Consider the following 57,671-nt stretch of genomic DNA (forward strand, 5'->3'; position numbering starts at 1 on the left):
TCGCTGTTCGTGCAGCGTCCCCGCGCCGACAGCACCGACCTGGTGGACTGGGTGGACAAGACCTTCGCCGCCCAGATACCCGCGCTGGACAAGTTCCAGCCGACCCCGGTCGCCAAACTCGACACCCTGAAGGTCGACCCGGACGGCCTGCTGGCCCGCGTCGCCGTCGCCGACCGCTCGGGCCACTCCCCCGATCCGGTCTCCTTCGCCATCTACAGCGGTAACCACGGCATCCACTCCGCCGACGATCAAGCCGCCACCCAGCGCCTCATCGAGGACACCGGCGTCGACAAGATCGCCATCGTGGACGCCAGCTCGGTGACCCGCACCCGCGACAACGACGCCGCCCAGAAACTCGTCACCGGCCTCATCGACACCGTCGGCGACCAGTTCGACCCGATCGGCGCCCCCAACGACGTCCCCGGCGCGAAATGCCTGCAGCTCAACAGCAAAGGCGACCCGGAGCGGGAGTACAAATACCGCTGCTACGTGCCGTACAAGCGCTACGTCGGCGTGGTGACCAGTGACAAGGAACCGGACGTTCGCCAGAAGGTGGCGGCCCAGTACGCATTGCTGGCCAACAGTTTGTGAGCACAGCGGACCGAACCGCCGCACGTCGATCAAGCCACGCCGCCTCGGCGCGTCCGAGTGAAACAGTCTGCCGTCGCATGCATTCGATCGAAGGGAGTACCGTGCCGCGCCCCGCCTCGGGATTCCGGGCTCTGCCATCCGTGGCCGCGGCTCTCGTCGTCCTCGCCGGTGTGACGTCCGGCTACGGCGCGCAAACCATCGAAGGGCGTGGGGTGCCCGGCATGACTCCCGTCGATCTGGCGAGTCTCGCTGTCGGACCGTTCCCGTCCGCTCCCGTCGACTACGAGCCGAAGCTGGAAACCAAGAGCGACGTCTTCGCGATCGAGTCGCGGCGGTTGTTCGGCTATCTCGTCGCACCCTACGAAGTCGACAGCGAGATGGCTGCGCTCGACACCACGCGGATCGTCTCCGCGTCGGGTTCGGTGTTCAGTGATTCTCTCGGCGCCCTGCCAGAGCAATTCGGCCCGATCGCGGAACGCAACCAGCTGATCGCGGGCGTCGTCACCACCCGCTCGAATCAAAAACTGCGGGCCATGCGCAACATGTCGATCGTCTTGCTGCGGTTTCCCTCCGAGCAGGCGGCTCGATCCGCCGCAACGGAATTCGACCAAGCCATGGACGAACTCACACCGAACCGGCACGCTCTCGATATCACGGGCCACGAGGATGTCCTGGCCTCCACGGCGAACGACCAGAAAGGCTACCTGTTCACCACACGCGGACCGATGGTGATCATGACCATGTCCACGGTCCCCGAGCCCGACGCGCCTGCCCTCGCGACACAATTGCGAAAGATGCTCGAACTACAGCTCGAACGGTTGGCCCGGTTCGTGCCGACGCCGATCGACCAGATCCTCGATCTGCCCGCCAACCCGGACGGCGTCATGCGCTTGGCGTTGCCGCCCTTGCCTGCGGGCGGCAGCCCTACCTCACAACGAGCCCAGCCGGTTGGTGTCTACGACGCCGCGGCGCAAATGCATTTCGAGCCACGGGGTGCCGAACTGAAGACAGCGCTGACGAACACGGGTGTCGATGTCGTTGCGCGCAACGACGCGACCGTCTACCGCACCCGCGACCTCGACTCGGCGTTCCGTCTGCAGCGTGCTCTCACCGCGCCCCAGGACGACGAGCAACACTTCGCGAGTCCACCGGGCATCATCGACGCCCAATGCCTACAGCGCGACGCGGACGCCTTCGACCCGCGCTACGACTACACCTGCGTCTTGGTCCACGGCCGCTACGTCGCCGTCGTCGAAGCCGACAGCCTGCCCGGCCGACTATTCGATCCGAGCCTGTATCAGCGTGTGGCGGCACAGTATTCGATCCTTGCGCGGGGCGCTTGACCGATGCCACGTTCCCGTATCGCATTCGCCTGCCTCGCGGCGCTACTCGCGCTCACCGCCGGCTGCGGCTCCGAGCCCAGCGCGAGCGTCGACACCGCCGCCCTCGATCCCGGCAACTACCCATCCGCGCCTCGGGACTTGTCCGCGCTGCGCACCGCCGACAGCGGTGCGGTCAGGGAATCCATCCGGCTCGGCGGTCTCGTCCCGCTGCCCATGGATCTCGACAGCCGACTCGTCTACGGCCGCACCAACTTCGCGGGCCACCATTACACCGCCCGAAACCCACCGTACCGAGGCAGCGGGATCAGCAACCTGGAGAACTTCGGCGAGCAGGTGCCCGGACTGGTCGCCGGGTGGCACACCGGTGGTTCCCGCCGCGTGAGTCGCAACCTCGGACTCGACGTCAGCGTCGCGCTACTGAGATTTACCACACCCGAGCAGGCCACCCATGCCATGCATGTGCTGGCGGACAAGGGAATCGAGAAGTATCCGCCCAAACAGACCCTGGAAATCCCCGGGTACCCCACGGGCCGAACCTATCTCAGCACCTACGATTCGGTGCAGTCGTGGACCGCTCAGGGCGACTACCTGCTGTGGGCCTTCGTCTCCGACGGTCTCGCCACCCCGCCGGACCCGGCGCCGCTGCTTACGGTCGCCAAGAAGCTCTTCGACCGCCAGTTCGAGCTGCTGGACGGCTTCACCCCGACCCCGATCAACGACCTCGCCGACACACCCGTCGACGACCTGCTCGCCCGCACTCTCGCGGCGGAACGTCCTGGCACCCTCGATGACGTGACCGGCGTATACACGGTGCCCACGGCCCTACATCTGGAAAGCCGCCCCGACCTCACCCGCCGCGCCTTCGAAGACGCGGCCGTCGACCTGATCGCATACGCGGGCACGCGTGTCTACCGCGCGGGCGACTCCGCGGGCGCGGCCCGACTCACCGCCGCACTCGCCGCGCAGGTTCCACCCGGCTACGACCCCATCGCGGGTCCACCCGGCCTACCCGACACTCGATGCTTCCGCGAAGACCCAGGTCCGCCGCAGAGCGCCCGCATCATCCTGGAACACCGCTGCTACTTCTCCTACGACCGCTACGTCGCCGAAGTCACCGCGCATCAACCGCAAGATCTCGCGCAACGGGCGAGCGCCCAATACCTGCTGCTGGCACACGGTTCGGCAGGTTGACGTAGGATCCGGCGGGAAGTAAACGATCGACGGGGGCGGGTATGCAGCGTGTTGGTGATGGCTGAGTCGTGCGAGCCTCGCCGACATCCGGGGTAAGGGGGAAGCATGAGATTCCGAGGTGGTCTGGTCGCCGTGCTGACGACGGCAACGATGGCGTGCGTTAGCTGTTCGTCGACCATCGCGGGTAACCCGGGGCCGGGCATGACACCGGTGAACGTCGCCGATCTGAAGACCGGGCCGTACAAACCGGAGCCCACCGAGTACGAGCAGGACCTGTCAGGGGGCGTCAGCAACATTCGGACCATCGAGGCCCGCCGGATGCTCAACTACCTCGTGCATTCCTACGAGGTCGACCCCGAGATCGATCTTCTCGGTGACATCGAGTTCTTCTGGAACGCCGAATGGCTCGTCGAGTCGAACACTTTTCCGGCGAAGTACAAACCCGCCGCGGCGGACAACAATCTCGTCGCAGGTGCCTATGTCTCCCGAACAAATGGCAATCTACGAAGCCGGAAGAAGCTGATCATCTCGGCGCTGCGATTCCCGACCGAGGCGGCGAGCAGGAAGGCAGCCGTCGAGTTCGACCAGATCACGAATTCGGATCCCGGACGCCACGCGGTACCGATCGACGGCCACCCCGGTGCACTGACCTCGTCCGCCGACGACATCACCGGGATTTCGTTCATCGCCCACGGTCCATACGTCATCATGGTCAACGCGGGTGTGCCGCAGCCGAACCAAAGCGCGCTCGCCGATGTCATTCGCCGAACCATCACTTTGCAGGTCGCGCGTATCGACCAGATGAAATCTATTCCGCTGGACGACATTCTCGATATCCCCGCCGACCCGGACAGCATCATGCGCCGCGCCCTTCCAGAAGCGCCGGACTACAGCGACCCGTTCACCGGCGAAATCGACTTCGGCGCCTACGAGCCTTCAGGGGAACTGCACTTCGAACGCAATCCCGCGAAAGTGCGAACGGCCTTGGACGAGAGCGGTGTCGACCTGATCGGGCGCCGCGGCGGGATCGTCTATCGAACTCGCGACTTGGAGGCCGCCTTCCGGCTGCAAACGGCTCTGCTCGAAGCGGGCCGGAACGACGAGGAACTTCCACCGCCGCCCGGACTTCCCGACGTCCGGTGCCTGCGGCTCGAGAGTTCGGATGCCGTCCGGCTTTTCGACGCGCTGTGCGGGGTGGTCTACGGACGATATGTCGCCGTGGTGGTCACCCGCTTTTCCGTCACCTCGAGGTCCGCGACACCGCTGTACCAGCGGGCCGCCGCTCAGTACGCGATCCTTGCGAAGAGTGAGTGAGTGCGCCATGAGAATTCGCCCCATACTGTGCGTCCTGGCTATCACACTTGTTGCCTCCGTAGGTTGTGGCAGCGACCAGGGACCGTCGAATGCGTCGAAATATGATGTCTCCCAGCTTGATTCAGGGAACTATCCAACGACTCCACGCGACCCGGAAAAAGCACGGACCGATAAGAGTGGACGTTTGCTCGAAGCGGCGCGCATCGGCGCCGTGGTGCCGCTGGCCGCGGATGTCGATGGCAAATTCGCGTTCAAGACGACGATCTACATCGACCGGCGCCTTACCCCCGATTTCATCCCGCGCGATATCAACGGCGCCAACACACCCGACGAATTCAACAGCATGGCACCCGGTTTCGTGGCCGGCTGGTACACGCGCGGACAGCGTCGCCAGGGGATCGCGCTCGGCCGCGCACTCGATATGCACACCCTGCGGTTCGAGACCGCCGATCAGGCCCGCGCGGCGGCCGACCGGATCGCCGACAGGCTGGACGAGAACGCGCCCGGCGACCGAGTGGCCATCCCCGGATTTTCTAGCGCCCGAGGCAAGTGGTCACTCGGAAAGCGCCGCTTGGAAGCCTTGCTGGCCCAGGATGCTTTGTTGTTGATGGTGCGAGTAGAGGATCCGGTCAGTGAGCCCGCGGACCCCGCGCCGCTCTCGGAGCTGGCGCAGCGCGCCTTCACAAAGATGCTCGACGGGTTGAAGAACTACACACCGACGCCGCTGGATCAGCTCAACTCTCTTCCTATCGACGTCGACGGGATGCTGCGGCGCACGCTGCCGCTGGAAGACAAGAGCCAGTTCACCGCGAATACCGATCCCTCGATGGTGCTCACGAGGCAGGCATGGCTGCACGCTGCCTACCAGCCCAACCTCGTGAAGGCGGCTTACGCCGACGCAGGTGTCGATCTGGTCGGCGTCTCCGGAGGCAACCTCTATCGCACCCGCGATTTCGCGAGTAGTGAACGATTGATAGCCGCTCTCAACGGACAAGACTCCAGCAAGTACAAGGCGATCGACAGTCCGCCGAACATGCCGGGCGTCCAATGCTTCGACCGTCGAAATCCGAAGGACTCCAGCAGCCGGTACCCGCCACAATGCTATTTCGCCTATGACCGGTATGTCGCCGAAATCAGCGGCGACAATCCGCAGCACGTGTACCAGCGCGTCGCCGCGCAGTACAAGATTCTGGCGAGCGGGGAGTAGGCGATGCGCGCAGACAGAGATCGCCGCAGCGCCGTGGCTCCCCGCAAAACCATCCAGGGGAAGGGGGCGGCGTGCACGTCGTCGTGAGATCAGTGGTTCGCGCCGCCGTGGCCATGCTGACCTGCGGGGCCCTTGCCGCCGGAGTCGGTGCCTGCGGTTCCCAGGTGTCCGGCACACCCACCCGCGTGCAGGCGGACCTGTCCAAGCTCGACGTCGGTAACTACCAGACCGAACCCAAGGTCATCGGCACCGCCAAGAACGAGAGGCAGGCCCGTGCCCGGGAGGCGCAGCGGCTCGCCGACTACGTCGCACTGCCCTTCGAAGCCGACCCGGCCTACGTCGTGGACGCTTGGTTCATCCAGCCGCACATCGTGCTGAACCGGAAGGCATTGGGCAGCCTGGTCATCAACGACACCTTCGATGACGTCGCCAAGGACCTCGTCGCGGGGTGGGTCAACTCCTGGTCCACCGGCGGTGGGCCGGACGCACCCCGCCGAACGATGAACATTGCGGTACTGATGTTCCCGGACGCGAACATCGCAAAGGCCGTCGGCCCGGAGCTCGAACACGACGACTTCACGTATAACCGTGACAACGAGCCCGTTCAGATCACGAAACATCCTGATACAACCGCACATTGGCGGCCAGGCGTGTCGTCGATCGGCTCCTGGACCGTGCACGACCGGTATGTGATCTTCATAAAGGTCGCGGACGACACCACGGCACCCGATCTGTCTTCCCTCGTCGGGCATGTCGAGCGCATGTTGGACGTGCAGATCCCGCTGCTCGCGAAGTTCAAGCCGACTCCCGCTACCGAGTTGTCCCGGATCCCGCTCGACCCTGAAGGATTGCTCGGACGCACGCTGCCGAGCCATCCCGAGAGGCCGCACCGCGCCGAACCGGATGGCACATACAGCGGTCGCGGCGCTGCGACGCTGATCAGCGGCACGGACCTTCTCGATGAGTTCGGCAGGGCCGAAGTGGATCTCGTATCCTTCGGCGACGCGGTCGTGTTCCGCAGTCGTACCCGCAAGGGCGCAGAGGTCCTATGGGAGGTCTGGCAGCCTTCGAAGCACTTGGAATCGGATGAAGTACTGCTCTCCGCGCCCCGCGGGGTCGGTGACCGAGCCGAGTGCTATTCGGAAGCTCCCAAGGAGGGGTCGACCCTGACACCGATGAATTTCTGCGTGCTACAGGTCGATCGGTACACCGTGCAGGCGTATGGCAAACAGCTGCAAGACGTGCATCAGATCATCTCCGCGCAATACGCCCTGCTGACTCACAACTGATCCGTGCCGGGTTGCAACCACGTCATCGGCAAACCCGGCGGCTGGCCGCGCATCGTCGCCACCGTGCCGCCGGGGATCGTGACGAGAGTCGAATACCAGCACCAGGCTTGCTAGATTTCTGCGGAAGGCTCGTGTGTCCGGGCGTTCGGCATCGTGGAGGAGGAACGAATGGCGTTGCGGCCCGGCGCAGTCGTGGGTGGTTACCGGGTGATCCAGACACTCGGCAGCGGCGGCATGGGCACCGTCTACCTCGCGCAGAATCCCATCCTGCCCCGCCGTGACGCGTTGAAAGTTCTGAGTGCCGAGCTCTCCACCGACGACGAATTCCGCGCCCGATTCGAACGAGAAGCGAATCTTGCGGCTGGGCTGGACCATCCCAACATCGTCGCCGTCTACAACCGCGGCGAAGAGACCGGCCAGCTCTGGATCGCCATGCAGTACGTCGATGGCACCGACGCGGCCGAGGAGGCGAAGAAGGGGCCATCGGTCATGACGCCGCAGCGCGCGCTGCGCATCATCTCCGAAGTCGGCAAAGGTCTCGACTACGCGCACCGGCGCGGACTCCTGCACCGCGATGTGAAGCCCGCCAACTTCTTGCTCTCGGCCGCGGACGAGGGCGACGAGGAGCGGGTCCTGCTGACCGACTTCGGCGTGGCCAAGTCCGCCGAGGATGGCCAAGACCTCACGGCGACAGGCAATTTCATGGCCACGGTTGCCTACGCCTCGCCCGAGCAGCTCGTCGGCGACAGGCTGGACCACCGCTCCGATATCTACAGCCTCGGCTGCGCGTTCTATCGACTGCTCACCGGACAGAATCCTTACCCATCGACCATGCCCGCCGTGGTCATGATGGGACATCTGCACGAGGCTCCTCCGAAACTGAGCGCCGCCCGTCCCGGCCTCCCGGCCGCGCTCGACGGGGTCATCGAAAAGGTACTGGCAAAGGATCCGGCCCACCGCTACGCGACCTGCCGCGAGTTCGTCCAAGACGCCGAGGCCGCGCTCTTCGGCGCGCCGCAGTTCCGAGCACCCGGGCCCGCGCATCTGACGGACCCGCGCGCCTACACCGCGCCACACCTGACACACGGCACGGACCCACGGGCCTACACCGCGCCACACCCGACACACGGCACGGACCCGCGCGCATACACCGCACCCACGATGCCGACGTATTCGACCGAAACACGGGCGCCGATGGCGACTTTCGGACCGGGCCCGGACGCAACCGATCAGAGCAACGTGGCGACCGCGCGGAATGGTCACCAGCCGGGCAGTTCCCGCCTTCGTAAGCTTCTCGTGCCGGGAATCGTCGCCTTGGTGGCGGCTATCGCCGTCGCTACCGGCACCTTCTTCCTCACCAGGCCCGACGCCGGCGCGACCGGCGATCAGCTGGCCGCGGTTCGCCAGGACAACCCCCAGTTCAGCGGAAAATCCGTGATCGCGTTCAACTACGGGGACGCCGCCCTGTCGGCTGTGCTGAACCCCAGTTCGCAGGCGAAGTTTCTGCAGGACATCGGCTTCCGTTACAGCGACAAGTACAAGGCGGTAGGCGACGAGAAGTCTCCTCGGCCGCTCTCGTCGTCCGGGTACTCGATCGACATCGATTCCGAGGTCGTCATCGTGCTGCGCACGGACAGCGAGGCAGGCAACGGCGGACTCCGTGGTCTGCCGAGCGCCGTCATGAACAGCCGGGCGAAGATCGTCGTCGTGGACGATCTCGCGACGGTCCAGGCCTTCCAAGTATGGACCGACCAGTCCACCTCCGTCCTCGTCGACAAGATGGTTCCGATCATCGCGAAGACCGTTACCAGCTAGTCGATCTTCGCTGGTCATCCGGCCGTGCCACACTTGCTCGGACACGCGATGTTTCGGCATTCCCGTCACCGAGCCTGCTAGCGCTATCAGAACCCATTGGGTAGGGTGATCCCAGCCAGCCCACTCGCCGGTTCAGGTGGTACCGAGCAGGGGGAAGGAGGGGAGAGAGCGCTGGCGGCGACCGACGTGACGGCACCGCGGTCCGAGATGTCCGGGGGGATCTCATCAAGGCCCTCCGTCCACGGTGCGGCCAGTCGATAACGCGTGACGATGCGCAGGGAACGATCCACCAAAATTCTTTACACAGGGTGGGAACCGATCGGACCCGCGGCGCGTCCAATCAGATGAACAGGTCAGCTGGGCACCTGCAACGTTGACCAAGTACACACACAGGAGGAGCCGCAATGGCGGAAGCAGGCAATCTCGATGCTAGCCCCGAGCTGATCGCCCAGAAGGCGAAGGAGTTTCAGGAGCAGCACAGCAACCTGATGGCGGCCATCCGGACGCTGAAGGCCGATGAGGACGCCGTCACCAACGGCGCCAACTGGAAGGGCCAGGCCCGTGATGCGTTCAACGCATTCATGGAGCGCTACTACTTCCAGGCCGACAAGCTGAACGACAAGCTGATGGAGACTTCGGAGAAGCTCATCAAGGCGGGTTCGTCGTTCGCCGATCAGGACACCGACTTCGCCTCGAAGGTTCAGGCTCAGGTTTCCAGCCTGGACCTGCCCGCGGTCTAATCGGCCAACACTCGGAAACAAAGGAGCCTGAATTATGTCGCAGCAAATCTCCGCTAATTTCGGTGGCGTCGAGGACGGTGCCCGCCAGATCATCAAGCGTGCCGAAGGCATTCGCGACGAGCTGGTGCAGTTCCACAAGAAGGTCGAAGAGTTCGTCACCACCAACTGGAAGGGTGCGACGAACGAGGCGTTCGCTCAGATGCAGCGCACCTGGGACCAGAACGTCGACCAGTTGAACACCACCCTGGTCGGAGCGGGTCAGCTCGTCAGCTCCGGTAACTCCGAGCTGCAGGGCACCGACTCCGCGCTCGCGAACCTCTTCTGAGTTCGACCGGATCGACTCGAACAATTCGGGCCCCCAGCCTTTGCTGGGGGCCCGAATTATTTGTGCCACACGAAGAATTGAGTCAGCCGAAGCCACTGTCCCCGACAACACTCTCCCGCCACCGTGCTATCAGCTCTGACCCCGACACGTCGGCGGCACTACGCCGCAATAGACAGGGCGGAGCAACGCACTCAAGGAACCACATGCACCGTCGACGCGAAGTTCTCACAAGTCGGCTCGAATCCATCCCACCCGTTGCCCACATACTGGCAGCCGATGCTGACCTGGATTCCATGCTCCACCAGCACATGCCACTGCACCGTGGAACCTTCCGGCCGTTCAACGTAAGCGAGGCCGGAGCGGCCGCCGAAGACCACGTCGCGGCGGAGGTCGCCCATGGAAGGCTTCTGTTTCATCTGGGCTTCGAGGTTGGCGGCGATCTGTTCGTAGCCGGCGTCGGGGGCGACCGGGGTTTGGATGAGGGTCATGCGGAAGCGGGCGCCGTCCTGCGGGGATAGGTCGACGCGGCTGCTTTGGCCGGATGGTGGCGCGAGGCGCCAGCCGTCGGGCACCTTGAAACGGATGCGGCCCACGGTTTCCTGCGGTCCTGGCGAGTCCGTCGGGGGCGGCCCCGGGATGGGCTTGACGGTCGTCGGTGCGGGCGGTGCCGTGGTGGACGGCTGGGCCGCGGCTGCGGGCTCGCCGGAACCGCCCGACACGACGATGCCGCCGACGACGACCGCGGCCACCACGGCTACCGCGGCGACGCCCGCGAGGACGTATTTGGCGATGGGACGATCCGGCGCCTGGGCGGCTGCACGTTCGCGCAGCGGCTGCAGCCATTCGTTGGAGGGCAGGGCCGGGGCTGCCTCGGGGCGGTACTCCGGTTCCTGGTTCGCCCCTCGCACGAGTTCGCCCCCGGAGACCGGGCGCAGTTCGGCGTCGGGGCCGCAGGTTTGTTGCATCACGGCGCCGATGAGGTCGAGCTTGGCCGGATCGGAAGCGCCCACGGCCTGAACGACATCCGCCGGGCGGCCGTCGAGGAGGCGGGTGATCAGAGCGGCCAGGGTGTCGATTGCTCGCTGGTCGGCACCGAGGTCGGCGAAGGCGAGATTCGGTTCGTGCTCGCAGGATTCGACGTTCACGCCGAGGTGGCTGCGCGTCACCGCGGTGGCGGTGGTGCTGATCGCGCCGAATTCCAGCACGACGGTGCGGCGGCTGCGCGAGGTGCCCTCATCGGCGGCGACCGCGCGCGCGGCCATGTCCTCGAACGCCACGTCGTGCGCGAAGCGGCGCGCGGCGGTGTCCAGCAGGGCGCGGCGGCGGCCGCCCCATTCCGTCGGGCAGACGAGGGTGATGCGTTCGCAGGGGACGCCGACGCCGAGGTTCTCCAACGCCGTGCCGAAGACCGCGGCCAACGACTCCGGGACACCGGGGACGCGCGGCAGCAGCGCGATGCGCTCCGCGGGCACGAATTGGACCGCGGAGCTGACCTGGGTCGGCGGGTTCAGTGACTCGCCGACGATCAGATTTCCGTTGCTGCCCAACACCACCGAGGGCGGCGCGTCCCAGTGCGTGGCCGGGCCGCGCGCCCAGATGCGGGTATCCGTCAGGACCAGGTCGACCGTCGACATCACTCGGCCGCCGGCATCCATGCCAGCTGGATCAGCCCCTGCGCGCTACGGGTGATGAACGTACCGCGGCCCGGCGGCAGCGGGCTCGGCCGGACCGTGCCCATCAGCACGCCCTCGTCCTTCGGGCAGCTCATGATCAGACCGGCCGAACCGAGATCCTTCATGCGCGCCATGGTGGCCTCGTACATGGCCCGGCTGGCGCCGCCCGCGCGGCGCGCGACGATCAGGTGGAAGCCGAGATCGCGGGCGTGCGGGAGGTGTTCGACGAGGGCCGAGACCGGGTTGCCCATGGAGGTGGCCACCAGGTCGTAGTCGTCGACGATCACATACAGTTCCGGTCCGCTCCACCAGGACCTTTCGCGCAGCTGCTGCGGCGTGACGTCCGGGCCCGGCGTGCGCTGGGCCACGTAGGCGGCCAGGTCGGTCATGTTCTGCGTGAACTGCGGTGCGGTGGAACCGTATCCGGCGAGGTAGCCGTCGGGCACCAGGCCGAGCATGGTGCGCCGGTAGTCGCCGAGGATGAAGCGGGCCTCGTTCGGCGAGTTGCTGGCGGCGATGCCCTCGATGATCGAGCGCAGCAGCGTCGTCTTGCCCGACTCGGTGTCGCCGATGATGACGAAGTGCGGGCTCTCGTTGAAGTCGATGTAGACCGGCGCGAGCTCGGATTCGTTGATGCCGAGGGGGATTCGCATGTTCTTGACGCCCGCGTTGAGCTGCGAGGGCCAATTCCCGGCCAGGTGCAGCAGCTGTTCGCGCGGCAGCACCTCGGGCAGCATGCGCGCGGCGGGCGCGTGCCTGCCCGGGGTCAGGCGCGCGATGGTCGCGACGGCGTCGGCGACAGCCTGGCCGAGCGTGGTCGGGTCGGCGCTGCCGTCGATGCGCGGCAGACCGGTCAGCATGTGCAGGCAGTCCGGCGTCATACCGCGGCCGGGGCGGCCCATCGGGACCAGCGCCGCGAACTTGCGGCCGAGGTCGGAGTCCATCGGGTCACCGAGCCGCAGCTCGATGCGGGTACCGATCTGGTCCTTGAGTGCGGGACGGGCCTCGGCCCAGCGGGCCAGCGCGATGATGACGTGCACACCATACGAAAGGCCTTGCACCGCAAGGTTCATGATCGGCTGCTCGAGCGGATCGAAATCCTGGCGGATCGAGCCGAAGCCGTCGATCACCAGGAAGACGTCGCCGAACGGGTCGTCATGCGCGCCCGCGGCGGCGGGGCTGCTGGACGGATCCATCGAACGCAGGCGGCGGAACTCCGCCATCGACTCGATACCGAGCTGGCGGAAGCGGGCCTCGCGCTGGCGGACGATGGTGGTCATCTCGGCGATGGTGCGCCGGACCTTGTCCTCGTCCAAACGGCTTGCCACCGAACCGACGTGCGGCAGCCCCTCCAGGCTGGCCAAGGTACCGCCACCGAAATCGAGGCAGTAGAACTGCACCTGCTCGGCGGTGTGCGTCATGGACATCGCCATGATCATTGTGCGCAGCGCGGTCGACTTACCGGACTGCGGACCGCCGACCACCGCGACGTTGCCTCGGGAACCGGAGAGATCCACGACCAAGGGATCGCGGCGCTGGTCGTACGGGCGGTCGACGATGCCGATCGGCGCGCGCAGGGTCGCCACAGCCGAGTATTCGCCGGTGAGGATCGAGCGCGGAATGAGCTGATCCAGCGACGACGCCTCCTCCAGCGGCGGCAGCCAGATCTCGTGCGCCGGACGGCCGTGCCCGCGGATGCGCGAGACGAGCATGTTGACGTTCGAGATCTGCTCGCCCTCTTCGGTGCGGTGCTCCTCCGGCTCGTGACCGGCCTGGGTGGGCAGCGGCACCCGGTCGATGGGGCGGAAGTCCACGTGATGGGCGGTGAAAGCCCGCGCCTTCACGTCGATCTCGCCGCCCGCGACACCGGCCTGGGTTACCTCGCGCTGCGAGCCGCCGCCGACGTATGGGCCGGAGACGTAGGAGGCCTGGAAGCGCTGGATCTCACCGGAGTCGGACTTCAGGTAACCGCCACCGGGGCTGTTGGGCAGGTTGTAAGCGTCGGGCACGCCGAGCACCTGACGGGATTCGTTGGCGGAGAACGTCTTCAGACCGATCCGGTAGGACAGGTGGCTCTCAAGGCCCTTCAGCTTGCCCTCTTCCAGGCGCTGCGAGGCGAGCAGCAGGTGCACGTGCAGCGAGCGGCCGAGGCGACCGATCATCACGAACAACTCGGCGAAATCGGGGTGCTGAGTGAGCAGTTCGGAGAACTCGTCGAGCACCACGAAAAGCGCGGGCAGCGGGTCCAGGTCGGCGCCCGCCGCGCGAGCCTTCTCGTACTCCGAGACGTTGGCGAAGTTGCCCGCTTGGCGCAGCACTTCCTGGCGACGGTTCATCTCGCCGGCCAGCGCGTCCTTCATACGGTCGACGAGGTCGGCTTCGTCTTCGAGGTTCGTGATGACAGCCGCGACGTGCGGCACGCCGTCCAGACCGAGGAAGGTCGCACCACCCTTGAAGTCGACGAGCACCAGGTTGAGCTGGTCGGGCGAGTGGGTGGCCAGCAGGCTGAGCACCAGGGTGCGCAGGAACTCGGACTTACCAGAGCCGGTCGCGCCGATGCACAGGCCGTGCGGTCCCATGCCGTTCTCGGCGGCTTCCTTGATGTCGAGTTCGATCGGCAGTCCCGCGGCGTCGAGGCCGAACGCGACGCGCAGGCGTTCCCGGCCGTAGCGGGGCCGCCACGCGCTCTCCGGGTTGAACGAGCCGATGTCGCCGAGGCTCATCAATTGCGCCCAGCTCGAGATGACCTCGGTGTCTTCGGTTTCCACGTCACTGCTGCGCTGGGTGGCGGCGCGATACGGCGCGAGCCGGCGCGCGGCCTGCTGCGCCTCGTGCGCGCTGATCCGGTCGATGAGCGCGAACCGCTCCTGGTTGCCGGTGGCGCCACGGCCGACACATTCGCCGTTCTCGACGACCATCTTGATGCCGCGCGAAACCGCCAGCCGCGGTGCGTATCCGCACAGGTCGATGATGGTGACGCCCTCGTAGCCGGATTCGCGCAGCTGGTCGTCCTCGGCCTCCAGCAGACCGCCGTCGACCACGATGATGAGCTGCACGAGACCGGCGTTCGCCGGCTGGTTACGCGAGTAGCGGACGCGGTTGGCCAGCAGCGGATGCAGACCCGCGGTGGCCTCCCGGATCGAGCCGTAGAACATGCGCTGGGTGCCGATGCCGTCCTGGGCGTCGGGATGCTGGGTGTGTGGCAGCCACTTGGTCCACTCCCACTCGCGCGCGGTGTCCGGGCCGCAGACGACGGCGACGAGCACTTGGTCCGGGCCCTGGAACATGCACAGCTGCAACAACATCGCGCGCACCATGTCGCGCGCCTCGGCGCGGTCGCCGTCCAGCGCGATGGTCGCGAAGCCCTTCACCGCGATCGCGGTCGGCAGGTCGGGCACCGTCGAGTGGGCGCGCACGAAGCGGCGCAGCGACACCGCCGCGATCGGTTCCAGCTCCTCGACCGGGCCGGTCTCCGGCGCGACGAGCCGGGTGGCCAGGCGCTGCCCGCCGATGCCGATGCGAGCGTGGCAGAAGTCCTTGTCCCCCGCGCGGCGCTCCCACATGCGGCTGGTGCCCGCGAGCATCCAGATCAGCCCGGGCTCCGGGTGGCTCCATTCCACCGAGGAGCGTTGCTGTTTGGCGGTCTCGTCGACGTCCTTGCGCACCTGGTCCAGGTATCGCAGGTAGTCCTTGCGATCCTCGTTCGCCTCAGCGGCCTTCTGTCCCTTGCCGCCGCCCTGGCCCGCGAACATGCCGACCATCGAGAACAGCATCATGACCGGGAACATCATGCTCATCGGGTTCGACGCGATGCCGCCGCCCTGCGTGAACAGCAGCGCCATCATGCCGACCATGCCGATGATCATCACGACGGGCATCAGCTTCATCAGCAGATTGCCCGGTGTCACCCTGGGGATTTCGGGCGGCGGCTGCAGGGTGACCTCGCCACCCGGGGTCCGCGGCATCTCCCGACGAGCACGGCGCTGGAACCGAACGGTGCTCATGCCTGCGCCCCACTGACGCTCGGCTTCGGCATACGCACCCCGAACAGGCACATGAATCGCTCACTGCGTTCGCTCATGCCTGCGCCTCGCTGACGCTCGGCTTCGGCATGCGCGAGGCGCACTGGCACATGATTCGCTCACTGCGTTCGCTCATCGGACGAGAATTCCCCCTCTTCACATGCTGCGACTTCGGGCTCAGTGTAGAGGCCGCCGCCGACATGTCGTACAGTTCGACCTGCATTCTGCTGCCCCGACGTCAGGGTCGCAAGCTCGCCCCCCAGCGCGACGGCTCAGCGGAAAATCGAGGTAGAACACCAGGTTGGGGGAAGTTTGACGCACGCGCGACTTGACCACATCGACGAAGACTCCTCGCGCGGTATCGTCCGTGCGCCGGACCTGGCTCGGGTGACGATTCTGGCCAAGCACACTCAGGTGGACATGGCGATCCCGGTCGACGTGCCGGTCGCGCTGGTCATTCCGAGCGTCGTCGACATGGTCGCTCAGCACAGCCGCACCAACGATTTCGACAACGAAGGCGAGCGCTTCGAGCCCGCCGAGTGGGTGCTTGCCAGAATCGGCCACCCGCCGTTCTCCAACTCGCTCAGCCTCGGCGAACACGGTGTGCGCGACGGCGAACTCCTGATGCTGGAGAGCGCTTCGCACACCGCGCCGACACCGCTGTTCGACGACATCATGTACAACGTCGCGATCGCGGACACCGATCACTACCGCAGCTGGACACCGAAGACCGCGCGGATCACCGGCTCGATCCTGGCCGCTCTCACGATGATCGTCGGCTGCCTCGGCCTGTTGCTCGCGCCGGAGGAGCTACCGGAGTGGGTCAGCGGTTCGATCGCGCTATCGGTGGCGATCCTGCTCGTCGTCGCGGGCATGGTGCTGAGCCGGATGTACGGCGACACCGCGACCGCACTCGTCCTCGGTGGCTGCGCGCTGCCGGCCGCGCTCACCGCCGGAATGCTTTATGTGCCTGATCATTACGGCTGGGCGCACATCCTGCTGGGATCGGTGCTGGTGGGGGCCACCGCGATTCTGGCATGGCGCGTCACCGGCGTCGGTCTCGCGCTGTTCATCGGCGCGGCCACGCTCGCGGTATACGCGGTACCCGCCGCCTTGGTCGGGCTGCTCACCGATCAGCCGCTGAAGGCCATCGGCGCGGTGGCCGCCGCGCTCGGTCTCGCGGGTCTTTCACTGTCGCCGCGGGTTTCGATGCTGCTGGCCAAACTGCCGCTGCCGCCGGTGCCTTCGCCCGGCACCCCGATCGACCCGACCGAGGACGACCCGGACGACCACCGCGCGCTGCCCACCATGGATGCGCTGCGGGTGAAGTCGGAACGGGCCCGTATGTACCTCGCGGGTCTGGTCGCCGCGACCACGCTGGTCACCGTCGCAGGCGCGCTCACCGCCACCGACCCGGAGTCCGGTGATCCGTACTGGCAGGGCATCGCGCTGGCGCTGGTCTGCGCGGCGGTGCTGATGTTCCGCAGCCGCACCTACGCGGGCGCCGAGCAGGCTGTCGTGCTGATCGCCGGTGGCGCATCGATCGTGCTGATCATGTTGGTGGGCGCCGGTTTCGCGATGGACATGCCGCTGGCCGTCTTCGGTGCGGCGATGCTGATCCTGGTGGCGGCGCTGATCCTGGGCATCATCATCCCGAACCAGTCGGCGACGCCGCCGATGCGCCGCGGCGTCGAGCTGCTCGAGTACGCGTTCGTCGCCGCGGTGCTGCCGCTGGTGTTCTGGGTGGCGTCGCTCTACTCCCTCGTCCGCGGGCTGTGAACGCGCACTTGCGCGTTGCCGCCGTCGCGGTGACGCTCGGCCTTTCCGCGTCCTTCGGCGTCGGCTCCGGACACGGTGTCGCCCAGGCCGATCGGCCGCCCGCGGTGAATCCGGCGCTGCGACCCGCGGGCGATCCCGCGGCGCCGCCGGAGAAGACCGAACGCCCGCCGAACTCCAACTGCGCCGACATCGTGACCGGCGGCGACGGGCCGACCATCCCGGTTGCGCAGCGCGCGCTGGATCTCGAGCACGCCTGGAAGTTCTCCAAGGGCGCAGGCCAGGTGGTGGCGGTCATCGACACCGGCGTGGCGCACCATCCGCGGCTGCCCGGCATGGAGGCGGGCGGCGATTTCGTGGCCGCGGGCGGCGACGGCACCGAAGACTGTGACGGCCACGGCACATTCGTCGCCGGGCTGATCGCGGCCTCCCAGGTCGACGGCCAGGGATTCGCCGGGGTGGCGCCCGAAGCGCGCATCATCAGCATCCGCCAGACCAGCAAGATGTATCAGCGCGAAGGCGCTTCCAGGAACAAGGGCCCCGACGACCTGCCCGACGGCTACGGCACCCTCGCCACCATGGCGTCGGCGATCGTGCGCGCGGTGGACAAGGGCGCGACCGTCATCAACATCTCCGAGGTGTGGTGCGGCTCGTCGAACGAGGTCGACGGCTCGATCGGCGCCGCGCTGCAGTACGCGCTCGACAGCAATGTCGTCGTGGTCGCCGCCGCGGGCAACAACGACACCGAGCAGTGCAAGCCGGTGAACAAGGTGATCGACCCGCTCGACCCGACGTCCGATCCGTGGAGCAATGTCCAGGTCAACGTCAGCCCGGCGCGCTGGGACGACTACGCGCTCTCGGTCGGCTCGATCGACCAGAACGGCGCACCGTCCAAGTTCACGGTGCCCGGCCCGTGGTTGAGTGTGGCCGCGACCGGCGAGAACATGGTCTCGCTCAACCCGCGCGGCGACGGCACCGCCATCGGCGCGGTCGATCAGCGCGGACAGCAGAACCCGATCAGCGGCACCAGCTTCGCCACACCGCTGGTCTCCGGCGTCGTCGCGTTGGTGCGGGCTCGCTTCCCGGAAATGAGTGCGCGCGATGTCATCCGGCGCATTCAGGCCACCGCGCACGCGCCCGCCGAAGGCTGGAACCAGTACGTCGGCTACGGCGCGGTCGACCCGATCGCGGCGTTGACCAACGCGGTGCCCGACAAGCTGCCGCCGAAGCGGCCGACACCGCCAACGAGCGAGCAGCTCGCGGTGCCCGCGCCGCCGCCACCGCCGGACGACACCGCGCGCAACGTCGCGCTGATCGGCACCGGCATCATCGCGGCCGGGTTGATCCTCGGCTACCTCGCGTCGTTCCCGATCCGCCGCCGCTTCGGCGTCACCTCGGAAGACATGTAACCGCCGTCGCCCGCGGGGCGGACGGTCTCGCGTAGTGTCTGCGAAAGTTCGCGCCGGAGGGCGTGGACTTTCCACCAGGCACGTAGGTAGTTCCATGACCGATTCGCGACAACCGACCCGCAGGCAGGCGTGGGAGCGCGCCACCAATGTTCCGATGATGGCGTTGGCGGTGACCTTCCTCGGGGTGTACGCGTGGCATGTGCTCGACACGGGCGCCTCGCCGCAGCTGGACTCCTGGCTGACCGGCGTGGACGTGCTGATCTGGGCGATGTTCGCGGGGGACTTCGCGGTGCGGCTGTGGCTGTCGACGAATCGGTGGCGGTTCGTGCGGCGTCGTCCGCTGGAGTTGCTGATCGTGGTGCTGCCGCCGTTCCGGCCGCTGCGGCTGTTGCGCGCGGCGCTGCTGCTGTTGGACACGTTGAACCGCAACACCGTCACGCGGGCCCGGCTCTCGGTGTTCGTCGGCGCCAGTTCGGCGCTGATCCTGCTGCTGTGCAGCCTGGCGTTCTTCGACGCCGAGTACGGCGTGGCCGACAGCAAGATCACCGACTTCGGCGACGCCCTGTGGTGGTCCGCGGTCTCGGTGACCACCGTCGGCTACGGCGACGTCTATCCGGTGACCACCGAGGGCCGCTTGATCTCACTGATCCTGATGACCTTCGGCATCGGCCTGATCAGCTTCGCGATCGGCACCACCACGAGCTGGGTCATCGATCAGCTGAAGACGGTGGAGGCCAGCGCCGAGCGCACCGATCGCGAGATCTCCGTCCTGCTCGACGAAGTCCGCGCGCTCCGAAACGAAGTCGCCACGCTGCGCGAAAGCACCGCGCCTCGCGAAGCCGAGCGGCGCTGACCTGCCTCTCGACTACTTCTGTTGGTTGCCGACGGGCTTCGAAGCCGGTGACGGATCGGGCGCGACACCGTCGTGCGCGACCATCGCCTCTTCGCGCCCGAGCGTGGGGCCGTTCGCGAGCAGACCCACGATCGGCCACGGCGCGGGCTCGGGTTTCACCCCGGCTTCGGCGTCCATGCCGAGCGCCTTCTGCGCGTCGGCGTTCTTGATGCCGTAGCGCACGCCGGTGTCGGCGACGTAGAAGAGGGAATCCTTACGCCTGCTGTCGGGTTCGATGCCGGTGGTCTGGACGAACGCACCGGTACCCGGCGGCACGTACACCGAGTCGGCGTTCGGCCCCGATCCGTCGGCCTGGGCCAGCGGGACCGCCTTCGCCTTGTCCGGCATCGGCAGCGCGACGCCGGTGATCACCGAGAGCTCGGCGGCCCTGCCGCCGTCCTTGTTGTCCGCGGCGGCCGGAATCGGTTTCCAGGAAAGGCAACTGATCGGGCGGTCCTTGACCTCGACCACGGTCGGCTGCGCCTCCGGGTAGGTGTCCACCGCGAGCGAGCCTGCCACCGGCGCGCTCACCCGATCGGTCTGATCGATGACGGTGCTGCCAGGCGACGGACGGTGGGTGTTGCGGATGATGTCGGCGGTCAGCTGCGAGACCGGCTGCAGTCCGTCCTGCAGCACCACGTAGTCCTGGTCCGGCTCGGTGGCCACCTGCACCACGTCGCCGACGCGGTGCCCGCCGACCTGATAGCTCACGGCCGCGCCGGGATCGTTGATCTTCGGCGGAATGATCTGCGGCACTTCGGGAATCGCGTTGAGCAGGCCCTCGCTGACGGGGCGCGGCGTGGCGCCGGTGATGCCGAGCGCGTCGGTCACCCTGCGATCGCTCATGTCCACGCGGGCGCGGGTCTCGTTGTAGACCAGGTACGCCTGCTCCTTCACCTTCACCAGCAGCGCGCGGTCGGCGGGCAGCACCGAGGCCTTCTCGCCGAGTTCGGGATCGCCTGCCAGGACGGTGGTGGTGAGGTCTTTGGAACCGTCGACCTTCATCACGTCGCAGACCGTCCAGGCCCGGCCCTTGCCGTCCTTGTCGTAGCGCAAAGCCGCTGGCGCGCCGGGGATTCCGATCAGCTGGCCGCGCGGCTTCTTGCCGAGCTCGGACTCCTTGACGATGACGGCCTTGCCCGATTCACCGGACGCGAGGCGCGCCGAGGCCAGGTTCAGCGCCGGATGCACGACGCCGTCGATCATCACGTAGACGCCGCCGGACTCCTTGCCGATCAGCAGCACGTTCTGACCGATCTTGTCCTGCGGGCGGAGCAGCGCGAGGATGCCGCAACCGGCGAGCACCACGCAAGCCAGGACCAGACCGGCCGCGAACGCCCGGGATTGGGAGCGCATGGGATCGTGCAGCATGCGCACATCCCGGCGCACCAGCGCGTGCTCCATCCGCCGTACCAGGAAGCGGTAGCCGCTCACCTGCCAGCGAGTGGTGGGTTTTGAAGGCATGGTTCCTCCCCCGAACAGTGCTCACGTTCGCGGAACACAGTACAGTTCGCTGGGACTCTTGTTCAGCTCGGCCGGTGGAAACGGTCGATACCGGGTACTTTTTGGGGGACGCTGATGGCCGAAGCCACAGGGGCGGGTTCGCGCCCGCTGCTTGGTCGCATCTCGCTGCCGAATCTGGTGATCGCACAGGTGATCGGCCTGATCGCCGCGGTGATCGCACTGGTGGCAGGCCTCGGCGGGTGGCCAACGCTCGCCGTCGCCGTGGTCGTCGGCCTGCTTCCGCTGATCCCGATCGCCAAACGCACAGTGCTGGACTGGATCACGACCTGGTGGCGCTATCTCACCCGCCGCGACTACGAAATCGGCGACACCGTCGACTTCCGCGGACCCGACGATCGCTCGCTCGGGCTGTACTGGGACGGCACCCGCGTGGTGACGGTGGTCGAGGTGCTGCCGCCCAAGGGCGGGTTGACCCGCATCTCCAGCAGCACGGTGCTCGCCTCGCACCTGCTGCCGCTCCCGGAACTCGCCGCGTGCCTCACCCAGCACGACATCCTGCTCAGCGGCATCGACATCATCAGCCACGGACACCGCAGCCGCGCGGGCACACCGGCGGGCAAGATCTACGAATCGCTGCTCGGCCCGCTGCCTGCCACCGCGCACCGGGCCGTCTGGCTGGCGATCAGCTTCGACGCGATCGCCAGCCCGGACGCCGCGGCGCGCCGCGGCGGCGGGAGCGAGGGTGCCTCGCGCGCGGTAACCATTGCGACGCAACGCATCATGCGCGCGCTCGAGGACGCCGACTGCAGCGCGCGCATCCTCACCGCCCCCGAGATCCGCAAGGCCGTCCTGCAGATCACCGCGGGCTTCGATCCGCGCACCCTGACCCACCGCTGGCGCTACGCCGAGATCGGCAACGCCGTCAACATCGGCAGCGCGGTCGATCCGAAGCAGCTCGGCTCGGATCTGCTCGCGCAGTTGTGGGTCGCGCCCTCGCGCGGCACCACCGTCACCGTGCGACTGCGCCCCGGCAGCTCCGCCGAATCGGTGAGCATCGGCGCGGCTTGGCGGCTCACCGCCCGCGAACTGCCCGAGCGCGGCAAGCTCGCGGGCATGGTGTCGATGAACGGGCGCCACCGCGACAGCCTGCTCGCGCACCTGCCGCTGGCCGTGCCGGGACTCGACGACACCGTGCCGATGACCGAGTACCCGATCGACGTGATCGGCGCGCTGCACCTGCCCTCCTCCGGATGCGGACAGCTCATCGGCTCCGACGAGAACAACCAGGGTGTGGCCGTCCGCATCATCGGTACCGGCATCTCGACGGTCTACGTGGCAGGCGAGCTCTACCTGGCGCAGCAGTTGGCGTTCCGCGCGCTGGCCGTCGGCGAGCGCATCCTGATCCGCACCGACCGGGCGCACGCCTGGGAGAACCTGGTGCAGACCATCGGCAACCCGGAACGCCTCGCCATCGCCGTCGAAACCCACCAGTCCGACGCGGGTTTCACCGCGACCGTGGTGGACGGGGTGCTCGCGCCTGCGCCGCACGCCGGTGTCACGACGATCTATGTGACCGGCGACCCGATGGGCTGGCCCGCGACCCGGCCGGACCTGTCCGTCCATCAGCCCGGCGCGATCGGCAACCACGTGGTGCTGCGCACCGGAACCGCGCAGGTGGACCTCACCCTCGTCTCGATTCCGCGCGAGGCCACCTACATCGGGCATCCGCGCGGGCGCAGGCCCGTCGCCGCCCAGTGACGATCCGGCGTCAGCCGGGGTAGGGGTCGGCTGCCCTCGCGGCCCGCAAATGCCGGGCCCACCAGTCCAATTGGCGGAGCAGACGCTCGCTCGCGTCGATCGCCGCGCCGTCGGTGGGCGTGCCCGTGGCGTCGAACTGCCGCTTGGCCTGGTGGATGCTGACGGTTTCGCGGATGGAGACCATGTGGATCTCGGCGACCACCTGGCGGAGCTGTTCCACCGCGCGCAGGCCGCCGGAGAGTCCGCCGTAGGAGACGAAACCGATGGGCTTGGCGCGCCATTCGCGCTTCGCGGTGTCGAACGCGGTCTTGAGCGAGGCCGGGTAGCCGTGGTTGTACTCCGAAGTGATCGCGACGAAGGCGTCGGCAGCGGCCAGCCTGTCCCGGTACGCCTGGGCTTCCGGGGTCTCGGTGAGATCCGTCGGGAGTGGCGTGTCGATGAGATCGATGACGCCGGTGTCGAATTCGGGCCTGGCCCGGACGACGCGCAGGAACCACTCGGCGACCACCGGAGCGAACCGCTCCGGGCGCACACTTGCCACGATGATTTCGAGCCGTACCGGGGTGTCCACCGGGCGAGCGTAATGGACGCGGGCCGCCCACGGCCGGAGCGTGGCCGCGCACGCACTCCCCACGGCCCTGGAACACTGCCCGGCGGGGCACGGTGAACGCCGCGAACGTCAGCCCGCGGCAGCCACCTCCGCAGCGCCCCTCGCGAATTCGGCGAGCCCGTCGGCCGGGACCACCTGTGCGGTGAAATCCAGTGTGCGCCTGGCTCGTTCGGGGTCGGCGACGAAATGGCGCACGTCGTCGATCCGGTACTGGCCGGTCACGATCGGCGACGGACCGCCGCGGGCCTTGGCCATGATGGACGCGACCTCCCAGAGCGTGATCGGGTGGCCGGAGGCGATGTTGAGCGGAACGAAGCCGGGCAGCTGGCGCTCCACCGCGGCACGCGTCGCGGCGGCGGCATCGCGGACGTGCACGAAATCGCGCACCTGCCCGCCGTCCTCGAACACCCGCGGCGCCTCCCCCGCGTGCAGTTCCGCACGGAATCGGGTGGCCAGACCCGAGCGCGCGCCCGCGCCGTACAGGTTGTGGTAGCGCAACACGGTCACCGCCGCTCCGGTGCTCAGACCCCAGGCCAGCGCGTACTGTTCCTGGGCCGCCTTGCTCGCGGCGTAGAAGCTGCGAGGCCGCAGTGGCGCATCCTCGCCGACGCGCTCCCAGGTGAGTACCTCGCCGGTGCGCGGCGCGCGGTGGTCGAACATGCCGCGGTCCAGGTCGGTGCGCGAGCGCAGGCCGGGGAAGAACGGACCGCCGCGCACGCTGCGGTAGCGACCTTCGCCGTAGACGGTGACGGACGAGGCGAGCACCAGCCGCCGTACCCCGGCCTGGCTCATGGCCGCCAGCAGGATCGCGGTGCCGTGGTCGTTGTGCGTGGCGAACGCGGCGATGCCGGAGTCCGATTCCGTGCTCGGCTCGGTGACGGCCGCCAGGTGACAGACCGCGTCCGCGCCGCGCAGCAGCGGCGCGAGCCCGTCGGCGTCTCTGACATCCGTCCTGACGACGCCCTCGGGCGGCTCGGCGCCGGGCCCGTGCACGTCACCGAGCATCAGGTCGAGCGCGATCACCTCGTGCCCGGCGGCCGTCAGCGCGCCGCGCACGTGCGATCCGAGGAATCCGGCGGCCCCGGTGAGCAGTACTTTCATCGCAGCCACACCCCGCCGCCCGCGGCCGGAACCCGGCCGATAGCGGCACGAACGTCGCACCGTCGCATACGGTTACGGTAGTGCGAAGGGCAGCGACACGCCGGTATGGACACGGCACCGATCGCAGGTGTCGGTGCCGTCGATCGCCGCCACCGAGGCGCGGACGAGTTCCTTGAACGGGGCCAGGTTGCGCTTGAACTCGGCGAAGACGTCGACGGCGTGCACGCCGGAGCCCTCCTCCAGTCCCGCGTCCAGGTCGGTCACCAACGCGACCGCGGCGTAGCACATTTCCAGCTCGCGGGCGAGCACGGCCTCCGGGTGACCGGTCATGTTCACCAGGTCCCAGCCCTGACCGGCGAACCAGCGGCTCTCGGCGCGGGTGGAGAAGCGCGGGCCCTGCACCACGACCATGGTGCCGCCCGCCTTCAGTGGCAGGGCGTCGACCTCGGACTTCACCACCGCGCGGCGCAATTCCTCGCAGTACGGATCGGCGAAGGAGACGTGCACGCCGCCGCCGTCGAAGTAGGTCTGTGGACGACCGGAGGTGCGGTCGACCAGCTGATCCGGCACCGCGACCGTGCCGGGCCCCCAGTCGGCGCGCAGGCTGCCCACCGCGCACGGCGCCAGGATCCGTCGCACGCCCAGCGAGCGCAGCGCCCACAGGTTGGCCTGGTACGGCAGCGTGTGCGGGGCGTATTCGTGCTGCTTGCCGTGCCGGGGCACGAAGGCCACCGGCCGTCCCTCGACCTCACCCACCGCGATCGGCGCGCTGGGCTTGCCGTACGGCGTGTCGACATCGACCTGGGTGGCGTCGTTGTCGAAGAAATCGTAGAAACCACTGCCGCCGATGACGGCGAGGGCGGGCCGGGGAAGCGAACTCATGGGCTCGATTCTTCCGTCCGCCCATCCCTCCCGCGCAACCGGGACCGGCCCGGGGAACCGACACGTGATCGAGCCCACTCGCCCGCGTCGGCAATGATAGGACGATTCATCGATCCAGCTGGAGGTGGTTGTGGCGCGCGCGGGCGTTTGGCTGACCGTGGCGAGCGGTCTGGCATTCGCCAGTTCCGGACCGCTCGCGAAATCCGTGCTCACCGCGGAATGGTCGCCCGGCGCGGTGCTGGCCGTGCGGCTGACGGGAGCGTCGGTGGTCATGCTCGTGCTCGCCGCGCTCGCCGAACCCGAAGGCCTGCGGGGCAGCGTGTGTCATCTGCGCACCATCGGCGCGTTCGGCGTGATCGCGGTGGCGGGCGTGCAGGCGACGTTCTTCCTGTCGCTGGAGTACCTCCAAGTCGGGGTGTCGCTGATGATCCAGTTCCTCGCGCCCATCGCGGTGATCGGCTGGGACTGGGCGGTGCGCGGGCGGAGGCCGTCGGACGCCACCCTGCTCGGCGCGGCCGTTGCGCTCTGCGGAGCCGCCCTGGTGATCGACGTTTTCGACGCGGGCGGGCTGAGTCTGCCCGGCTTGGGCTGGGCGGCGCTGTCCATGCTGTGCAATGCCGCGTTCTTCCTGCTTTCCGCGCGCACGTCGGACAGCCTGCGCCCGGTGGTGCTGCTCGGCACCGGCTTGACCGTGGCTGCGGCGACCAGTTGGACGCTCGGCGCGCTGACCGTGCTGCCGATCCACTTCGGCGGCGCCACCGCCACGATGGCCGAACGCCACCTCCCGGCCTGGGTGGCCCTCGCGCTGCTGATTCTGCTCAGCACCGTGGTGGCCTACCTCTGCGGTGTGGCGGGCGCGGCGCGCATCGGGGCGACGCTCATGTCGCTGATCCTGTTGAGCGAGGTGCTGTTCGCGGTCGCGCTCTCCTGGCTGCTGCTCGGCGAGGCGGTGGCGCCGATCCAGTTGTTCGGCGCACTGCTCGTAATAGGTGGAATCGCGCTGGCCAGGTACGGTGCCGATCAGCGCGTGGCACGGCGCGGGGAGACCGCGCCCGGCCGCGCGCTGACCTGACAACACGCCGGAACGGATGTACCCTAGGGGGGTATTAATGGAGAGAATCTTCCGGCAGGCAGCAAGGAGACAGTCGGTGACCACCCCGGACGCGAACATCACCAAAGACCAGCCGGACCACGACCACTCGGCACACGGCTACATCACCGCCAAGGACGACTACCTCAAGCGCCTGCGCCGCATCGAGGGGCAGGCCCGCGGGTTGCAGCGGATGGTCGAGGAAGAGAAGTACTGCATCGATATCCTCACCCAGGTCTCCGCGATGACGAAGGCACTACAGGCCGTGGCGATGGGCCTGCTGGAGGATCACATCAGCCACTGCGTGGTGGACGCCGCCGTCGCAGGTGGCCCCGAGGCCCAGGCCAAGATCAAAGAAGCCACCGACGCGATCGCCCGCCTGGTGCGCTCCTGATCGACGCGCATGCCTGCGCCTCGCCGGCGCTCGGCCCAGGCATGCGCGAAGCGCGCTGGCACATGATTCGCTCACCCGTGGCGCCGCCGGTAGGCCGCGGCCGCGCCGGGGTGCAGCGGGATGGGGCCGGTGCCGATCAACGAACGCGCGTCCAGGAATTGGGTGCCCGCGGCCTCCGCCGGGACCAGCGCGTCCGGACGCCCGGCGAGCAGGTCGACGATCGCGGCGGCGGCCTCGTCCGACAGCGCGGGCGACGCGAGCAGCAAGTTCGCCACGCCGACGGTGTGGATCGCGGAGGCCCCGGGATAGGCGTTGCCCGGGATCTCGACGCGATCGTAGATATGTCCGTAGCGCTGGCGCAGCGGGGCGGCCAGCTCACCGAGATCCACCAGACGCATGCGCAGCGGCACCTCCAGCGCCGCGGTCGGCACGCCGCCCGCCCACAGCAGCGCGTCGACCGCACCGGAGCGCAGGGCCACCGCGGCGTCGCGCAGCGGGCGATGCTCCACGATGACATCGGTCGCCGGATCCAACCCTGCGGCGAGCAGAATCCGCTCCCCCGTCAGCGCCGCGCCGGAGCCCTGGGCGCCCAGATTCACCCGCCTGCCCTGCAATTCGGCCACCCGGCGGACCCCGCTGTCCGCGCGCACGGCGAGCTGGAAGTAGTTCTCGTAGACCCGGCCGAGCGCGAGCACACCGCCCGGCGCGCCCCTGCTCGAATCCGCGAGTGCCAGACCGGCTTGCGCATCGCCCCTGGCCAGCATGGCGAGATTGTCCCGCGATCCAGAGGTGGCGACCGGCTCGATCCGCACCGTTCCCGCGTCGGCGGCCGCGGCGGCGAGCAGACGCGCGAACGCGTGATAGAAGCCGCCCACCTCACCCGAGGCCAACCGGACCACCGGCTCGTCCCCGGACCCGCACCCGGCGACACCCGCAGCGCCCGCGACACCCGCGGCGCCGATGGCCGCGAGCGCCAAGAACTTTCGCCTGTCCAGCCGACCCGTCACGGCGCCACCACCGCCGGGAGACGTACGGCGATCGCGAGTCCCTGCGGAGCTACCGCGTCGACCGAAAGCACGCCACCGCGCGCCTGTGCCAGGGCCGCGGCAATCGGCAGACCTAGGCCGGAACCGCCTGCCTGCGCGGCAGAGCCGCGGAAGAACCGCGTGGTGAGCTTGTGGATCTCGTCGGCGGGCACGCCCCGGCCGTCGTCGCGCACCGTCACGGTGACCCACCCCGGCTCCATCCCGACGGACACCACGGTGTGCGCGCCGGATCCGGCATAGCGGTTCGAATTGCTCAGCGGCACATCGAGAATCTGCGCGAGAACATCCGCGGTCACCGCGACCTCGGCGGGCCGCCCCGGTTGCTCGGCGCGCAGCGACTGCCCCGCGGCGGCGAACGCGGAATGCCAGGCGTCGATGCGGTCTGCCACGACCTGTCCTGCGTCGCAACGGTGTTCCGCCGCACCCACCGCCGTAGCGAACGCGTCCCGCGTCTCCGCGACGGCGAGGGTGAGCAGACCGTCGAGCAGTGTGGTGAGCCGGTCCACCTCCGCGCTCGCGCCGCGGAAGGTGTCCGCGGCGGTCTGCGGAATCGCGTACTCGAGCGAATCCAGCCGGATGGTGAGGGCCGCCAGCGGATTGCGCATCGCGTGGGCGGTGTCGGCCACCAGCTGACGTTGCGCCTCCGTCGAGTCGGCGACCGCCAGCGCCATGGCATCGAAGGACTCGGCGACTTCGCGCATTTCGGGTGGCCCGCCATAGTGGCGGGCGATCGAAGCGGGCGGCGCGTCCTCGCTGGCCTGCGGCGCGGACCGCGCCTTCGGCAGCGTCGCGGTCAACTCGGCGACGGCCCGCGAGAGCGCAGCGAGCGGGCGCAGCACCCAGCGGCTCAGCGTCAGCGCGAGCAGTGTGAAGAGCACCATCGCTACGACACCGCCGACGCCGATGATCAGCCACGCGTGGGTGATGTCGCGGCGCGCCTGCGCGGTGGACGCCTCGATGACGACGGCGCCGTTGACCTGCACCCCGGTCCCGACCGGTCGCGCGACGAGCAGCATCGGATCGCTCCACGGCATGAGCCGGTCGATCGGGTGCGGCCGCTGATTGCGCCGCGCGTCGGAGACCGCCGCGACGACGGCCGGATCAATGATGTCCACGCCCGCGTTGACCGCGGTCGCTCCGCGCGCGTCCACCACGAGCACGTTCTCGCCGTACAACTCGTGGTACCGCGCGACCTCCTCGGCCAGCGCGGCGTCGTTTCCCTCCAGCGCCACGGCGTCGGCGAGGGTGGCGAACCGATCCGCGTCACCGGAGCGGCCGAGCATCAGCTCCTGGGTCCGGCTCGTGGCGTAGGTCAGCGAGAGCGGCACCGCGAACGCGAGGACCGCGATCGCCGCGAACACCGTCAGCGCGGCAAGCAGTCTGCGCCGCATGACGTTCCGTCCTCCACGCTCACTGGCCCCACCGGTATCCGTACCCGCGGATCGTGGTGATCAAGCCCGGCCGGTTCAGCTTGGCGCGCAGACCGGTCATGTGCACGTCCAGCGAACGCGAAACCGCGACGAACGCGTCGCCCCAGATCCGGTCCATCAGCTGCTGGCGGCTCACCGCGGCGCCCGGCCGCTCCACGAGCGCCTCGACCAGCTCGAATTCCTTCTGCGTCAACGCGACCGGTGCCCCGCCGACCTCGACGACCCGGGCCGCGAGATCGACACGCACGTCGCCGGTGACCACCTCGCTGCGCTCGGACTGCGCGACCGCGGCCGCCCGGCGCATCACGGTCTCCAGCCGCGCCATCAGCTCCGCGATCCGCGGTGGCTTGACGAGATAGTCGTCCGCGCCGCCGCGCAATCCGCGCACGATGGACCGTTCGTCGCTGCGCGCGGTCAGGATCAGCACGGGGACCGAGCTGACCTCGCGCAGCTGCCGCAACACCTGCAGGCCGTCGCCGTCGGGCAGACCGAGATCGAGAATGACGGCGTCGTAACCCCGATGGTCGAGCAGCAGCTCGCTGCCGCGACGCTTGCGCTCGGCCAGGTAACCGCGGGCATTGAGCGCTTCGACCAGCGCGTCGCCCACGCCGTCGTCATCTTCGACCACCGCAAGCCGCACGCGCCGATCCTGCCACATGGGCAGGATCGGCGCGGAGACGAGTCGCTCAGCCACGCACGGCGGCCATGGAGCGGTCGTCATCGCTTCCTGCGCTCGCCGCGGCGGCGCGCGCCTTTTCGTCGGCTTCGATGGTGGACTCCGTCGAGGTCTCCCGCATGAAGTAGTAGGTGATCAGCGAGATCGCGATGCAACCCGCCACGTAGTAGAAGTACACCGACTCCGCGCCCGCCTTCTTCAGCGCGAGGGCGATCATCTCCGCGGTGCCACCGAAGATCGCGACGGTGAGCGCGTAGGGCAGGCCGACGCCGAGCGCGCGGATCTTGGTCGGGAACAGCTCGGCCTTCACGATGGCGTTGATCGAGGTGTAGCCGGTGATGATCAGCAGGGCGAGCATCATCAGACCCCAGGCCGCGACCGGGTTCGAGGTGTGCGAGAGCAGGGTCATGATCGGAACGGTCAGCAGCGTGCCGCTCACGCCGAAGAAGATGAGCAGCTTGCGACGGCCGATCTTGTCGGACAGTCCGCCCGCCAGCGGCTGGATCACCACGAAGACGAGCAGCGCGATGAAGTTGATCCAGGCCACCGTGCCCTTGGAGATGCCGGAGGTGTTGATCATGAACTTCTGCATGTAGGTGGTGTAGGTGTAGAACGCGACCGTGCCGCCGAGGGTCAGGCCGACCACGAGCAGGCACTCCCGCGGGTACTTCAGCAGCAGCCGCAGCGAACCACGCGCAGACCCCTTGGCTTCGTTCGAGCCGGAGGCCTCCGCCTCGAACGACGCCGACTCGTCCATCCCGCGCCGCAGCAGCATGACCACGATCGCGCCGCCCGCGCCGATTACGAACGGGATTCGCCAACCCCAGGAGTGCATCTGCGCGGTGGTGAGCACCTGCAGCAACACGATCTGCACGCCGAGCGCGGTGAGCTGACCGGCGACCAGGGTCACGTACTGGAAGCTGGAGTAGAACCCGCGCCGACCGGCCGAGGCGACCTCGGACAGATAGGTCGCGCTGGTGGCGTACTCACCGCCGACCGAGAGGCCCTGCAGCAGTCGCGCGAGCAGCAGCAGCACCGGCGCGGCGATGCCGATGGTCTGGTAGTTCGGCGTCAGCGCGATGAGCAGCGAACCGGCCGCCATCACCGTCACCGAAAGGGTCAGCGCGGCGCGCCTGCCGAACCGGTCCGCGTAGCGGCCGAGTGCCCAGCCGCCGAGCGGGCGCATCAGGAACCCGACCGCGAACACCGCCGCGGTGGACAGCAACTGCGCGGTCGAATCCCCTTCGGGGAAGAACGCTTTCGCGAAGTACACGCTGAACGCCGCGTACACGTACCAGTCGTACCACTCGACCAAGTTGCCGATCGATCCACGCAGCACGTTCGCGACAACGCGGCGCTCGCCCGTGGGCTTTGTCGTAGACATCGAATCTCCTCCTTCAACGCTTCTTCGCGTCAGCTGGAAGAGAGTGTGTCGGCAGTCACAAGGGGTTCGGAAGCGTGCGACGGGTTTCCTAACTGTCTCTTAGTACGATCACCCGCCGCACGCCCGCGCAGGTCAGGCGCGCAGCAAGGGGGCCAGCGCGCGCAGCGATTCGAGGTAGCTGGGGCCGAGCGCCTGCAGGGCGACGTGGTCGGCGCCCGCGTCGAGGTGGGCCCGCAGCTGCTCGGCCACCCGCGCCGCGCTGCCGTGCACGGCCAGCTGGTCGATCAGCGCGTCGCTGCCGGGGGCGGCGACATCGGCGTCGTCGAAGCCGAGCCTGCGCAGGTTGGCGACGTAGTTGGCCAGTCCGAGGTACATGGGCACGATCGTGCGGCCGACTTCGCGCGCCCGCTCCGGGTTTTCGTCGAGGACGAGCTTCTGCTCGACGGCGAGCAGCGCGTCCGCACCGAGGATCGCACGGGCGCGGCGGGTGTGCTCGGGGGTAACCAGATACGGCAGCGCGCCCGCGGTCCGCTCACGCGCCAGCTCCAGCACCCGCGGACCCAGTGCGGCGAGGGCCCGCCGCTGCTTCGGCACTCCGGCCTCGTCCAGTTCGTCGAGATATTCGACCAGCGCGTCGTAGGGCTTGCGGTAGGGGCCGTTGAACTCGGGGTGCCCGGCGCCGACACCGAGCAGGAAGCGGCCGGGGAAGCGCTCCTCGATGCGGTGGAACGAATCGGCCACGATCTTCGCCGGGGCCGACCAGATGTTCACGATGCTGGTGGCCACCGTCAGCGAATCCGTCGCTGCGAGTAGCGATTCCACCACCGGCAGCTCCGCGGGCGGGGAGCCGCCGAGCCACACCGTTCCGTAGCCGAGCTGCTCGAGCTCGTGCGCCTCGTCCGGAGTAACCCCCTGGTAGCCGCGCCATACACCGAACTGTCCGAGACCATCAATTGTCATGTCGGAAACGAACCTCCGCCGTCCCCGTTCCTATTCCGGACCGCGGCGCGCGACATGTTTCTCACCCGAGGAAGTGTTAGCACTCACAGCAAGAGAGTGCTAACTTTGATGGTGCACAGCTTCCGGCCCGACCATCCCCGCCGCCGAAAGAGCCACGCCGCGCCGCATCGAGATATCCGGCCACTCGCAGCCGAAGACCATCGAAGCGAGCACCGGCTACTGAACCACTCCGGTACCGCGGTTCGCTGGAGCCGGCCGCGGTACCGGTCCCCTATCAGTCGCCGCCGCAACAACCTCGATCCGGCACGGTCCGCATTTCCCTGGTCTCGGCATTGCGCGCCGCCAGGTCCGCGTCGGCCGGATAGTCGACCGCGACGAGGCTCAGGCCGTGGGCCGGGGCCACGGCCACCGCGCTCGAACGCTCGGTCTCCCCCAGCAGCCCGGCGATCCATTCCGTGGTGCGCCTGCCCTCGCCAACGGCGAGCACCGCGCCGACCAGGCTGCGCACCATCGACCAGCAGAACGCGTCGGCGCTGACGAACGCGGTGAGCAGATCACCCTCGCGCTCCCACTCGAAGCGCTGCAATTCGCGCACCGTGGTCGCGCCCTCCCTGCGGCGGCAGAACGCCGCGAAATCGTGCAGCCCCAAGAGTTTCCGTGATGCCGCGCGCATCGCCTCCAGATCCACGCCTGGGCGGCACGACACGACGCTGTGGGCGCTCAGCGGCTCAGCGCCGTACCGCGCGGTGGTGAGCCGGTACACGTAGTGGCGGCGAATCGCCGAGAAGCGCGCGTCGAATTCGGGCGGGGCGATCCGAGCGGCCTTGATGCGCACGTCTTTCGGGAGGAAACGCGCCATGCGGTGGACGAGCTTGTCACCGTCGAATTCGGCGGTGGTGTCGAAGTGCGCGACCTGCCCCTCGGCGTGCACTCCCGCGTCGGTGCGGCCTGCGACGGTCAGCTGGATCGGCTCGCGGAACACCTTGCTCAGCGAGTCCTCCAGCACGCCCTGCACGGTCCGCAGGCCGGGTTGGCGGGCCCAGCCGATGAAATCTGTTCCGTCGTAGGAGATGTCGAGGCGCACCCGTACCGCGTCCCGGGGCTCGGTCGCCGCCGTCGGGGACACTGGAGACGCCGCCGGGACAGCAGAGCCGGTCTGTGCGCTAGCCGATTCCATCGAATCCTCCACTGTCACAACAACTTCTCGTCGAACGCGAACAAGCCCACGGAGTCACAACGGGCCGCAGACCGGTTCGGCCGATCGACGCGAATGAGCCCGCCACCCACAGGGGCGGCGGGCTCATTCGAGAAAACCCGACCAGGTCAGGCGTCCTTCTTGTCCTCGGCGGCCTCGTCGGCCTTCTCCTCGGCAGCCGGAGCCTCGGCCTCGGCGACAGCCTCGTCGGCCGTCTCCTCGACGACCTCGGGAGCGGCCTCCTCCGCCTTCTGGGACGCGGCAACGCGACGGGCACGATCGGCCTCGTTGGTCACGGTCTTCTCCCGGACCAGCTCGATGATCGCCATCGGCGCGTTGTCACCCTTACGCGGCAGCGTCTTGGTGATGCGGGTGTAGCCACCCTCGCGACCCTCGAACGACGGCCCGATCTCCGCGAAGAGCGAGTGCACGACGTCCTTGTTGCGGATCACCTTCAGCACCTCGCGACGGTCGGCAAGGGAGCCGCCCTTCGCCTTGGTGATGAGCTTCTCCGCGTAGGGGCGCACGGCCTTGGCCTTGGCCTCGGTGGTGGTGATCCGGCCGTGCTCGAAGAGCGCCGTCGCCAGATTGGCGTAGATCGCCTTCTGGTGCGACGCCGACCCGCCGAAGCGGGCACCCTTCTTGGGCTTAGGCATTGTTGTTTCTCCTTGTATGCGGCCGGGCCGGGGCGCCTACCCCAGCGGCCTAGAGCTGTTCGGTCTCGGCGTAGTCCTGCTCGCCGCCATCGGTGTCACTGAACGTGCCGCTGTCGCTCCACGTGCCGGTGCTCGCGTCGTAACCCACCACGGAGGACGGGTCGAACGACGCCGGGCTGTCCTTCAGCGAGAGGCCGAGCGCGTGCAGCTTGACCTTCACCTCGTCGATGGACTTCTGGCCGAAGTTGCGGATGTCCAGCAGATCCGACTCGGTGCGGGCGACCAGCTCGCCCACCGTGTGCACACCCTCGCGCTTGAGGCAGTTGTAGGACCGGACGGTGAGGTCCAGGTCCTCGATCGGCAGACCGAACGAGGCGATGTGATCCGCCTCGGCCGGCGAAGGGCCGATCTCGATGCCTTCGGCTTCGACGTTCAGCTCGCGAGCGAGGCCGAACAGCTCGACCAGGGTCTTGCCCGCCGAGGCGAGCGCGTCCCGCGCACTGATGGAGTTCTTGGTCTCCACGTCCAGGATGAGCCGGTCGAAGTCGGTGCGCTGCTCGACACGGGTGGCCTCGACCTTGTAGGTCACCTTGAGCACCGGGGAGTAGATCGAATCCACCGGGATCCGGCCGATTTCCGCACCGGACGCCTTGTTCTGCACCGCCGGGACGTAACCGCGACCGCGCTCGACGACGAGCTCGATCTCGAGCTTGCCCTTGTCGTTCAGGGTGGCGATGTGCATGTCCGGGTTGTGCACGACGACGCCGGCGGGCGGCACGATGTCACCCGCGGTGACGGTGCCTGGGCCCTGCTTGCGCACGTACATCGTCACCGGCTCGTCCTCCTCCGAGGACACGACCAGACCCTTGAGGTTCAGGATGATGTCGGTGACATCTTCCTTCACGCCGGGGACGGTGGTGAACTCGTGCAGAACGCCGTCGATGCGGATGCTCGTGACCGCGGCCCCCGGGATCGAGGACAGCAGGGTCCGCCGCAGCGAGTTGCCGAGGGTGTAACCGAAGCCCGGCTCGAGGGGTTCGATGGTGAACTTCGAGCGGTTCTCGGCGACGACCTCTTCGGTCAGGGTCGGACGCTGGGAAATCAGCATGAGGATCATCCTCCTTTTAGGGCGCCCGCTATTTGACGCCTCGTTTTAAGGGGTTGCGCTCGACCGTCCGGCGAACCGGACGACCGAACACCAGCGGCATGCGCTGATTACTTCGAGTAGTACTCGACGATCAGCTGTTCCTGCAGCGGCACATCGATCTGGGCGCGCTCCGGCTCCTGGTGGACCAGGATCCGCAGACGGCCCGGGATCACCTGCAGCCAGCCCGGAACCGGGCGATCGCCGACGGTCTCCCGCGCGACCTGGAAAGGCAGGGTCGGCAGCGACTTTTCCTTGACATCGATGATGTCGTACTGGCTCACCTTGTAGCTGGGCACGTCGACCTTGACGCCGTTGACCAGGAAGTGGCCGTGGCTGACGAGCTGACGGGCCTGGCGACGGGTGCGCGCCAGACCGGCGCGGTACACGACGTTGTCGAGACGGGTCTCGAGCAGACGAAGAAGGTTGTCACCGGTCTTGCCCTTGAGGCGGTTGGCCTCTTCGTAGTACCGGCGGAACTGCTTCTCCATGACGCCGTAGGAGAAGCGAGCCTTCTGCTTCTCCTGCAGCTGGAGCAGGTACTCGCTCTCCTTGATCCGCGCACGGCCGTGCTGGCCGGGCGGGTACGGACGACGCTCGAACGCCTGATCGCCGCCGACGAGGTCGACGCGCAGACGACGCGACTTGCGGGTGATGGGTCCGGTGTAACGGGCCATTTTGCTCTACCTTCCTTTCCCGCTAGACGCGACGCCGCTTGGGCGGACGGCAGCCGTTGTGCGGCTGCGGGGTGACATCGGAGATCGTGCCCACCTCGAGGCCGGCGGCCTGCAGCGAGCGGATCGCGGTCTCACGGCCCGAACCGGGGCCCTTGACGAACACGTCGACCTTCTTGACGCCGTTCTCCTGCGCCTTGCGGGCAGCGTTCTCGGCGGCGAGCTGCGCGGCGAACGGGGTCGACTTACGCGAACCCTTGAAGCCGACGTGACCCGACGACGCCCACGAGATGACGTTGCCGTTCGGGTCGGTGATCGACACGATCGTGTTGTTGAACGTGCTCTTGATGTGCGCGTGGCCGTGCGGGACGTTCTTCTTTTCCCTGCGACGCGACTTCTGGGTCTTCTTGGGGCCGGAGGCCCTGCTCTTAGGAGGCATCCGTATCCCTTACTTCTTCTTGCCTGCGACGGTGCGCTTCGGGCCCTTGCGGGTGCGCGCGTTGGTCTTGGTCCGCTGGCCACGCACGGGCAGGCCACGACGGTGGCGCAGGCCCTGGTAGCAGCCGATCTCGATCTTGCGGCGGATGTCGGCCTGCACCTCACGGCGCAGGTCGCCCTCGACCTTGAACTCCGAGGCCTCGATGTAGTCGCGGAGCTTGGTCAGGTCGTCGTCGCTGAGGTCCTTCGAACGCAGGTCAGGGCTGACGCCGGTGGCCTCGAGGATCTCCTGGGAGCGGGTACGGCCGATGCCGAAAATGTAGGTCAGCGCGATCTCCATGCGCTTTTCGCGCGGGAGGTCGACGCCCATGAGACGTGCCATGTGGCAGTTTCCTTAATCGTTGCGGAGGTCTGCTCCCTGTCCGTTCCCCCGTCTTGAGTGGGGCACCGGCCTCCGTACCGGTGGTTGGCTCGCACGCCTCGTTCCCTCTCTCGAGAGCCCGAATTTCCACAGCGTGCGGCTGGAGCTGGGAGTTCTTCTGTGTGCCAATCCGAACTGCGTTCGGTGCTTGGCGGTGAGACTTCGATCAGCCCTGGCGCTGCTTGTGGCGCAGGTTGTCGCAGATCACCATGACCCGGCCGTGGCGGCGGATCACCTTGCACTTCTCGCAGATCTTCTTGACGCTCGGCTGAACCTTCACGTCCGTCCAATCTCCTTGCGGTTCACAGGGGTGTGAACACAGTTTTTCCCCAGCCTGGCGACTGGGGAAGTCTTATTGTCCTCGTCCTCGCGGACGATGGCCTCTCCGGGGAGAGACTCTGGGTAAAAGCCTTGGTCCGTGCCTGACCCAGCCGCGTGAATCGACTCAGGCGAGCGCATTTCGCGAGCGTGGCTCGCCCACTCGATTCACTTGTAGCGGTACACGATTCGGCCGCGCGACAGGTCGTAGGGTGAAAGCTCGACGACCACCCGGTCCTCGGGAAGGATGCGAATGTAGTGCTGCCGCATCTTTCCGCTGATGTGCGCGAGAACCTTGTGACCGTTCTCGAGCTCGATCCGGAACATCGCATTGGGCAGCGGCTCGACAACTCGACCCTCGACCTCGATGGCCCCGTCTTTCTTCGCCATGTCCTCCGCGATCCCGGTTCTCGATTCGGCGTTGCCGATCGAACCTGGTGTGATTGCTTGGTGTCTGCTTGTATGTACCGGGTCGGCGTCAACCGGACCGGCGGCATGCAAACAGGCGGCGCATAGGTGCACCGCCGCTCCAGCTTACCGGGAGGCGTCCGATCCGGCAAAAACGCCCCGCCGCGAAGCCCCGGGACGGCCGCTCCCTGCCCCACGTCGCCGGGGGCAGGTCACGTAAACTGACCGAGTCCAGGAAACGGTCGAGCAGACTTAGGGGGATGCCGTGAGCCAGCGTACCGGGCCAGCCGTCGGCACTGCGCCCCTCGGCCACGGCGGGGCCGAGCGCGAGCGCAGCGGGCGAGCCATCTCGGACACGACGAAACCGAGCGACAGTGAGGCGATGCGGTGAGTCGTAACAACGATCTCCCGATGCTGCCGCCGTGGCTGTCCGACAGTGACGTCACCGGCGGTTACGAGGCACCGGTAGAGAATCTCCCCCACGACGACCTGATCGACGACGCATCCGATCGCAAACGCTCGCGCCGCAAGTCCCAGTCGCCCGAGAGCCGCAACGACGCGAATCAGGGTTCCGGCCGCAAGGACAAGAAGCGCAGGTGGCTGGGCCGCGACAAGGACGAGCCCGCCGAGGAACAACTTGCCGAGCCCCCGGCCGCTGAGCCGCGCCGTCCCGAGGCGCCTGCCGATTCCTGGGGCACCCCGCAGTCCGGTGATCGATGGTCGTCCGGCCCCGACTCGGGTGACGGCCGGCCCGGGGACGCGCCGCGGCAAGGCCAGGCGGAGCGCAACGATCCCTGGCAGCAGACCGAAGGCCCGGGCAGGCAGCAGCCGATGGGCGGACCGGATCACCCGGCCCCGCCGCAGTTCGACGCCCACGGGCAAGCGCCGCATCAGTCGACCGGCGGGCCCGGTCAGGCACGCCCGGATCAGACTGGCGGGCCGGGCCGGACGCCACCGCAGCAGTTCGGCGAGCCGGGGCAACCGATCGGCGGGCCCGGTCAGGCGCGGCCCGAGCAGGTAGGCGGGCCTGGGTATCCGCCGCAACAACCGGTAGGTGACGGCGGGCCTCAGTGGAACTCCGGGCCGGAGCAGTTCGGCGGGCCGGGTCGAATGCCGCAACAGCACGGCGGCCCCGGACAAACGGGCTACCAGCCGACCGGCGGACCCGAGTACCAGCCACCGACCGGCGGGCCCGGGTACCAGCCACCGATGGACGGGCCGGGGTACCAGGGGCAGCCGCCGACCGGCAGACCCGGACAGCTGCCGCAACCACCCATCGAAGGGTCGAGCCATGTCGCGCAGCGGCAGGGCGAGGCATGGGGCGGACAGCCGCATCTGGACGACCCGAGGTCGTCCACACCGGGACGACAAGACGGACACTCGGGCCTGCCCACCCGGCAGCCGAGCCAGCCCTCTTCTGCCTTCCAACCCCTCGGTCAGCGCACACCCGAGCCGACCGCTCCGCCGTCGGCTTCCGAGCCGCCTCCGTCGAACGAGGCGACCACTCGCTACCAGCGGCTTCCGGACCTGCCGCCACCGCCGAGTCAAGTCGGGCCGGCACCGGCCGCCGAGGACAGCTTCGCCCCGGCGACCGACGACCACGTCTCCGACCCGCGGGCCGAGCACAGCGTCACCGACCGGGCGGCCGAGAACTACGACGCCGCTCAGTCTGCCGAGAACCGCATCCCCGTACGGGATGCCGGAGATCCCGTCTCCACTCCAACAGCAGAGACCCAGGCGAGCGCGGGGCACGGCTCTGCTCAGGCTGGCGCGGGCTACGCCTCCGCTCAGGCGAGCACGGGACATGGCGCCACGCCGGCGAGCACCGGACACGGCGCCACGCAGGCGGCGCAAGACCCCAGCCCCGCTCCGAGCGCGGCGGAGCACGTTTCGCCTTCGGCGGACGCAGAACGTGCGACAACCGAATTCGACGGGGCCCCACCGTGGCTCGCTGGCCCGAGCGCGGGCACTGCGACCGAGTCACCGACCGCAAGTACCGGGACCGCATCACCACCCTCGACCGGCCCGACCGCAGGTACCGCGACCGCATCACCGACCTCGACCGGCCCGAGCGCAAGTGCCGCGACCGGTTCGCCGACCCCGACCGGCCCGACCGTGGCGCCGACCGCGGAGCAAGGCCACGCGCGCACTCAGGAGCGGCCGACCCCGCCGAGCGACGGTCCGCCGTCCTGGCTCGGCGGCGCCGAACAGCACCAGTCGGGCGAGCGTCCCGAACTCCCTCCGCCGCCAACGAGATCGACCGAACAGCCTGGCACGCAGGCGACCTCGCCGACGGACGCGTCCCCGCGCGACACCGGCAGGCCCGCCCCCATCGCGAGGCCCGACGGCCAGGGCATGTCCGCTTCGGCCGATCCCGCGAACCGCGCCGAGCACCCGAACTCCGCATCCCCCGCGCCCGGCGAAGGGGCGGGTTTCGATGCGGCTCCGACTACTTCGGCTCGCCCGGACGATCGGACCGAGGGCCGGGCCCCCGGCGAGGACGTCGAGTCCGCACGCGCCGCGGGCGGCAGGCACCGGCTGCCCGCGGAACCCGACGCGGGTGAGCGGCAGTGGGGTGCACCGGGTCCCGCGCAGGATGGGCACCGGGCTCCGGTCAGCGATCAGCCCGCACCCGGCCAGGTGCGCCGAGATCCCGGCGTGTTCGCGCAGCAGGGCGGCCAGGCCCCCGGCGGCGAAATGCCTTGGAGTCAGGGCGGATACGGCGCGCAGCCGCTGCACCCGCAGGGCGGCCAAGTGCCCGACTACGGCTATGCCGACCAGCGTCAAGGCGGCTACGCCCCGGCCGCGGGCCCCGACCCCAGCGCCTATCACATTCCCGGCGATCGGCGCCCCGGCGAGCCGGGGTATCCGGCGCAGCCCGGGCCAGGACCGGTCGACCACGCGAACAGCGCGCCCGGCTTCGTCGCGCCTCCGGCAGCCGATCAGCAACCGCCCGCCCCGCCTTCGTGGAATCAGGGCGCGCAACCTCCCGCGCCGCCGCAAGGCCCCGCGGCCGAGAGCTGGGGTCGGCAGCCGCAGGGCCCGGCCGGTGAGAACTGGGGTCAGCAGCCGCACGGCGGTCCGCGCCAACACCAGCAGGGTCAGCCCTCGCTGGACGACGTCCCCCTGCGCCGCGCCAAGAAATCGCCCGGCAGCGGCTGGCGCAAGGCCGTGCACCACATGTCCGGCGGCGCAATCAATCCCGGCATGTCCGCCGAGGAGCTGCGGCTCCAGGAACTGGTGGCTCGAATCCGGCAGCCGGTCCGCGGCGACTACCGCATCGCGGTGCTCTCGCTGAAGGGCGGCGTCGGGAAGACGACCACCACCATGGGCCTCGGCTCGATCTTCGCCTCCATCCGCGGCGACCGGGTGATCGCGGTCGACGCCAACCCGGACTTCGGCACACTCTCCCAGCGCGTGCCGCTGCAGACCCGGTCGACGGTGCGCGACCTGCTGCTCGATCCGTCGATCGAGCGCTACTCGGACGTGCGCAGGCACACCTCACAGGCCACCAGCCGACTGGAAGTGCTTGCCAGCGAACGGGATCCGGCGGCGTCGGAAGCCTTCAACGACGAAGAGTACCGAGCGGTCGCGCGAATCCTGCAGCGCTACTACAACATCATCCTCACCGACTGCGGCACCGGTCTGATGCATTCGGCGATGGCGGGTGTCCTGGATCTGGCGCATTCGCTGGTGCTGATTTCCTCGGCGGCGATCGACGGCGCTCGCAGTGCCGCGGCGACGCTGGACTGGCTGTCCCTGCACGGTCACGATCACCTGGTGCGCAACGCCGTCGTGGTGATCAACCTGCCGCGCGAGGGTTCACCGAACGTGGGCGTGCAGCAGTTGCGCGAGTACTTCCTGTCCCGCTGCCGCGCGGTGCACATCATCCCCTACGACGCGCACCTCTCGGAGGGCGCCGAGATCGATCTGCACCGGCTCAGCAAGCAGGCCAAACGCGCCTACGTGGAGCTCGCCGCGACCGTCGCCGACGAGTTCGGCGTCGATCACCGCCGCTTCCACACCTGAGCGCGCCGTTCGACAAGCATTGCGCGACACGGAGGTTCGCCGGTCGGGTGCCGAGGAGGGGTTACGACACCCGACCGAACGAACCACCTCACCACTCGGGCAGCCGCCTCCGGCCCGCGAGCACGTCGCGGACCAGGTCGTCGTAGGCGTCCGCCAATTCGGCGAGGTGGTGCCAGGCGCAGTGCAGGAACTCGTCGTGCGCGTCGAGCGTCATCAGTGCGTGGTGCGCACGCACCGAGGACTCCGCGAGCCGATCGATCACCGCGCCTACGGTCTCGGTGTGCAAGGTCGCGCCGAGCCGATGCTGGGGCACGCTGCGCGTCACCCAGTCATCGATGGCCATGACCAATTCGCTTCGGCGCCGTTCGTTTTCGAGAATATGAGTCGGGTCGGTGTCCACCGAGCCGCCGCGGCCGATCAGCCGCCGCTCGTGTAGCACCGCCAGATCACGGGCGAACCAGAGCAGCGGGCCGCCAACGACCCGATGCCCGCGACACGCCCGAACAAGTAGATCTGAAGTCGGCAGTAGCCCGGTAGTTACGGACTGCACTGCCGTATCGACACACCGGGATGTGTCGCGGACCGCCATTACTGCCGTGGATGAATCCGAACCTGCCACGTTGCCTCGCCGTTCATCGCCGCACAACACCGGATCAGGACGTTCATTACAATAAACCTCTGAAGGCACCTGTCAAGCGTTACCGGGCCGTAGGGAGTCACGAAGAGTACACTTCGTTACCTGCACGACCAACCGAGGAGCAAGATGGCGGACGGTCCGACGTATCACCGGATCGCAGACCTCCTCCGCGAGGAGATCCGCGCAGGCAAATGGAATCCGGGCGATCGACTTCCGAGTCACACCGAGCTGGCCGAGCAGATGCAGGTTTCGATCACCACGGCCCGCAATGCCATTCAGGTACTCGTCGCCGAAAATCTCGTCTATACAGCAACTTCCCGGGGAACGATCGTTCGGAACCAGGAAGTGCTCGAGTCGGTGATGACCGATCACGTTCGTCCCGACCGGCCCAAGTCGCCGCACGACATCTTCGTGGAGATCGCCCGCGCCGCGGATCGGGAGCCCACCAAGGAGTTCAGCGCGCGGATGGAGCCCGCGACGGCGCAAGTGGCGCAGTGGCTCGGCGTGCCGGAGAACTCCTGGGTGCTCGCCCGCACCGTCGTGCAGTACCTGGACAACGAACCGTGGTCGTGGGAGGTCAGCTTCTATCCGCGAGATCTGGCCGAGGCCACCGGGATCGATTCGCCGCACGACATCCCCGAGGGCACCACGCGCCGGATGGCCGACCGCGGCCACCCCGAAACCGCCCATCGCGACACGCTTGTCGCGCGCCCCGCCAGTGCGGAGGAGGCGATCGTGCTCGGCGTATCGACCGGCACGATCCTGCTCGACCATCTGCGCATCGGCGCGGACCACAGCCGGATAACCCGAGCGACGCGGCAGCGCTCCATCGCCACGCGTAATCGCCTGGCCTACGAGCTCGGCGACACCGAGGGCACCGCGGTGATCCGGCAAATATTGGGCGAGTCGTATGGACCAGGTATTTCGGTGCTATGACCACCGTTTTCCGCGAGGCCACCCTCGGCGATCTCGGCATGATCTGCCGCCTGCGCGTCCAGCGCACCGCCTGGCTCACCGCCCGCGGCTCCGACCAGTGGACGGTCGCGGGCCGCGGCCTGCCCATCGAGATCTTCGCCCGCGCGGTCGGCCGCTCGCTCGACGCGGGCGAGACCTGGATCGCCGAGGTGGACGGCGAACCGGCGGGCACCATCACCGTCAACGACCGCGCTGACCCGGGACTGTGGTCGCAGTGGGAGCTCGCCGACGCGGTGGTCGTGCACTTCATGATCGTCGACCTGCGTTTCGCCGGACAGCGCGTCGGTCATCGCCTGCTCGCGCAGGCCGGGCGGCTGGCCAGGGAACGCGACCGCGACTGGGTCCGCCTCGACGCCTGGACCACCAACGCCGACCTGCACGACTACTACCGCAGGGCAGGCTTCCGCATGACGCGTATCGCGGGGCCGGTCGCACGCGGACCCTCCCGCGCGCTGTTCGAACGACCTACCGACAGCTGGGATTTCGAGCAGACGCTCGCCATCCCCGCCGCGGGTCTGCCGTCGGCGTCGCCCAGGCTGGACCCTCCGGCGGACACCATCCTCGCTCCCCCGGCGCTGCCGAACTGAGCAGGCAGCGCCGGACGTACTCCGCCCTCAGCCCGCGCATGGCCGGAGCGAAGGCGGAGGTACGCCTACAGCGGCGGCAGGTACGCCACCTGGATCATCTCGTTGCCGCCGCGAGTAACCAGCGTGCCACGACCGGGCGGCAGCTTGGCGGCGCGGATGTCGCCGATGATCTTGCCCTCATCCTTGGGCGCGCTCATCAGTAGCGCGTCCACACCCATTTCCTTGAGCCCTCCGAGCACCTTGTCGTACATGGCCCGGCCTGCGCCGCCGGCGCGGCGGCTGATCACCACGTGCAGACCGAGGTCGCGTGCCTGCGGCAGGAACTCGATCAGCGGCTCCAGCGGGTTGCGCCCACCGGAGACCACCATCTCGTAATCGTCGACGACGACATAGATCTCGGGCCCGGTCCACCAGCTGCGTTCGCGCAACTGCTGTGGCGTGATGTCGTTGCCCGGGACCCGCTTCTGGAGGTAGTTCGCGACTTCCTTGATCATCCCGAAGGACGTCTGCGAGGAGGTCGAATATCCGGCCAGCTGCGCACCTTCCAGCACTCCGAGCATGGTGCGCCGGTAGTCGATCAGGATGACGCGGGCTTCCTCGGAGGTGGAGTTCTCGGTGATGCCTGCGACGATATTGCGCAGCAGCGTGGTCTTACCGCACTCCACATCGCAGAAGCTGTAGAAGTGCGGCTGCACCGCGAAATCCATGGCGATCGGTTGCAGGTCGGTCTCGCCGATGCCGATGACGGCCAGCGTCTTGCTCTGCTGGATGCCCCGCCGCGCCGCCTCCGCGAGCACGGCCTCGCGCGAGAGCTCCATCGGCAGCATCCGGACCTCGGGCGCGCTCCGGCCGGTGTAGAGCTCGTTGAGCTGCTGCTTGGCGATGCCGATTCCCTCGGACAGGGTGCGCGGATCGGAGTCGGAGTCCAAACGCGGCAACGCGACAAGCAGATGCAGCTTCTGTGCGGTGAGACCACGGCCCGGACGCCCGGTGGGCACGAGCACCGCGGTACGCCGGTCCATCTCGGAGTCGGACGGGTCACCGAGGCGGAGCTCGATGCGGGTACCGATGAGGTCCTTGATCTGCGAGCGGATCTCCGGCCACCGGGTGGTGGAGACGATCAGGTGGACACCGTAGGAAAGACCCTGTGCGGCGATGGCATTGAGCTGCGGTTCCAGCGTGTCGTAATCGGCGCGGATGGTGGGCCAGCCGTCGATGACGAGAAAGACGTCACCGTGCGGATCCTGAGCAAGCGGGTCGGCTTGCCGCTCGGCGGGCGACTTCTCCGCCAGCAGCGCTTTCCGCCTGCGGAATTCGACGATGGAGTCGATACCCAGCTCGCGGAACAGCTCCTCACGGTGGCGCAGGATGCCGGTCACCTCCGCGATGGTGCGGCGGATCCGATCGACTTCCATGCGACCCGCGACGGAACCGACATGCGGTATCCCCACCAAACCGGCGAGTGTGCCGCCACCGAAGTCGAGACAGTAGAACTGCACCTGCTCGGGTGTGTGGGTGGCGGCCGCGGCCATGACGATGGTGCGCAGGGTGGTCGACTTGCCCGACTGCGGACCACCGACGACCGCGACATTGCCTTGCGCTGCGGACAGATCCACGACCAGCACGTCGCGGCGCTGCTCGTAGGGCTTGTCGATGACACCCAGCGGCAACCACAGCTGACCGTGCCGGTTGACCGGCGAGCGCCAGTCCGGGTCGGGCAGCAGCATGTCGACCGACGGCGACTCGTCCAGTGGCGGCAGCCATACCTCGTGCGCCGGGCGCCCGTGGCCGCGCAGGCGATCGACGACGGTGGTCAGCAGCGTCGCGGGAACGGCCTCGGTGACCGGCACCGAGGTCTGCTCCTCGTCCTCTTCCACGAGTTGCCCTGGCGGCGGCGGTAATTCGGGCAGACCCATCCGTCCGGGCGGCGGCGGCAGCTCGGGCCGGCCACTCGGCGCGGCCTGCCGCTCGGGCTCGACGATCTCCGGCAGCGCCACCGGCGCCGCGGTGAACACCGCCGGCGACTGCCCGCCGAACGTCTTGCCGTCCAGCTTCCGGGTACCGCGCGGCGAAACATACGGCCCGGACACGTAACTGGCGTTGAAGCGCAGCGGATCGTCGGCGTCGCTCTTCAGGTAGCCGGAGCCCGGCACGCTGGGCAGGTGGTAGGCGTCGGTGATGCCGAGCACCGCCCGGGACTCGTTGGCGGAGAAAGTACGCAGGCCGATCCGGTAGGACAGATGCGAGTCCAGACCGCGCAGCTTGTTCTCCTCCAGGCGCTGCGAAGCCAGCAGCAGATGCACGCGCAGCGAGCGGCCCAGGCGGCCGATCATCACGAACAGGTCCGCGAAATCCGGTTTCTGCGAGAGCAGTTCGGAGAACTCGTCGACCACCACGAACAGCGCGGGCAGCGGATCCAGGTTGGCGCCTGCGGCGCGAGCCTTCTCGTATTCGGTGACATTGGCGAAGTTGCCTGCCGCGCGCAGCAGCTCCTGGCGCCGGGTCATCTCACCGGAGAGGGCGTCCTTCATGCGGTCGACGAGGGCGAGTTCCTCCTCGAGGTTGGTGATGACCGCGGAGACGTGCGGCAGCGAGTCCAGGCCGAGGAAGGTCGCGCCACCCTTGAAGTCGACCAGGACCAGGTTCAGCAGATCGGGCGAGTGCGTGGTCACCATGGACAGCACCAGCGTGCGCAGGAACTCCGACTTACCCGAACCCGTTGCGCCGATACACAATCCGTGCGGGCCCATGCCGTTCTCGGCGGACTCCTTGATGTCGATCTCGACCGGCGTACCGTCGGGGGTGACGCCGATCGGCACCCGCAGCCGTTCCCGGTCGCTGCGCGGGCGCCACACCACCGCGGGATCGATCTGGGCGGCGTCGGGAACCTTCAGCAGCGCCATCAGGCCGGGATCGGCCCGGGTCTCGTCACCCAGGCTCACCATCTGGGCGGCGGTCGCGATGCGGAAGCGCGCCAGATCCCGGGCCAGCGCGGTCGCCTCGGCGCGGGTCACCTGATCGGCGGTGGCGAATTTCTCCACGCCCGCGGCGGATTTCGCGGCCACCATGCCGTCGTCGGTGACGACCAGTTGCAGGCCGCGGCGCACCGCCAGACCGCTCTGCGGTGCGGTCAGGTCGAGCACGGTCACCGAGTCCAGGCCCGCGTCGCTGACGACGCGTTCGGAACCGCTGACGTAGCCGTCGTCGATGATCACCAGCAGATGGATCCGGCCCGCTGTCGGCTGCCCGTTACGCATGAAGCGACCGCGCTCGACCAGCTCGGCGGACATGGAGGTCTCCAGTTCGGCCAGCGAGCTGTACATCATCCGGGCCGAGCCCATGCCGTCGCGGTCCACCGGATGTTGCAGGTGCGGTAGCCATTTCGCCCAGGACCAAGCCGGGCCGTCGGGGTCGGCACAGATGATGGCGACCGCGGTGTGGTCGGGGCCGTGGAAGGTGGTGAACTCCATCAGCATCGAGCGCATCAGCGTGAGCACGGCCTCACGGTCGCCTTCGACATTGATGGCGGGGAACGCGCGCAGCGAGATGGCGGTGGGCAGGCCGTGCACCACCGAGTGGGTGCGCACGAACCGGCGCAAGGCGACGGTGGACACTGGTTCCAGGTCTTCCAGCGGACCGGTCTCGGGCCGGGCCAGCTTGGTGGCCAAACGGTGGCTGCCCACGCCGACACGCACGTGCCCGAAATCCGGGTCGTTGGGCCGGCGTTCCCACATCCGGCGGCTGCCGATCACCGATTGCAGGTCGTTGGGTTCGGGATGACTCCACCGCAGCGCCGTCAGCTGCTGGTTGCCTGTCTTACGCACATCCTTGCGGACCTGATCGAGGTAGCGGAAGTAGTCCTTGCGTTCCTCGTTGAGCTCGGCGGCCTTCTTCGGCCCGCCGCCGCCGCGCATGCCCGCCATCATGCCGAACATCGACATCAGCATCATCATCGGGAACATCATCATGAACGGGTTGGCCAGCAGGTTGCGGCCCATCATGATCATCATCGCGATCATGCCGACCACGGCGACCACCATCACCACCGGCATCAGCTTCATCAGCAGATTGCCGACGACGGGACGATCGAGTTCCGGCGGCGCGGACAACGCGACCTCACCGCCCGGCGGACGCGGCGGCGCGATCCGCGGGCGGCGCACGAAACCTTCGGTTGCCATGTCCTACAACCCCTCTCGGGTTTGGTGCTCCGCACCCGGATCCACACTCACCTGCTTACCCCGCCGGAACGGGATCGAGGCGGCGTAGCCGAGTCCGAGCAGGGCGAGCAGCGTGATCGAGCCGATCGTGGCGACCAGGCGCGGGGCCGGGTCGACGTACGGCGCCGGGGACGGCCCGGCGATCTTGCGCGGAATATCGGAGCCGACGGTGACCGGCTTCTGCGGCAGTTGCGCGGTGAGCGCGGCCAGTGGATCGATCAGGCCGTGCCCGACCTTGTCGTTGCGTCCGTTGTCCGGTGCCTGCGCGGTCAGCTTGATCCGATCGATCACCTCGGCGGCGGTCAGTTCCGGGAAGCGCGACCGGACCAGCGCGGCCAGTCCGGAGACGTAGGCGCTGGAGAAGCTGGTGCCGTCGATGGTGGAGTAGCCCTCGTTGGTCTGGGTGGCGTTGACCAGGCCCGCACCACCCGGCTTGCTGTCGAGGGAGACGATGTCGCGCCCCGGCGCGGCGACGCCGACCCACGGGCCGTGCAGCGAGAACGGTGAGACCGCGCCCTCGGGATCCACCGAGGCGACCGACAGCACATAGGGCGTGAACCAGGCCGGAGTGACCACGGTGCCCACCGCCGACCAGCCCGAGCGGTCGTTCTGCTTCTCACAGGCAGTGCCCTGCATGGTGTTTCCGGCCGCGGCGACTACGACCACATTGCGGTCGTAGGCGTATTTCACGGCGGCGCCCAAGGCGCCGTCGGCAGCGCCGGCGCCCGCGACCGTGCACGCCACCTCGGAGATGTTGATCACCGTGGCGCCCATGTCGACCGCGCGGACGACACCGGCGGCCAGGGTGTTGACCGTGCCGTAGCCTTCGCGCGTGATAACGCCCGGCTCCTCCCGGCGATTGCGGTCCTTGGCCTCGTAGGCCGAGCTGAGCTGGCGGATGGCCAGGATCTCGGCTTCCGGTGCGACACCGGAGAATCCGTCCTCCAGGCTGGGCTGAGCGGCGATGATCCCGGCCACGAAGGTGCCATGGCCGTCGCAGTCGACGGTGCCGTCGGTGGTGGAGACGAAGTCGCCGCCGGCCTGGAGCGCGGGCAGGCGCCAGTGCCGGTTCACGCCGGTATCGACGACGGCGACCTTCTGACCCGCGCCGCGACTGAACTGCCATGCCTCGGCCAAACCGAGGATCCGCTGCGCCAGTGGCGGATCGCGGGGCACCCCGCCCTGGAGGGTGGGTTCGGCGCAGACCTTGGCCTGTTCGGTCTCGTCCGGCGGTCTAGCGCTGGCGGCCAGGCCGAGCACGGCGCCGAGTGCGCCGTCGTCGATCTGCGGCGGCGCGATCGCCAGTGCGGGCGTGGGTGTTCCGGTGGCGAGCGCGAGCACCGCCGCCACCGTCACCGCCTGCAGCAGCCGCCGTAGGAGCGGTGCCATGTCAGATGTTCCGGGCGGCCGAGTAGATGTCCATGATCCACAGCACCAGCGGAATGATGGTGCAGATCAAGAGGTATTCGAAGATCTCACCGGTGCGGCGCATGGGTGGCGACATCTCGGTGTGCGGCCCGATCACACCGAAGACCACCGCGGCCGTGGCCACGACGAGCAGCATGCCTGCGATCGGCAGCAGCCAGTTCTCTTCGCCGAGCCCGGCACCGATGCCCAGCGCGATCAACGCGATCGCGCCACCGGCGATCAGCGTGCACGCCTGCACCAGGTCGGCGAAGGCGCGCCCGCGCAGGCACAGGATGATCGAGACCACCACGCCCAGGGTGATGCCCTGCCAGCGGGCCGCGCCGAGCGGATCCGCGGCCAGCACCACGCCGATCGCGGCGGCGACGGTGCAGCCGATGACCATGCCGGACTGGTATTCGTTGGCCGCGCGGGCTCGATGCTCGAGACCGGCGGCCGAAGGTAGCGCGGTGGCGCCGATGGCGCCGATGTCCTTGACGGTGGGACGGGGTTCGTGGTCGGCGGGGTCGATGGCGGCGCCTGCGGTCGGCACCGGCGGCACCGGCAGCCGTGCGGCCGCCACGGCCAGGCGCGGCACCAGGGTGATCACGATGAGCGCACCGATCAGCACGCCGGCGGCGATCTTGGACAGCGCGGGATCCCAGATCATCCGAACCATCGCGGCCACGCCGCCGAACAGCGCGAGGGTGATGACCGTGGTGAACATGGTCGCCCCGACCCGGGTCAAGCTGTAGAGGACCGCGGCGGCGGTCAGCGTTGCGACACAGGCGAACATCGCGTGCGGACTGCCGAAGGCGTTGGGCACGAACAGCGCGGTGCCCGCGAAGATCAGCAGCAACGCGTACAGCGACAGCATGATCACCGGCAAGGATGCTTCGGCCTGATACCGGCGGGCGACGAGCACGGCCGCGCCACCGGCGATCAGTCCGGTGCCGAGGCCGATGAAACCCACTGCGGCACCGGCACCGTCGAGCTTGGCCACCGCAAGCAGGTAGATCCCGGCCAGCACCGCGAGTAGGCCCATGGACAGACCGAGCCAGCGCGCCGACAGCGGCGACCAGTGCCGGAACGAGGTCGCGGTCAGCTTGGAGACGGCGTCGATCACGTCGTCGAACAGCGCCGGTGGCTCCTTGGCGGTCACCGAGCGCAATACCAGCAACTCACCATCGAAAACCTCGGCCTCGGTGAGCGATTGGTTTGCCGGGATGGCGTCGCGGCCGATCCGGGCCAGCGTCCAATGCCGCGTTTGCAGCGGTGCCCCGTCCTCGTGCTCGGTGAGATCGGGATTGCGCGATTCGATCAGCTCCACCACATCGGTGATAAACGCCGCGATCGGAACTGTGGCAGGCAAACCCAGGTCCAGCTGGGTATTGCCGCCGATCACCGAGACTCGGCACAACTCCGGATCAACGGCAGCCACGGCGCTGCTAGACGGATCGGTCACAGCTCGGATGACTCCCTACCTAGAACCCACTTCAACGCTATGCAACGTACTCAACTTAACGGAGAAGTCCCCACCTCGCAGCGGCTATGCTTGGCGAGGAACAGCACATCCGTTCGCTTTTAGGGGCAAACCCATATGACCGGCAACCGCCAGGCACAACGCGCATTCGACGCTGGTGTCTTGTCCTTGGGCATTGTGATCGACGGACAGGAATCTGCCCGCGATCTGGAATACGCTCAGCTAGCCTTCCAGCGCGCCACCGAATGGGATCCCGGTATGTGCGACGCTTGGCTCGGGCGCGCGGCCGCAGGCGAGCACACCCGTGAGGTGATCTTCAACCTCTTCAAGACCAGCACCTCGACGCTCTTCAGGGAGCAACGCCGGCTCGGTCTGCAACCGCGGGTGCTGGCGGGCCGCTTCACCATCGGGCAGTACATCGACTACCCGCTGGCCAGCTATGCCGAGATCTGGCTCGCGCAGGCCGCGCAGCTGATCACCGAGGGCGACTACGACGAAGCCGAGAAGGTCCTCGACGAACTGGCCAAACACCGGTCCGCACAGGTCTCCTCGTCGGATCGCGAGATCGACGACCGGATCTGCGCCTACGTCCGTGGCGTGCTGCACTTCACCACGCAGCGCTGGCCCGATGTGATGACCGTGCTGGCCGGTTCGGCGGACTGGGAGGATGCCTACCTGGCCGCGGGCGCCCACGTCATGGTCGGCACCGCCTGTGCCCAGCTGGGTTTGTTCGGCGAGGCCATCCGCCGCATGGAAGCCGCGGAGAGGGGCCCGATTCCGGCCGCGGCGACCACTGCCCGCTTCTGCCGCGGACTCGCCCTGCGCGAGACCGGCGAGGAGGAGCAGGCGCAGGCGCTGTTCGAGAAGGTGTTCTCCGAGGCACCGGGTTTCGACGCCAACACCATGGCCATGCGCGACCGCAAGTACCGGATCACGGTGACCACCAAGGAGGTCATCGACGCGCGCACGAACAAGTGGGATCCGGCCTCGGCGCCGACGCTGGAACAGATGGGCCAGGAGGAGCGCGACGACAAGGCCAAGCTGATCCTCGAGAAGGCGCGCGCCGAACTCGACGAGCAGATCGGTCTCGCCGGCGTGAAAATGCAGGTTGCGAAGTTGCAGGCAACCGCTCAGCTAGCGCGGATCCGTGCCGAAAAAGGAATGGCGAGCGGATCCCGTGGCCAACATCTGGCATTCACCGGACCGCCGGGTACCGGTAAGACCACCGTTGCCCGCGTGGTGGCAAAAATTTACTGTGGCTTAGGAATTCTCAAGACCGACAAGTTGATCGAAGCCAAGCGTTCCGATTTCGTCGGCCAGCATTTGGGCAGCACCGCGATCAAGACGAACAAGCTGATCGATAGCGCGATGGACGGTGTGCTGTTCATCGACGAGGCCTACACACTGATTCAAACCGGCCTGTCCGGCGGTGACGCGTTCGGTCGCGAAGCCGTCGATACGCTGCTCGCGCGAATGGAGAACGACCGCGATCGCCTGGTGGTGATCATCGCCGGATACGACGGCGAGATCGACCGATTCCTGGCCTCCAACGACGGTCTGGCGTCCCGCTTCGCCAAGCGAGTGAAGTTCGATTCCTACTCGCCGGAGGAGCTCGGCGATATCGGCCGTTTCATTTCGCGGAAACGGGATTCGGAGCTGGCCGACGACGCACAGGCGCTGCTGGTCGCCGCCTGCGGTGAGCTCTACCGCAAGGAGGCCATTGATCAGAGCGGTGAGATCCGGCGCGGTATCGACATGGCCGGTAACGGCCGGTTCATCCGCAATGTGATCGAGGCGGCCGAGGAGGAGCGCGAGTTCCGGCTGGCCAATGACATCGACCTGGATCTGAGCGCCGTGGACGCATCGGTGCTGATGCGGATCGAGGCGGACGACATGCAGAACGCGCTGGACAACGTGCTGGCCACGCTGCGCTGATATCCGGACACAGCAGTGCGGCCGCGAGTTCTCGTGGCCGTACTGCTGTGCGGGGCAGGTCAGTTGGTGGTCGGCAGGATGTCGTAGCTGACGAGCGCTTCCTCGCGCGAGAGCGTCGGCCCAGGCACCAGCTGGCCGATGATCGCCCACGGTGCGGGCCGCGGCTTGTCGGCCAGGCCGAGCAGGGTGGCCGTCTCCTGATCCGGGATGCCGTAGCGAATCCCGTTGTCGGAGATGTAGAACAGGCTGCCCATGCGAACGCTGTCCGGCGACATACCGGTCATCTGGAGGTACTCCCCCGAGTTCGGCGGGATGTAGGCATGGTCGATGCGGTCGCCGGTGCCGTCGCCGGTGGCCAGATCCACCACCTTGGCCGACTTCGGCAGCGGCAGTTCACGTCCGGCGAACAGCGTGATCGTGGCGGCCGGATCGGAGGCCTTCTTGGCCCAGTGCATGCAGCTGACCTTGTTCTCCTCGGGAGTAAGGATGGTCGGGACCGGCCCGGGGAACTTGTCCACCGGCAGCGGGCTCACCACGGGCACGCCCACCACCCGGTCCGGCGGCACCGAGATGATCTCGTTCATCTCCTGGGAGTTCGCGTTGCGGATCACCTCGGCGGAGAACGGCGTCAGCCGCTGCACGCCGTCGGCGAGCACCACGTACAGCTCTTCGGAGTCGACCCGCTGCACTCGGATCACGCCGCCGATCGGCACGCCCTGCAAGCGACCGGGGCCGGGTTCGCCGAGCCGATCGATCTTCGGCGGGACGATCGCGGGGACCTGGGTGGCGGAATTGAGCATGCCCGCGCTGACCGGACGCGGGTTGTACGCCTCCATGCCCAGTGAGCGCGAGATCACCGAATCGTTGGGATCCACTTCGGCGCGTTTGCCGTCGAACATCAGGAAGGTCTTACCGCCGCGGGTCACCAGCAGCGCCTCGTTGTCGCGCAGCGGGCGGGCGGTGTTCGGCTCGCTCGAGTCGAGCGCGCCGGCGATGACCGTGGACTTGGCGCCGGCGGAGCGGGCGGCGCTGCCTGCCGCGGACAGTTCCACCGCATCGCACAGGCTCCAGACGGAGTCCGGCGAGGCCGCGCCGGGCAGGGTGGCCGGAACGCCGGGAATGCCCACCATCGGGCCGCGCGGCAGCGTCAGCTTGGATTCCTTGACGGAGGTGGGTTTTTCGTTGCTGGCGACGATCAGGCGGGCGGAAGCCAGGTTCAGCGCCGGATGCAGCGTGCCGTCGACGATCACGTAGAGCGCGCCGGTCTCCTTGCCCATCACGATGGTCGCGTCGCCGATCGAGCCCACCGGGCGCAGGAACGCCAGGATCGCCGCACCGGCGACCACCAGGATGCCGAGCACCGCGCCGACCACCAGCGAGCGGAACTGCGAGCGCATCGGATCGTGCAGCATCCGGATATCGCGCCGAATCAGCGCGTGCTCGTACCTTTTCAGCAGAAACCGGTAACCGTTGACTTGCGCCTTGGTAGTCAACTGTGCGGGCACGAAACGCCTCCGAACTGACGCGGGTACAACGGGCCGAGCATTCACCCGGCACGGCTAACAGTAGCGAAGCCGACAGAGTTCGGTCCATTATGTCCGCATGGGTTCCACCACAGCCGACGGCGAAAATCGCGACACCGCGCCGCAGAGTTCACCTGCCCCGTCGGCTGAACCTGCCCCAACTCCCCTGCACTCCCCGTACTTCTGGCTGTTCCGAATTCTGCCGCTACGCTGGGTGATTCCGGTGGCGCTCTTCGCGGTCGCGGCCTCGCTGGTCGCGGTGATATTCGATGCCTCGGTGTGGATCGCGGCCGGAGTATGTGCCGTGGTGCTCGTGCTCGGGCTGACACCACTGCCGCGCCGCAAGTCGCTGGCAGGCTGGCTGGACGAGGAAGTCACCTTCCGTTGGCGCGCGTTCCGCAATCGTTCGGCAACTGTTGATCAGGCACCGTTCGACGTACCGCTACCCGAGGGCGGCGCCTATGGAATGCGCTGGGACGGCGCGCGATTGCTCATCATGCTGCGCGTGGAGGCGCATCCGCGCACGGTAACGCTGCTGAGCCCGCAGTCGCTGATCTCCGACGACATGATGCCGCTGCCCGAGATCGCGCACTGCCTCAACCAGTTCGACATCGAGCTGGCCTCCATCGACGTGATCAGCACCGGCGCCCGCACCGCCGGACCCGGCCGGGTCTCGCACCTCTACGAGCAGATCCTGGGCCCGCTGCCCGCGGTGGCGCACCGCACGGTGTGGGTGGTGCTGCGGCTGGACCCGCTGGGCAATGCCCCCGCGGTGGCGCGGCGCGGCGGCGGCGCCACCGGCACGCTGCGCACGGCCATCGTGGCGACCCAGCGGGTGGCGAATCGGCTGGCCGCCAACGGCATCTCCACGGTAGTGCTGTCGGCCGCCGAGATCACCGCGGCGGTCAACCAGCTCACCCGGCACACGCCGCTGGAGGAGTTCACCGAGACCGCGAACAGCGTGGAACGCGATGGCATCCACTACACCACCTACCGGATGGCGCCGGAGGCGCTGGGGCCGCGCGGATTCGCGGCGGTGTGGTCCACGCCGACGCTGGCGACCACGGTCACCATGCGCCTTCAGCGCGCCGCGGCACAGTCACCGCGCGACCAGGCCGCCGCACCCGGTGCCGCGGGGATAGAAGTGACCGCGGTGGTGCGCTTCGATACCCCGGACAAGCCCGCCGTGGTCAAGGCCGATGGCCTGGTTCCTTTGCCGGGCAAGCAGTTCCGCGCCCTGCTGTACACGCTGCCGATCGCCCAGCGTGGCCGTCAGTTCACCCCGGAAACCTATCTGGGCAAGCCGGATTCGCTGCTCACACTGCCGATGCCGATCGCAGGCTGCGGGCAGCTGATCGGCGCCGACACCTCCGGACAGGCCGTGGCCCTGCCCTTGGTCGGGCACCAGGTGCGGCGCGTGGAGGTGATCGGATCGCTGCTGGTCGCCCAGCAGATGATCCTGCGCGCCATCGCGCTCGGCGCCAGGGTCGTGGTGCACACCAACCGTCACGACGCGTGGCGGCAGATGGCCGCCGACGTGGGTGTGCCCCAGTCCCTGACCATCGCGGCCTGGTCCGCGGCCGGGCAGCAGGCCAGCGCGCACCGCTCCGCCACTGTGATCGTCTACGACGGCATTCAGCTGGCGGGGCACCACTCCGACGCCACCACCGTGCTGCTCCGCAATGCCCCGGCGATCATGGAGGACCACTTCGACCCCGACGTCACCCTCGCCGAGGACCCGGAGACCTCCAACCTCGTCACCGTGCGCACGGCAGGTGTGACCACCCGCGTGCACATGGTGGCGACCCCGGACGAAATGCAGTACCTGCACACGGCTTTGGCCGCCGCCCGATAGCCGAGCACCGGAAAGCCCCGGCCACCCGCGAGGGTGACCGGGGCTTTCTCGTTGCGAACCCGGATCAGAAGGAGTTGTAGACCTTCTTGTCAGCGGCGAACGCGTTGTTGAACGCGCCGTCGATGGCGTTGCGCAGGGCCTGCATCTTGGTGTGGGTGTCGTTGAGCTCCTCGAGCAGGGAGTTGGCCTGCACTGTGAAGGACTCCAGCGCCTCGCTCTCTTCCCAACCCTTGGCGACCAGCTTGTCCTTGGCGGCGACGAAGGCGTCCTTGTAGCCGTCGAGATCCTTGTAGTACTGATCCATTTCGGTGATCAGCTGGTCGTGGACCTGTTTGGTGTACTTCATGGCGGTCTCCTTTCGAGTGGTGGTGTCAGATCAGGTTGGTCAGGGCGTCCACGTTTTCCGGATCGACATTCCCGAGGGTCGTGTTGCCCTCGGAGATGGTCTGGTTCATCGTGTCGATCTTGGTGTTGATAGCGGTGGTTTCTTCCTGCCAAGCCGTGGAAGCCTTCTGGCCCGCGATCGCGGCGTCACCTTCCCAGCCCGAGCGGGCCGCGTCGAAGGTTTCCTGCACGGCCGAGATGGTCTTCTTGATGCCATCGACGGCCTGCATGTACTCATCGACGACCGCAGCAGCTTCGGCCTCTGTAAAACTTGTCTGTCCGGACATTGTTCACCTCATCATGTCGGTGTGGATTTCGTGTTCCGCTGCGCAGGGGCCGCGGTGGTTCGGTCGGTTCGTGAGTTCCGATGCGTTAACTAGGGCATCCACCTTCCTCCGGGCAAGGTTTCGATCAGCGCCGAGATCGCCTGGGCGATCCGGTGATCGGTTCCCGGGGTGAAGGTCGACCAGACCCGCAGGTCCGGCGCAGCTCCGGGGCTGGTGGCGATCCGACCACGCGAGGTGTCGTAAACCGCTACCGCTCCGGACGTTCTGGTTGTGACGCCGTCGTCGTAGGCGTAGGCGACGATCTCGGCGTGCGCGTGGCAGCTGGACATGGCCAGCCCGAACTCGATGGCATCGCGTTCGGCCACGCCGTAGGCGTAGAAGATATCGGAGTAGTCGCTGGATCGCGATGCCTCGTCCAGTCTTTCGCGCAGTTCGTCGACCGGGGCGCTGATGCTCGGGATATCGGCGGCCGGGGCGCGGCCCAGCGCTTCGAGCACCGGCCGGGCCAGCGCTTGACCGCCGCCGTCGCACCAGATGGTGCCCACGTCGAAGGTGTCGCCGGTGCGGGTGGCCAGCGCGTGCTGAGCTCCCTTGCGCGCCACGCAGACCTGTCGGATCCCCGACTCCGTGTAGATCCGGGCCGCGAGTTCACGCTCCGGGTTGGCCAGGATGAACAGCGCGTCGGTCAGGTCGGCGGCGACATCGTCGTAGGTGTTGAC

47 protein-coding genes (2 of these 47 cut by a window edge) are annotated in these 57,671 nt (G+C 68.1%); 20 read left to right on the top strand and 27 right to left on the bottom strand.

The annotated features are described in order from the left end of the window. The 9 genes from NL1_RS01190 to NL1_RS01230 all read left to right on the top strand — a co-directional run. Positions 1-591: the final stretch of a DUF7373 family lipoprotein gene (locus NL1_RS01190; RefSeq protein ID WP_067833099.1), read on the top strand. 615 nt of this gene lie to the left of the window's left edge; the window shows 591 of its 1,206 coding nt (coding positions 616-1,206); the start codon falls outside the window, past its left edge; it ends in the stop codon at positions 589-591. 77 nt (positions 592-668) lie between these two features. Further along, a complete protein-coding gene (locus tag NL1_RS01195; protein ID WP_067833102.1) occupies positions 669-1,934 on the top strand; it encodes a DUF7373 family lipoprotein in 1,266 nt (421 codons plus the stop codon). Between the two features lie 3 nt (positions 1,935-1,937). Continuing rightward, positions 1,938-3,125, top strand: a complete 1,188-nt coding sequence (locus tag NL1_RS01200; RefSeq protein ID WP_067833105.1) for a DUF7373 family lipoprotein — start codon at positions 1,938-1,940, stop codon at positions 3,123-3,125. 105 nt (positions 3,126-3,230) lie between these two features. Then, positions 3,231-4,439 carry a DUF7373 family lipoprotein gene (locus NL1_RS01205; protein WP_067833108.1) on the top strand — a complete coding sequence of 403 codons (1,209 nt, stop codon included), beginning with the start codon at positions 3,231-3,233 and terminating at the stop codon, positions 4,437-4,439. 7 nt (positions 4,440-4,446) lie between these two features. Continuing rightward, a complete protein-coding gene (locus NL1_RS01210; RefSeq protein WP_422615825.1) occupies positions 4,447-5,646 on the top strand; it encodes a DUF7373 family lipoprotein in 1,200 nt (399 codons plus the stop codon). 71 nt (positions 5,647-5,717) lie between these two features. After that, positions 5,718-6,935 (top strand): DUF7373 family lipoprotein, encoded by a 1,218-nt coding sequence (locus NL1_RS01215; RefSeq protein ID WP_067833113.1) that lies wholly within the window; start codon positions 5,718-5,720, stop codon positions 6,933-6,935. Positions 6,936-7,103: 168 nt separating this feature from the next. Beyond that, on the top strand, positions 7,104-8,750 hold the full coding sequence (locus tag NL1_RS01220) for a serine/threonine-protein kinase (RefSeq protein WP_067833116.1): 1,647 nt from the start codon (positions 7,104-7,106) through the stop codon (positions 8,748-8,750). A gap of 404 nt (positions 8,751-9,154) precedes the next feature. Beyond that, the gene (locus NL1_RS01225; RefSeq protein WP_067833119.1) at positions 9,155-9,490 is read left to right on the top strand and encodes a WXG100 family type VII secretion target; all 336 of its coding nucleotides are present in this window, start codon (positions 9,155-9,157) and stop codon (positions 9,488-9,490) included. Positions 9,491-9,524: 34 nt separating this feature from the next. Then, positions 9,525-9,815 carry a WXG100 family type VII secretion target gene (locus NL1_RS01230; RefSeq protein WP_067833122.1) on the top strand — a complete coding sequence of 97 codons (291 nt, stop codon included), beginning with the start codon at positions 9,525-9,527 and terminating at the stop codon, positions 9,813-9,815. Positions 9,816-10,006: 191 nt separating this feature from the next. On the opposite strand, the gene NL1_RS01235 is transcribed toward NL1_RS01230, so the two are convergent. Continuing rightward, positions 10,007-11,470 carry a type VII secretion-associated protein gene (locus tag NL1_RS01235; RefSeq protein ID WP_067833125.1) on the bottom strand — a complete coding sequence of 488 codons (1,464 nt, stop codon included), beginning with the start codon at positions 11,468-11,470 and terminating at the stop codon, positions 10,007-10,009. Continuing rightward, a complete protein-coding gene (gene eccCa, locus NL1_RS01240; RefSeq protein WP_067833128.1) occupies positions 11,449-15,492 on the bottom strand; it encodes a type VII secretion protein EccCa in 4,044 nt (1,347 codons plus the stop codon). Before eccCa (NL1_RS01240) ends, NL1_RS01235 begins: the two co-directional genes overlap by 22 nt. A gap of 330 nt (positions 15,493-15,822) precedes the next feature. Between eccCa (NL1_RS01240) and eccD (NL1_RS01245) the strand changes: the two genes are divergently transcribed. From eccD (NL1_RS01245) to NL1_RS01255, 3 genes are all read left to right on the top strand, one after another. Beyond that, positions 15,823-17,289, top strand: coding sequence for a type VII secretion integral membrane protein EccD (gene eccD / locus NL1_RS01245; protein WP_067833131.1), 1,467 nt, complete (start codon positions 15,823-15,825; stop codon positions 17,287-17,289). Then, positions 17,286-18,695, top strand: coding sequence for a type VII secretion-associated serine protease mycosin (mycP, locus tag NL1_RS01250; protein WP_245673034.1), 1,410 nt, complete (start codon positions 17,286-17,288; stop codon positions 18,693-18,695). The genes eccD (NL1_RS01245) and mycP (NL1_RS01250) overlap by 4 nt, the downstream gene beginning before the upstream one ends. A gap of 94 nt (positions 18,696-18,789) precedes the next feature. Continuing rightward, on the top strand, positions 18,790-19,548 hold the full coding sequence (locus tag NL1_RS01255; protein WP_067833134.1) for a potassium channel family protein: 759 nt from the start codon (positions 18,790-18,792) through the stop codon (positions 19,546-19,548). Between the two features lie 12 nt (positions 19,549-19,560). On the opposite strand, the gene eccB (NL1_RS01260) is transcribed toward NL1_RS01255, so the two are convergent. Next, positions 19,561-21,051, bottom strand: a complete 1,491-nt coding sequence (gene eccB / locus NL1_RS01260) for a type VII secretion protein EccB (protein ID WP_067833137.1) — start codon at positions 21,049-21,051, stop codon at positions 19,561-19,563. Between the two features lie 114 nt (positions 21,052-21,165). Here eccB (NL1_RS01260) and eccE (NL1_RS01265) point away from each other — a divergent pair, with 114 nt between their 5' ends. Continuing rightward, positions 21,166-22,809 (top strand): type VII secretion protein EccE, encoded by a 1,644-nt coding sequence (gene eccE, locus NL1_RS01265; RefSeq protein WP_067833140.1) that lies wholly within the window; start codon positions 21,166-21,168, stop codon positions 22,807-22,809. Between the two features lie 10 nt (positions 22,810-22,819). On the opposite strand, the gene NL1_RS01270 is transcribed toward eccE (NL1_RS01265), so the two are convergent. The 3 genes from NL1_RS01270 to NL1_RS01280 form a co-directional block, all read right to left on the bottom strand. Next, positions 22,820-23,380: an NADPH-dependent FMN reductase gene (locus NL1_RS01270; RefSeq protein ID WP_067833143.1), complete on the bottom strand. Its 561-nt coding sequence runs from the start codon at positions 23,378-23,380 to the stop codon at positions 22,820-22,822. A gap of 108 nt (positions 23,381-23,488) precedes the next feature. After that, a complete protein-coding gene (locus tag NL1_RS01275; RefSeq protein ID WP_067833248.1) occupies positions 23,489-24,520 on the bottom strand; it encodes an NAD-dependent epimerase/dehydratase family protein in 1,032 nt (343 codons plus the stop codon). Between the two features lie 72 nt (positions 24,521-24,592). After that, complete coding sequence (locus NL1_RS01280; RefSeq protein WP_067833146.1) at positions 24,593-25,402, bottom strand: S-methyl-5'-thioadenosine phosphorylase; 810 nt, start codon at positions 25,400-25,402, stop codon at positions 24,593-24,595. A 124-nt stretch (positions 25,403-25,526) separates the two neighbouring features. On the opposite strand from NL1_RS01280, the gene NL1_RS01285 reads away from it, so the two are divergent. Both NL1_RS01285 and NL1_RS01290 read left to right on the top strand, forming a co-directional pair. Beyond that, complete coding sequence (locus NL1_RS01285; RefSeq protein WP_067833149.1) at positions 25,527-26,474, top strand: EamA family transporter; 948 nt, start codon at positions 25,527-25,529, stop codon at positions 26,472-26,474. Positions 26,475-26,550: 76 nt separating this feature from the next. Further along, complete coding sequence (locus tag NL1_RS01290) at positions 26,551-26,886, top strand: metal-sensitive transcriptional regulator (RefSeq protein ID WP_174553379.1); 336 nt, start codon at positions 26,551-26,553, stop codon at positions 26,884-26,886. Positions 26,887-26,957: 71 nt separating this feature from the next. On the opposite strand, the gene NL1_RS01295 is transcribed toward NL1_RS01290, so the two are convergent. The 13 genes from NL1_RS01295 to infA all read right to left on the bottom strand — a co-directional run bounded on the left by NL1_RS01295 (position 26,958) and on the right by infA (position 37,618). After that, the gene (locus NL1_RS01295; protein WP_067833152.1) at positions 26,958-27,893 is read right to left on the bottom strand and encodes a TAXI family TRAP transporter solute-binding subunit; all 936 of its coding nucleotides are present in this window, start codon (positions 27,891-27,893) and stop codon (positions 26,958-26,960) included. Further along, entirely contained in the window at positions 27,890-29,323 is a 1,434-nt protein-coding gene (locus tag NL1_RS01300; protein ID WP_067833155.1) for a sensor histidine kinase, read from the bottom strand. The genes NL1_RS01295 and NL1_RS01300 overlap by 4 nt, the downstream gene beginning before the upstream one ends. A gap of 19 nt (positions 29,324-29,342) precedes the next feature. After that, positions 29,343-30,002 carry a response regulator transcription factor gene (locus NL1_RS01305; RefSeq protein ID WP_067833254.1) on the bottom strand — a complete coding sequence of 220 codons (660 nt, stop codon included), beginning with the start codon at positions 30,000-30,002 and terminating at the stop codon, positions 29,343-29,345. A gap of 46 nt (positions 30,003-30,048) precedes the next feature. Beyond that, the gene (locus tag NL1_RS01310) at positions 30,049-31,422 is read right to left on the bottom strand and encodes an MFS transporter (RefSeq protein ID WP_067833158.1); all 1,374 of its coding nucleotides are present in this window, start codon (positions 31,420-31,422) and stop codon (positions 30,049-30,051) included. Between the two features lie 132 nt (positions 31,423-31,554). Beyond that, a complete protein-coding gene (locus NL1_RS01315) occupies positions 31,555-32,382 on the bottom strand; it encodes an LLM class F420-dependent oxidoreductase (protein WP_067833161.1) in 828 nt (275 codons plus the stop codon). 274 nt (positions 32,383-32,656) lie between these two features. After that, on the bottom strand, positions 32,657-33,466 hold the full coding sequence (truA, locus tag NL1_RS01320) for a tRNA pseudouridine(38-40) synthase TruA (protein WP_307621604.1): 810 nt from the start codon (positions 33,464-33,466) through the stop codon (positions 32,657-32,659). 239 nt (positions 33,467-33,705) lie between these two features. Then, positions 33,706-34,233, bottom strand: coding sequence for a 50S ribosomal protein L17 (gene rplQ, locus NL1_RS01325; protein WP_067833167.1), 528 nt, complete (start codon positions 34,231-34,233; stop codon positions 33,706-33,708). 49 nt (positions 34,234-34,282) lie between these two features. Next, positions 34,283-35,341 carry a DNA-directed RNA polymerase subunit alpha gene (locus tag NL1_RS01330; RefSeq protein WP_067785162.1) on the bottom strand — a complete coding sequence of 353 codons (1,059 nt, stop codon included), beginning with the start codon at positions 35,339-35,341 and terminating at the stop codon, positions 34,283-34,285. 107 nt (positions 35,342-35,448) lie between these two features. Continuing rightward, positions 35,449-36,054, bottom strand: a complete 606-nt coding sequence (gene rpsD / locus NL1_RS01335) for a 30S ribosomal protein S4 (protein WP_067833170.1) — start codon at positions 36,052-36,054, stop codon at positions 35,449-35,451. Positions 36,055-36,076: 22 nt separating this feature from the next. Beyond that, on the bottom strand, positions 36,077-36,490 hold the full coding sequence (gene rpsK / locus NL1_RS01340) for a 30S ribosomal protein S11 (protein WP_014981768.1): 414 nt from the start codon (positions 36,488-36,490) through the stop codon (positions 36,077-36,079). Between the two features lie 9 nt (positions 36,491-36,499). Beyond that, positions 36,500-36,871 carry a 30S ribosomal protein S13 gene (gene rpsM, locus NL1_RS01345; protein WP_043687550.1) on the bottom strand — a complete coding sequence of 124 codons (372 nt, stop codon included), beginning with the start codon at positions 36,869-36,871 and terminating at the stop codon, positions 36,500-36,502. Positions 36,872-37,076: 205 nt separating this feature from the next. Beyond that, positions 37,077-37,190, bottom strand: coding sequence for a 50S ribosomal protein L36 (rpmJ, locus tag NL1_RS01350; protein ID WP_011207363.1), 114 nt, complete (start codon positions 37,188-37,190; stop codon positions 37,077-37,079). Positions 37,191-37,396: 206 nt separating this feature from the next. Next, complete coding sequence (gene infA / locus NL1_RS01355; RefSeq protein ID WP_003418601.1) at positions 37,397-37,618, bottom strand: translation initiation factor IF-1; 222 nt, start codon at positions 37,616-37,618, stop codon at positions 37,397-37,399. 405 nt (positions 37,619-38,023) lie between these two features. Here infA and NL1_RS40090 point away from each other — a divergent pair, with 405 nt between their 5' ends. Then, complete coding sequence (locus tag NL1_RS40090) at positions 38,024-41,665, top strand: nucleotide-binding protein (protein ID WP_373862510.1); 3,642 nt, start codon at positions 38,024-38,026, stop codon at positions 41,663-41,665. A gap of 88 nt (positions 41,666-41,753) precedes the next feature. Here the strand turns inward: NL1_RS40090 and NL1_RS39855 are convergent, their stop codons facing one another. Continuing rightward, the gene (locus tag NL1_RS39855; protein WP_067833172.1) at positions 41,754-42,254 is read right to left on the bottom strand and encodes a DUF4254 domain-containing protein; all 501 of its coding nucleotides are present in this window, start codon (positions 42,252-42,254) and stop codon (positions 41,754-41,756) included. Positions 42,255-42,428: 174 nt separating this feature from the next. Here NL1_RS39855 and NL1_RS01370 point away from each other — a divergent pair, with 174 nt between their 5' ends. Then, a complete protein-coding gene (locus NL1_RS01370) occupies positions 42,429-43,238 on the top strand; it encodes a GntR family transcriptional regulator (protein WP_067833175.1) in 810 nt (269 codons plus the stop codon). Then, on the top strand, positions 43,235-43,864 hold the full coding sequence (locus NL1_RS01375) for a GNAT family N-acetyltransferase (protein WP_084510206.1): 630 nt from the start codon (positions 43,235-43,237) through the stop codon (positions 43,862-43,864). Before NL1_RS01370 ends, NL1_RS01375 begins: the two co-directional genes overlap by 4 nt. A gap of 65 nt (positions 43,865-43,929) precedes the next feature. Here the strand turns inward: NL1_RS01375 and eccCa (NL1_RS01380) are convergent, their stop codons facing one another. From eccCa (NL1_RS01380) to eccD (NL1_RS01390), 3 genes are read right to left on the bottom strand one after another with little or no spacing between them, the layout of a single operon-like run. Further along, positions 43,930-48,042: a type VII secretion protein EccCa gene (eccCa, locus tag NL1_RS01380; RefSeq protein ID WP_067833178.1), complete on the bottom strand. Its 4,113-nt coding sequence runs from the start codon at positions 48,040-48,042 to the stop codon at positions 43,930-43,932. A gap of 3 nt (positions 48,043-48,045) precedes the next feature. After that, positions 48,046-49,470 carry a type VII secretion-associated serine protease mycosin gene (mycP, locus tag NL1_RS01385; protein ID WP_067833181.1) on the bottom strand — a complete coding sequence of 475 codons (1,425 nt, stop codon included), beginning with the start codon at positions 49,468-49,470 and terminating at the stop codon, positions 48,046-48,048. Position 49,471: 1 nt separating this feature from the next. Beyond that, on the bottom strand, positions 49,472-50,950 hold the full coding sequence (gene eccD, locus NL1_RS01390; protein ID WP_067833184.1) for a type VII secretion integral membrane protein EccD: 1,479 nt from the start codon (positions 50,948-50,950) through the stop codon (positions 49,472-49,474). A gap of 135 nt (positions 50,951-51,085) precedes the next feature. Between eccD (NL1_RS01390) and eccA the strand changes: the two genes are divergently transcribed. Then, the gene (gene eccA / locus NL1_RS01395) at positions 51,086-52,903 is read left to right on the top strand and encodes a type VII secretion AAA-ATPase EccA (protein WP_067833187.1); all 1,818 of its coding nucleotides are present in this window, start codon (positions 51,086-51,088) and stop codon (positions 52,901-52,903) included. A gap of 59 nt (positions 52,904-52,962) precedes the next feature. Here eccA and eccB (NL1_RS01400) read toward each other — a convergent pair whose 3' ends face one another. Further along, positions 52,963-54,408, bottom strand: a complete 1,446-nt coding sequence (gene eccB, locus NL1_RS01400) for a type VII secretion protein EccB (protein WP_067833190.1) — start codon at positions 54,406-54,408, stop codon at positions 52,963-52,965. Positions 54,409-54,505: 97 nt separating this feature from the next. On the opposite strand from eccB (NL1_RS01400), the gene eccE (NL1_RS01405) reads away from it, so the two are divergent. Continuing rightward, the gene (gene eccE, locus NL1_RS01405) at positions 54,506-56,281 is read left to right on the top strand and encodes a type VII secretion protein EccE (protein ID WP_084510207.1); all 1,776 of its coding nucleotides are present in this window, start codon (positions 54,506-54,508) and stop codon (positions 56,279-56,281) included. 64 nt (positions 56,282-56,345) lie between these two features. Here the strand turns inward: eccE (NL1_RS01405) and NL1_RS01410 are convergent, their stop codons facing one another. The 3 genes from NL1_RS01410 to NL1_RS01420 form a co-directional block, all read right to left on the bottom strand. After that, positions 56,346-56,627 (bottom strand): hypothetical protein, encoded by a 282-nt coding sequence (locus NL1_RS01410; protein WP_067833193.1) that lies wholly within the window; start codon positions 56,625-56,627, stop codon positions 56,346-56,348. A gap of 25 nt (positions 56,628-56,652) precedes the next feature. Further along, positions 56,653-56,952 (bottom strand): WXG100 family type VII secretion target, encoded by a 300-nt coding sequence (locus NL1_RS01415; protein ID WP_156094591.1) that lies wholly within the window; start codon positions 56,950-56,952, stop codon positions 56,653-56,655. An 89-nt stretch (positions 56,953-57,041) separates the two neighbouring features. Continuing rightward, positions 57,042-57,671, bottom strand: partial view of an ESX secretion-associated protein EspG gene (locus NL1_RS01420; RefSeq protein ID WP_307621593.1) — the 3' portion only. It continues 150 nt past the right edge of the window; only the last 630 of its 780 coding nucleotides appear in the window; its start codon lies off the right edge, out of view — the gene reads right to left on this strand; its stop codon occupies positions 57,042-57,044.

Source organism: Nocardia lijiangensis NBRC 108240 (assembly GCF_001613045.1).
Lineage (GTDB): Bacteria > Actinomycetota > Actinomycetes > Mycobacteriales > Mycobacteriaceae > Nocardia > Nocardia lijiangensis.

What these genes read in the sequence shown, in the direction of transcription:
- NL1_RS01195 (WP_067833102.1), top strand. Translation starts at nt 669, where the DNA reads ATGCATTCGATCGAAGGGAGTACCGTGCCGCGCCCCGCCTCGGGATTC.
- NL1_RS01200 (WP_067833105.1), top strand. Translation starts at nt 1,938, where the DNA reads ATGCCACGTTCCCGTATCGCATTCGCCTGCCTCGCGGCGCTACTCGCG.
- NL1_RS01205 (WP_067833108.1), top strand. Translation starts at nt 3,231, where the DNA reads ATGAGATTCCGAGGTGGTCTGGTCGCCGTGCTGACGACGGCAACGATG.
- NL1_RS01210 (WP_422615825.1), top strand. Translation starts at nt 4,447, where the DNA reads ATGAGAATTCGCCCCATACTGTGCGTCCTGGCTATCACACTTGTTGCC.
- NL1_RS01220 (WP_067833116.1), top strand. Translation starts at nt 7,104, where the DNA reads ATGGCGTTGCGGCCCGGCGCAGTCGTGGGTGGTTACCGGGTGATCCAG.
- NL1_RS01225 (WP_067833119.1), top strand. Translation starts at nt 9,155, where the DNA reads ATGGCGGAAGCAGGCAATCTCGATGCTAGCCCCGAGCTGATCGCCCAG.
- NL1_RS01230 (WP_067833122.1), top strand. Translation starts at nt 9,525, where the DNA reads ATGTCGCAGCAAATCTCCGCTAATTTCGGTGGCGTCGAGGACGGTGCC.
- NL1_RS01235 (WP_067833125.1), bottom strand. Translation starts at nt 11,470, where the DNA reads ATGGATGCCGGCGGCCGAGTGATGTCGACGGTCGACCTGGTCCTGACG.
- eccCa (WP_067833128.1), bottom strand. Translation starts at nt 15,492, where the DNA reads ATGAGCACCGTTCGGTTCCAGCGCCGTGCTCGTCGGGAGATGCCGCGG.
- NL1_RS01255 (WP_067833134.1), top strand. Translation starts at nt 18,790, where the DNA reads ATGACCGATTCGCGACAACCGACCCGCAGGCAGGCGTGGGAGCGCGCC.
- eccB (WP_067833137.1), bottom strand. Translation starts at nt 21,051, where the DNA reads ATGCCTTCAAAACCCACCACTCGCTGGCAGGTGAGCGGCTACCGCTTC.
- eccE (WP_067833140.1), top strand. Translation starts at nt 21,166, where the DNA reads ATGGCCGAAGCCACAGGGGCGGGTTCGCGCCCGCTGCTTGGTCGCATC.
- NL1_RS01275 (WP_067833248.1), bottom strand. Translation starts at nt 24,520, where the DNA reads ATGAAAGTACTGCTCACCGGGGCCGCCGGATTCCTCGGATCGCACGTG.
- NL1_RS01280 (WP_067833146.1), bottom strand. Translation starts at nt 25,402, where the DNA reads ATGAGTTCGCTTCCCCGGCCCGCCCTCGCCGTCATCGGCGGCAGTGGT.
- NL1_RS01300 (WP_067833155.1), bottom strand. Translation starts at nt 29,323, where the DNA reads ATGCGGCGCAGACTGCTTGCCGCGCTGACGGTGTTCGCGGCGATCGCG.
- NL1_RS01310 (WP_067833158.1), bottom strand. Translation starts at nt 31,422, where the DNA reads ATGTCTACGACAAAGCCCACGGGCGAGCGCCGCGTTGTCGCGAACGTG.
- NL1_RS01315 (WP_067833161.1), bottom strand. Translation starts at nt 32,382, where the DNA reads ATGACAATTGATGGTCTCGGACAGTTCGGTGTATGGCGCGGCTACCAG.
- rplQ (WP_067833167.1), bottom strand. Translation starts at nt 34,233, where the DNA reads ATGCCTAAGCCCAAGAAGGGTGCCCGCTTCGGCGGGTCGGCGTCGCAC.
- NL1_RS01330 (WP_067785162.1), bottom strand. Translation starts at nt 35,341, where the DNA reads ATGCTGATTTCCCAGCGTCCGACCCTGACCGAAGAGGTCGTCGCCGAG.
- rpsD (WP_067833170.1), bottom strand. Translation starts at nt 36,054, where the DNA reads ATGGCCCGTTACACCGGACCCATCACCCGCAAGTCGCGTCGTCTGCGC.
- rpsK (WP_014981768.1), bottom strand. Translation starts at nt 36,490, where the DNA reads ATGCCTCCTAAGAGCAGGGCCTCCGGCCCCAAGAAGACCCAGAAGTCG.
- rpsM (WP_043687550.1), bottom strand. Translation starts at nt 36,871, where the DNA reads ATGGCACGTCTCATGGGCGTCGACCTCCCGCGCGAAAAGCGCATGGAG.
- infA (WP_003418601.1), bottom strand. Translation starts at nt 37,618, where the DNA reads ATGGCGAAGAAAGACGGGGCCATCGAGGTCGAGGGTCGAGTTGTCGAG.
- NL1_RS39855 (WP_067833172.1), bottom strand. Translation starts at nt 42,254, where the DNA reads ATGGCGGTCCGCGACACATCCCGGTGTGTCGATACGGCAGTGCAGTCC.
- NL1_RS01370 (WP_067833175.1), top strand. Translation starts at nt 42,429, where the DNA reads ATGGCGGACGGTCCGACGTATCACCGGATCGCAGACCTCCTCCGCGAG.
- NL1_RS01375 (WP_084510206.1), top strand. Translation starts at nt 43,235, where the DNA reads ATGACCACCGTTTTCCGCGAGGCCACCCTCGGCGATCTCGGCATGATC.
- eccCa (WP_067833178.1), bottom strand. Translation starts at nt 48,042, where the DNA reads ATGGCAACCGAAGGTTTCGTGCGCCGCCCGCGGATCGCGCCGCCGCGT.
- mycP (WP_067833181.1), bottom strand. Translation starts at nt 49,470, where the DNA reads ATGGCACCGCTCCTACGGCGGCTGCTGCAGGCGGTGACGGTGGCGGCG.
- eccA (WP_067833187.1), top strand. Translation starts at nt 51,086, where the DNA reads ATGACCGGCAACCGCCAGGCACAACGCGCATTCGACGCTGGTGTCTTG.
- eccE (WP_084510207.1), top strand. Translation starts at nt 54,506, where the DNA reads ATGGGTTCCACCACAGCCGACGGCGAAAATCGCGACACCGCGCCGCAG.
- NL1_RS01410 (WP_067833193.1), bottom strand. Translation starts at nt 56,627, where the DNA reads ATGAAGTACACCAAACAGGTCCACGACCAGCTGATCACCGAAATGGAT.
- NL1_RS01415 (WP_156094591.1), bottom strand. Translation starts at nt 56,952, where the DNA reads ATGTCCGGACAGACAAGTTTTACAGAGGCCGAAGCTGCTGCGGTCGTC.